This is a genomic window from Acidovorax radicis N35, assembly GCF_000204195.1.
Taxonomy (GTDB): Bacteria; Pseudomonadota; Gammaproteobacteria; order Burkholderiales; family Burkholderiaceae_C; genus Acidovorax; species Acidovorax radicis.
Genome location: NZ_AFBG01000003.1, coordinates 114,601 through 171,270, shown reverse-complemented (window position 1 = coordinate 171,270; position 56,670 = coordinate 114,601). Strand labels below are relative to the sequence as shown.

49 protein-coding genes and 1 other RNA gene (1 of these 50 only partly in view) are annotated in these 56,670 nt (G+C 66.3%); 29 read left to right on the top strand and 21 right to left on the bottom strand.

What is annotated here, in order from left to right; all coding sequences use genetic code 11:
- Window positions 1–28: 28 nt before the first annotated feature.
- Entirely contained in the window at window positions 29–2,110 is a 2,082-nt protein-coding gene (locus ARADN35_RS0100780; protein WP_029412796.1) for a sodium-translocating pyrophosphatase, read from the top strand.
- A gap of 106 nt (window positions 2,111–2,216) precedes the next feature.
- Entirely contained in the window at window positions 2,217–4,580 is a 2,364-nt protein-coding gene (locus tag ARADN35_RS0100775) for a DUF1631 family protein (RefSeq protein ID WP_029412794.1), read from the top strand.
- A 337-nt stretch (window positions 4,581–4,917) separates the two neighbouring features.
- Here ARADN35_RS0100775 and ARADN35_RS0100770 read toward each other — a convergent pair whose 3' ends face one another.
- The 3 genes from ARADN35_RS0100770 to ARADN35_RS0100760 are packed head-to-tail and all read right to left on the bottom strand — an operon-like array spanning window position 4,918 to window position 7,427.
- Complete coding sequence (locus tag ARADN35_RS0100770; protein WP_035198645.1) at window positions 4,918–6,345, bottom strand: sensor histidine kinase; 1,428 nt, start codon at window positions 6,343–6,345, stop codon at window positions 4,918–4,920.
- Window positions 6,342–7,025 carry a response regulator transcription factor gene (locus ARADN35_RS0100765; protein WP_010458004.1) on the bottom strand — a complete coding sequence of 228 codons (684 nt, stop codon included), beginning with the start codon at window positions 7,023–7,025 and terminating at the stop codon, window positions 6,342–6,344. Before ARADN35_RS0100765 ends, ARADN35_RS0100770 begins: the two co-directional genes overlap by 4 nt.
- 6 nt (window positions 7,026–7,031) lie before the next feature.
- Window positions 7,032–7,427 (bottom strand): PepSY domain-containing protein, encoded by a 396-nt coding sequence (locus ARADN35_RS0100760; RefSeq protein ID WP_010458002.1) that lies wholly within the window; start codon window positions 7,425–7,427, stop codon window positions 7,032–7,034.
- Between the two features lie 112 nt (window positions 7,428–7,539).
- Between ARADN35_RS0100760 and ARADN35_RS0100755 the strand changes: the two genes are divergently transcribed.
- The 5 genes from ARADN35_RS0100755 to ARADN35_RS0100735 all read left to right on the top strand — a co-directional run bounded on the left by ARADN35_RS0100755 (window position 7,540) and on the right by ARADN35_RS0100735 (window position 12,502).
- Window positions 7,540–7,944 (top strand): DUF1924 domain-containing protein, encoded by a 405-nt coding sequence (locus ARADN35_RS0100755; protein ID WP_010458000.1) that lies wholly within the window; start codon window positions 7,540–7,542, stop codon window positions 7,942–7,944.
- A gap of 11 nt (window positions 7,945–7,955) precedes the next feature.
- On the top strand, window positions 7,956–8,480 hold the full coding sequence (locus ARADN35_RS0100750; protein ID WP_010457998.1) for a diheme cytochrome c: 525 nt from the start codon (window positions 7,956–7,958) through the stop codon (window positions 8,478–8,480).
- Between the two features lie 157 nt (window positions 8,481–8,637).
- Window positions 8,638–9,405, top strand: coding sequence for a cytochrome b/b6 domain-containing protein (locus ARADN35_RS0100745; RefSeq protein ID WP_010457994.1), 768 nt, complete (start codon window positions 8,638–8,640; stop codon window positions 9,403–9,405).
- 32 nt (window positions 9,406–9,437) lie between these two features.
- Window positions 9,438–9,602 carry a rubredoxin gene (locus ARADN35_RS0100740; protein ID WP_010457993.1) on the top strand — a complete coding sequence of 55 codons (165 nt, stop codon included), beginning with the start codon at window positions 9,438–9,440 and terminating at the stop codon, window positions 9,600–9,602.
- 383 nt (window positions 9,603–9,985) lie between these two features.
- On the top strand, window positions 9,986–12,502 hold the full coding sequence (locus ARADN35_RS0100735) for a cation-translocating P-type ATPase (protein ID WP_010457991.1): 2,517 nt from the start codon (window positions 9,986–9,988) through the stop codon (window positions 12,500–12,502).
- On the opposite strand, the gene ARADN35_RS0100730 is transcribed toward ARADN35_RS0100735, so the two are convergent.
- Window positions 12,499–13,113 (bottom strand): TetR/AcrR family transcriptional regulator, encoded by a 615-nt coding sequence (locus tag ARADN35_RS0100730; RefSeq protein ID WP_010457989.1) that lies wholly within the window; start codon window positions 13,111–13,113, stop codon window positions 12,499–12,501. The genes ARADN35_RS0100735 and ARADN35_RS0100730 overlap by 4 nt on opposite strands.
- 136 nt (window positions 13,114–13,249) lie before the next feature.
- On the opposite strand from ARADN35_RS0100730, the gene ARADN35_RS0100725 reads away from it, so the two are divergent.
- Complete coding sequence (locus ARADN35_RS0100725; protein ID WP_010457987.1) at window positions 13,250–14,071, top strand: metal-dependent hydrolase; 822 nt, start codon at window positions 13,250–13,252, stop codon at window positions 14,069–14,071.
- A gap of 27 nt (window positions 14,072–14,098) precedes the next feature.
- Here ARADN35_RS0100725 and ARADN35_RS0100720 read toward each other — a convergent pair whose 3' ends face one another.
- From ARADN35_RS0100720 to ARADN35_RS0100710, 3 genes are all read right to left on the bottom strand, one after another.
- Window positions 14,099–15,109, bottom strand: coding sequence for an MBL fold metallo-hydrolase (locus tag ARADN35_RS0100720; protein ID WP_159103171.1), 1,011 nt, complete (start codon window positions 15,107–15,109; stop codon window positions 14,099–14,101).
- 8 nt (window positions 15,110–15,117) lie between these two features.
- The gene (locus tag ARADN35_RS0100715) at window positions 15,118–15,999 is read right to left on the bottom strand and encodes a bile acid:sodium symporter family protein (protein WP_010457982.1); all 882 of its coding nucleotides are present in this window, start codon (window positions 15,997–15,999) and stop codon (window positions 15,118–15,120) included.
- Window positions 16,000–16,146: 147 nt separating this feature from the next.
- Entirely contained in the window at window positions 16,147–16,671 is a 525-nt protein-coding gene (locus ARADN35_RS0100710) for an Mpo1 family 2-hydroxy fatty acid dioxygenase (protein ID WP_010457980.1), read from the bottom strand.
- 177 nt (window positions 16,672–16,848) lie between these two features.
- Between ARADN35_RS0100710 and ARADN35_RS0100705 the strand changes: the two genes are divergently transcribed.
- The 6 genes from ARADN35_RS0100705 to ARADN35_RS0100675 all read left to right on the top strand — a co-directional run bounded on the left by ARADN35_RS0100705 (window position 16,849) and on the right by ARADN35_RS0100675 (window position 22,628).
- Complete coding sequence (locus tag ARADN35_RS0100705; protein ID WP_010457977.1) at window positions 16,849–17,553, top strand: Crp/Fnr family transcriptional regulator; 705 nt, start codon at window positions 16,849–16,851, stop codon at window positions 17,551–17,553.
- 104 nt (window positions 17,554–17,657) lie between these two features.
- Window positions 17,658–19,091: an aldehyde dehydrogenase family protein gene (locus tag ARADN35_RS0100700; protein WP_010457974.1), complete on the top strand. Its 1,434-nt coding sequence runs from the start codon at window positions 17,658–17,660 to the stop codon at window positions 19,089–19,091.
- Between the two features lie 88 nt (window positions 19,092–19,179).
- Window positions 19,180–19,809: a DUF2889 domain-containing protein gene (locus ARADN35_RS0100695; protein ID WP_029412790.1), complete on the top strand. Its 630-nt coding sequence runs from the start codon at window positions 19,180–19,182 to the stop codon at window positions 19,807–19,809.
- Between the two features lie 55 nt (window positions 19,810–19,864).
- A complete protein-coding gene (locus ARADN35_RS0100690; RefSeq protein ID WP_010457971.1) occupies window positions 19,865–20,626 on the top strand; it encodes an SDR family oxidoreductase in 762 nt (253 codons plus the stop codon).
- 356 nt (window positions 20,627–20,982) lie between these two features.
- Window positions 20,983–21,957: a hypothetical protein gene (locus tag ARADN35_RS0100680; protein WP_010457967.1), complete on the top strand. Its 975-nt coding sequence runs from the start codon at window positions 20,983–20,985 to the stop codon at window positions 21,955–21,957.
- Window positions 21,957–22,628 carry a hypothetical protein gene (locus ARADN35_RS0100675; protein WP_208856800.1) on the top strand — a complete coding sequence of 224 codons (672 nt, stop codon included), beginning with the start codon at window positions 21,957–21,959 and terminating at the stop codon, window positions 22,626–22,628. Before ARADN35_RS0100680 ends, ARADN35_RS0100675 begins: the two co-directional genes overlap by 1 nt.
- A gap of 27 nt (window positions 22,629–22,655) precedes the next feature.
- On the opposite strand, the gene ARADN35_RS0100670 is transcribed toward ARADN35_RS0100675, so the two are convergent.
- The gene (locus ARADN35_RS0100670) at window positions 22,656–23,507 is read right to left on the bottom strand and encodes a type IV pili methyl-accepting chemotaxis transducer N-terminal domain-containing protein (RefSeq protein WP_010457963.1); all 852 of its coding nucleotides are present in this window, start codon (window positions 23,505–23,507) and stop codon (window positions 22,656–22,658) included.
- Between the two features lie 169 nt (window positions 23,508–23,676).
- Between ARADN35_RS0100670 and moaA the strand changes: the two genes are divergently transcribed.
- From moaA to ARADN35_RS0100635, 6 genes are all read left to right on the top strand, one after another.
- Window positions 23,677–24,816: a GTP 3',8-cyclase MoaA gene (gene moaA, locus ARADN35_RS0100660; RefSeq protein ID WP_010457960.1), complete on the top strand. Its 1,140-nt coding sequence runs from the start codon at window positions 23,677–23,679 to the stop codon at window positions 24,814–24,816.
- A 124-nt stretch (window positions 24,817–24,940) separates the two neighbouring features.
- Entirely contained in the window at window positions 24,941–25,324 is a 384-nt protein-coding gene (locus ARADN35_RS0100655) for a DUF6713 family protein (RefSeq protein ID WP_010457958.1), read from the top strand.
- Window positions 25,325–25,356: 32 nt separating this feature from the next.
- Complete coding sequence (mobA, locus tag ARADN35_RS0100650; protein WP_010457956.1) at window positions 25,357–26,004, top strand: molybdenum cofactor guanylyltransferase MobA; 648 nt, start codon at window positions 25,357–25,359, stop codon at window positions 26,002–26,004.
- A 17-nt stretch (window positions 26,005–26,021) separates the two neighbouring features.
- Window positions 26,022–26,588 carry a GNAT family N-acetyltransferase gene (locus tag ARADN35_RS0100645; protein ID WP_010457954.1) on the top strand — a complete coding sequence of 189 codons (567 nt, stop codon included), beginning with the start codon at window positions 26,022–26,024 and terminating at the stop codon, window positions 26,586–26,588.
- The gene (moeA, locus tag ARADN35_RS0100640; protein ID WP_010457952.1) at window positions 26,585–27,940 is read left to right on the top strand and encodes a molybdopterin molybdotransferase MoeA; all 1,356 of its coding nucleotides are present in this window, start codon (window positions 26,585–26,587) and stop codon (window positions 27,938–27,940) included. Before ARADN35_RS0100645 ends, moeA begins: the two co-directional genes overlap by 4 nt.
- 163 nt (window positions 27,941–28,103) lie before the next feature.
- Window positions 28,104–28,436: a thioredoxin family protein gene (locus ARADN35_RS0100635; protein WP_010457950.1), complete on the top strand. Its 333-nt coding sequence runs from the start codon at window positions 28,104–28,106 to the stop codon at window positions 28,434–28,436.
- A gap of 86 nt (window positions 28,437–28,522) precedes the next feature.
- Here ARADN35_RS0100635 and ARADN35_RS0100630 read toward each other — a convergent pair whose 3' ends face one another.
- The 4 genes from ARADN35_RS0100630 to ARADN35_RS25595 form a co-directional block, all read right to left on the bottom strand.
- A complete protein-coding gene (locus ARADN35_RS0100630) occupies window positions 28,523–31,678 on the bottom strand; it encodes an efflux RND transporter permease subunit (protein ID WP_029412785.1) in 3,156 nt (1,051 codons plus the stop codon).
- 22 nt (window positions 31,679–31,700) lie between these two features.
- A complete protein-coding gene (locus ARADN35_RS0100625; protein ID WP_010457947.1) occupies window positions 31,701–33,146 on the bottom strand; it encodes an efflux RND transporter periplasmic adaptor subunit in 1,446 nt (481 codons plus the stop codon).
- A gap of 204 nt (window positions 33,147–33,350) precedes the next feature.
- Window positions 33,351–33,800, bottom strand: a complete 450-nt coding sequence (gene rnhA, locus ARADN35_RS0100620; RefSeq protein WP_010457945.1) for a ribonuclease HI — start codon at window positions 33,798–33,800, stop codon at window positions 33,351–33,353.
- Complete coding sequence (locus tag ARADN35_RS25595; protein WP_081474531.1) at window positions 33,797–34,666, bottom strand: class I SAM-dependent methyltransferase; 870 nt, start codon at window positions 34,664–34,666, stop codon at window positions 33,797–33,799. The genes rnhA and ARADN35_RS25595 overlap by 4 nt, the downstream gene beginning before the upstream one ends.
- On the opposite strand from ARADN35_RS25595, the gene gloB reads away from it, so the two are divergent.
- Window positions 34,665–35,441: a hydroxyacylglutathione hydrolase gene (gloB, locus tag ARADN35_RS0100610; protein WP_010457941.1), complete on the top strand. Its 777-nt coding sequence runs from the start codon at window positions 34,665–34,667 to the stop codon at window positions 35,439–35,441. The genes ARADN35_RS25595 and gloB overlap by 2 nt on opposite strands.
- Window positions 35,438–36,973, top strand: coding sequence for a transglycosylase SLT domain-containing protein (locus ARADN35_RS0100605; protein ID WP_010457940.1), 1,536 nt, complete (start codon window positions 35,438–35,440; stop codon window positions 36,971–36,973). The genes gloB and ARADN35_RS0100605 overlap by 4 nt, the downstream gene beginning before the upstream one ends.
- A 43-nt stretch (window positions 36,974–37,016) precedes the next feature.
- Here the strand turns inward: ARADN35_RS0100605 and ARADN35_RS27090 are convergent, their stop codons facing one another.
- The 6 genes from ARADN35_RS27090 to dnaX all read right to left on the bottom strand — a co-directional run bounded on the left by ARADN35_RS27090 (window position 37,017) and on the right by dnaX (window position 42,430).
- Window positions 37,017–37,169, bottom strand: coding sequence for a DUF3096 domain-containing protein (locus ARADN35_RS27090; protein WP_010457938.1), 153 nt, complete (start codon window positions 37,167–37,169; stop codon window positions 37,017–37,019).
- Window positions 37,170–37,371: 202 nt separating this feature from the next.
- A complete protein-coding gene (locus tag ARADN35_RS0100595) occupies window positions 37,372–38,424 on the bottom strand; it encodes an ABC transporter substrate-binding protein (RefSeq protein ID WP_029412782.1) in 1,053 nt (350 codons plus the stop codon).
- Between the two features lie 176 nt (window positions 38,425–38,600).
- A complete protein-coding gene (locus ARADN35_RS0100590) occupies window positions 38,601–39,026 on the bottom strand; it encodes an MAPEG family protein (RefSeq protein ID WP_010457934.1) in 426 nt (141 codons plus the stop codon).
- A gap of 100 nt (window positions 39,027–39,126) precedes the next feature.
- Complete coding sequence (recR, locus tag ARADN35_RS0100585; protein WP_010457933.1) at window positions 39,127–39,717, bottom strand: recombination mediator RecR; 591 nt, start codon at window positions 39,715–39,717, stop codon at window positions 39,127–39,129.
- 293 nt (window positions 39,718–40,010) lie between these two features.
- Complete coding sequence (locus tag ARADN35_RS0100580) at window positions 40,011–40,343, bottom strand: YbaB/EbfC family nucleoid-associated protein (RefSeq protein WP_010457931.1); 333 nt, start codon at window positions 40,341–40,343, stop codon at window positions 40,011–40,013.
- Window positions 40,344–40,411: 68 nt separating this feature from the next.
- Complete coding sequence (gene dnaX / locus ARADN35_RS0100575) at window positions 40,412–42,430, bottom strand: DNA polymerase III subunit gamma/tau (protein ID WP_010457929.1); 2,019 nt, start codon at window positions 42,428–42,430, stop codon at window positions 40,412–40,414.
- Between the two features lie 98 nt (window positions 42,431–42,528).
- Between dnaX and ffs the strand changes: the two genes are divergently transcribed.
- Together ffs and ARADN35_RS0100570 are read left to right on the top strand one after the other, a co-directional pair.
- Window positions 42,529–42,625: signal recognition particle sRNA small type (gene ffs / locus ARADN35_RS27085), an RNA gene on the top strand.
- A gap of 230 nt (window positions 42,626–42,855) precedes the next feature.
- Window positions 42,856–43,575, top strand: coding sequence for a hypothetical protein (locus tag ARADN35_RS0100570; protein WP_244265826.1), 720 nt, complete (start codon window positions 42,856–42,858; stop codon window positions 43,573–43,575).
- Window positions 43,576–43,693: 118 nt separating this feature from the next.
- Here ARADN35_RS0100570 and ARADN35_RS0100565 read toward each other — a convergent pair whose 3' ends face one another.
- The 3 genes from ARADN35_RS0100565 to ARADN35_RS0100555 form a co-directional block, all read right to left on the bottom strand.
- Complete coding sequence (locus ARADN35_RS0100565; RefSeq protein WP_010457924.1) at window positions 43,694–45,049, bottom strand: TIGR03862 family flavoprotein; 1,356 nt, start codon at window positions 45,047–45,049, stop codon at window positions 43,694–43,696.
- Between the two features lie 55 nt (window positions 45,050–45,104).
- Window positions 45,105–48,581, bottom strand: a complete 3,477-nt coding sequence (locus tag ARADN35_RS0100560) for a UvrD-helicase domain-containing protein (RefSeq protein WP_040420255.1) — start codon at window positions 48,579–48,581, stop codon at window positions 45,105–45,107.
- 182 nt (window positions 48,582–48,763) lie between these two features.
- Window positions 48,764–51,313, bottom strand: a complete 2,550-nt coding sequence (locus ARADN35_RS0100555; RefSeq protein ID WP_029412778.1) for a PD-(D/E)XK nuclease family protein — start codon at window positions 51,311–51,313, stop codon at window positions 48,764–48,766.
- Window positions 51,314–51,422: 109 nt separating this feature from the next.
- Between ARADN35_RS0100555 and trxA the strand changes: the two genes are divergently transcribed.
- From trxA to ARADN35_RS0100530, 5 genes are all read left to right on the top strand, one after another.
- Window positions 51,423–51,755, top strand: coding sequence for a thioredoxin TrxA (gene trxA, locus ARADN35_RS0100550; RefSeq protein ID WP_008906761.1), 333 nt, complete (start codon window positions 51,423–51,425; stop codon window positions 51,753–51,755).
- Window positions 51,756–52,016: 261 nt separating this feature from the next.
- On the top strand, window positions 52,017–53,279 hold the full coding sequence (gene rho / locus ARADN35_RS0100545; protein ID WP_010457918.1) for a transcription termination factor Rho: 1,263 nt from the start codon (window positions 52,017–52,019) through the stop codon (window positions 53,277–53,279).
- Window positions 53,280–53,551: 272 nt separating this feature from the next.
- Window positions 53,552–53,806, top strand: a complete 255-nt coding sequence (locus ARADN35_RS0100540; protein ID WP_008906759.1) for a type B 50S ribosomal protein L31 — start codon at window positions 53,552–53,554, stop codon at window positions 53,804–53,806.
- 106 nt (window positions 53,807–53,912) lie between these two features.
- Window positions 53,913–55,613 carry a hypothetical protein gene (locus tag ARADN35_RS0100535; RefSeq protein WP_029412773.1) on the top strand — a complete coding sequence of 567 codons (1,701 nt, stop codon included), beginning with the start codon at window positions 53,913–53,915 and terminating at the stop codon, window positions 55,611–55,613.
- Window positions 55,614–55,634: 21 nt separating this feature from the next.
- Window positions 55,635–56,670: the 5' portion of an MATE family efflux transporter gene (locus tag ARADN35_RS0100530; protein WP_010457908.1), read on the top strand. 332 nt of this gene lie beyond the right edge of the window; 1,036 of the gene's 1,368 nt are visible here — the first part of the coding sequence; the start codon lies at window positions 55,635–55,637; its stop codon lies beyond the right edge, outside the window.

The following is a 56,670-nucleotide window of genomic DNA, read 5'->3' as shown; positions in this document are numbered from 1 at the left end:
TGCAACTGAATATTTCAAGGAGTGACGAATGGCTGGAAATACAGCGCTGACTGCCCCTCTGATACTGGCTCTGGTTTGCGGATTGATTGCGGTGGCCTATGGCATATGGGCCCGGGGATGGATCCTGGCCAAGGACCCCGGCAACGCCCGCATGCAGGAGATTGCCGCCGCCATCCAGGCTGGTGCCGCCGCCTACCTCGCCCGCCAATACAAGACCATCGCCATCGTTGGCGTGGTGCTGGCGGTTCTCATCGGCATCTTTCTCGACGGCACCACGGCCGTGGGCTTTGTGGTGGGCGCGGTGCTCTCGGGCGCCTGTGGCTTCATCGGCATGAACGTATCGGTGCGCGCCAATGTGCGCACGGCACAGGCAGCCACACAGGGCATTGGCCCCGCGCTCGATGTCGCGTTTCGCGGCGGGGCCATCACCGGCATGCTGGTGGTGGGGCTGGGGCTCCTGGGCGTCACGGGCTTTTACTGGTTCCTGGCGGGCAATGGCAACCTCACGCCCACGGCCAACCTGGCCAATCTGCTCAACCCGCTGATCGGCTTTGCGTTTGGCTCGTCGCTCATCTCGATCTTTGCGCGGCTGGGCGGCGGCATCTTCACCAAGGGCGCCGACGTGGGTGCCGACCTGGTGGGCAAGGTGGAGGCCGGCATCCCTGAAGACGATCCGCGCAACCCCGCCGTGATCGCCGACAACGTGGGCGACAACGTGGGCGACTGCGCCGGTATGGCGGCCGACCTGTTCGAGACCTATGCGGTGACGCTGATCGCCACCATGGTGCTCGGCGCACTGATGGTGGTGGCTGCGCCGGTCAATGCCGTGGTGTACCCGCTGGCGCTGGGCGCCGTGTCCATCGTGGCGTCGATCATCGGCTGCTTCTTCGTGAAGGCATCGCCGGGCATGAAGAACGTGATGCCGGCGCTGTACAAGGGCTTGGCGATTGCGGGCGTGCTCTCGCTGATCGCGTTCTACTTCGTCACGATGTGGATCATGCCGGACAACTCCATCCTGGCCAGCGGCAGCCAGATGCGCCTGTTTGGCGCCTGCTTCACCGGGTTGGCGCTGACGGCTGCGCTGGTCTGGATCACCGAGTTCTACACCGGCACACAGTATTCGCCCGTGCAGCACATCGCGCAGGCATCCACCACCGGGCACGGCACCAACATCATCGCGGGCCTGGGCGTGTCCATGCGATCCACCGCCTGGCCGGTGATCTTCGTGTGCCTGGCCATCCTCTCGGCCTACCAGCTCGCGGGCCTGTACGGCATTGCGGTGGCGGCCATGTCGATGCTGTCCATGGCGGGCATCGTGGTGGCGCTGGATGCCTATGGCCCCATCACCGACAACGCCGGCGGCATTGCCGAGATGGCCGAGCTGCCCAGCAGCGTGCGCGACATCACCGACCCGCTGGACGCCGTGGGCAACACCACCAAGGCCGTGACCAAGGGCTACGCCATCGGCTCCGCAGGCCTGGCCGCGCTGGTGCTGTTTGCCGACTACACGCACAAGCTCGAGAGCTACGGCCGCGCCATCACGTTCGACCTGTCCGACCCCCTGGTCATCGTGGGCCTGTTCATCGGCGGCCTGATCCCCTACCTGTTCGGTGCCATGGCCATGGAGGCCGTGGGCCGCGCCGCCGGCGCCGTGGTGGTGGAGGTGCGCCGCCAGTTCCGCGACATCCCCGGCATCATGGAAGGCACGGCCAAGCCCGAGTACGGCAAGGCCGTGGACATGCTGACCACCGCCGCCATCAAGGAGATGGTGATCCCCAGCCTGCTGCCCGTGGTCGTGCCCATCGTGGTGGGCCTGGCCCTGGGCCCCAAGGCGCTGGGCGGCTTGCTGATGGGCACCATCGTCACCGGCCTCTTCGTGGCCATCAGCATGTGCACCGGCGGTGGCGCCTGGGACAACGCCAAGAAGTACATCGAAGACGGCCACCACGGCGGCAAGGGCAGCGAGGCCCACAAGGCCGCGGTGACTGGCGACACCGTGGGCGACCCCTACAAGGACACCGCCGGCCCGGCCATCAACCCGCTGATCAAGATCATCAACATCGTGGCACTGCTGATCGTGCCGCTGGTGGTCAAGTTCCACGGCGGATGAAGCGCACGGACCCGGCCTGACAAGCCGGGAATCCAGGTAAACAAGGGGCCTCAGGCCCCTTTTTGCCGCGTACCATGGCAGGCACCGGTTCCCGTCCTCCCAGAAGATGGCCTTGAAACACACCACACCGTCGGCCCCCGCCCCCTCCGCCAGTGATACCACGTCCTACCAGCACATCGTGCACGACGTGCTGGCACAGGCCCGGCCCTTGATGGAGCGCGTCGCCGAAGCCACGCGCATGGCTCTGCAGGCGCGCCAGGACCAGGCCCGCACACCGGGCGAACACCACGCCATGCAGGAAGCGCGGCAACAGCTGTCGCGGCTCACGTCCGTGATGGGCGAGCGTTACCCCGACGCACTGCGCAAGGCACTTGACCAGGAAGCAGCACAGAACGAGGAAAAACCCACGCGCTCCCTGTTCACCATCCATTTCGACGACCTCGAACTGATGGACGAGGCACAGATCAACGACAGCGTGGAGCGCGCCCGCGCCCGGCAGGTACTGATCTCTGCAGTGGAGGGGCCACTGGCCGACCTCGACGCCCTGGTGTGCGCGGCCCTGGGCCTGCCCCGCGTGCAGCCCGAGCACAACCCCCTGCGCCCCGAAGTCTTCCTGCAGGCATTGCAGACCGTGGTGTCGCAGATGCAGGTCACAGACCAGGTTCGGCACGACTGGATGGGACCCATGGCCCAGGCGCTGGGCGCTGAGCTGCGTGGGCTCTACCTGGCGCAGACGGATCGGCTCAAGCTCAGCGGCGTGCAGCCTGTGGGCTATGCGATGCGCCAGGCCGACGGCCAGGTGGTTTACGTTGCGCCGGCCGAAGGCGGCGTATCCCCCGGCTTTGCATCTGACAACGACCTGTCCACAGCGGAAGCCCACGCCGACCCCCTGCTCACACTCGACCGCCTGCGCCGCCTGCTGCTGGGCGAGTTCAGCGAGAACCCCGCGCTGGCGCAAGCATCTGCCACGACATCGACACCCGAGTCCGAAGAGAACTTCGCGGACCGGTTTGCCCGCGAGTTCGAGAACCCGGACCAACTTCCCCGCATCGACCCGCCCGCCACGGATTTCGCAGCCACCGTGCCCGCCGCCTTTGAGGCGCTGCAGGAGATGAACCAGGTCAGCCACATGATGGAGCGACTGGGAGGCCAGCGCTCCCAGGCAAGCGGCAATGCAGGCGCCAACCCCGCAGCCCCGCCACGAAAACATTCCGGCGGGCTGGGAGAAGCCTTGAGCATGGAGGTGGTGGCGCTGATGGTGGACAACATCGCGCGCGACAGCCGGCTGCTGTGGCCCGTGCAGCAATTCATCCGCGCGCTGGAGCCCGCCTTGATGCAGCTGGCACTGGCCGACCCCCGGTTCTTCAGCCACAAGGAGCACGCCGCGCGCCGCTTGCTGCAGGACATCACCGACCGCAGCCTGGCCTTCAGCAGCACCGAGGCCCCCGGTTTCCAGAGCTTCATGCGGTCGCTCATGAACATTGCAGGCCCGCTGGCCACGGCCACCATCGAGGGGCCCGACGACTTCGAGCACGTCCTGCAGCAATTGCACGCCAAATGGGCAGAGAAGGACCAGCAGCGCAAGCAGGAGCGCCAGCGCGCCATCGAAACCCTGCAGCATGCCGAGCAGCGCCACCTGCTGGCCGCCCGGATATCGCGCGACCTTTGGCTGCTGCCTGATTTCGGCAAGGTGCCCGACGAAATCTCCCGCTTCCTGCTGGGCCCCTGGGCCCAGGTCATGGCCCAGGCGCGCCTGACCACCACCACCGGCCGCGCCGACCCGGGCCGCTACGAGGAACTGGTGGACGCCCTGATCTGGAGCGCGCAGCCCGAGCTGACCCGTGCAAACACCGGCCGGCTCGCGCGCCTGCTGCCCAAGCTGCTGGCCAAGCTGCGCGAGGGCCTGGCGTCCATCGACTACCCCGCCACCCGGACCGAGGCCGTCTTCGATCTGCTGATGGAGCTGCACCAACAGGCCTTCAAGCCCGGTCCCAGGGTTGCCACCCAACCCCCCGCCCCGCCACCCGAGGCGCAGGCGGTGGCACCGCCAGTCCCCCTGGACGATGACGACCCGTGGGTGGCCCCCTCCGAGGCCAAGGAATCCGGCTACGTGGATATCTCGCAGTCCCCCGAACTGGAGAGCGTGGTACCGGCGCCAGAGTCCACCTCCAGCGATGCCACCGCGATGCCCCACCTGGCCCCATTGGCGCCCTTGGCTATTGGCACCTGGGTGAACCTGCAGGTGGCAGGCCATTGGGAGCGCACCCAGTTGTCCTGGATCGGCTCACAAGGCAACCTTTTCCTCTTCACCAGTGCCTCTGGCCGAACCCAGTCGATGACCCTGCGCCTTCTGGACAGGCTTTTCCAACAAGGCGCAATGCAGGTGCTGACCGAACAGACCGTGGTGGACGAAGCCCTGGACGCCGTGGCGCAGGCGGCCATGCGCAACAGCGTGGAGAGCAGGTTGTAATTTGCTCCTGAAAGAAGAGCGCTTAGCGCTTTATGGATAAGCGCCAGGGGTCATTTTTACCCCAAACATATCCTGAAAACCTGGCGCAGAACCCTGGGGGGCGGGCCCGTCACGGTCGCCGCGCTGCCTATCGTTCCTCTGGTAGTCAAACGCCATCCGGAGTGATACGCTGGGGGCGTCCAGTCCAAGGCTTTGCGACATTCGAGAGATCGAGGGGATTTGTCAGGGCCTTAGCCCGCTTCGGCGGGCTTTTTTACGCCTTCTCCGTTACGCCTTCTCCGTTACGCCTTCTCCGCTATGGCGGGCTACTTTTCGTCTTTTCAGCTCTGGCGGTTTTTCACACCGACTCTCCCGCAGCGGGCAACACAAGCACCACACTGAGGCCGCCAAGGTCGGCGGGTTCCAGGTCCAGCCGCCCTCCGTACATGGCCGCCAGGTCCTGCACGATGGCAAGGCCCAGTCCCGTGCCCGGCACCGTTTCGTCCAGCCGCACGCCGCGCTCCAAGGCCTGCGCGCGCTGCGCGGCACCGATGCCGGGGCCGTCGTCTTCTACCTTGATCAAAAGCTGGCGCAACGGTCCCTCAGCGCCCTCACCCTGCGCGTGTGCTGTCAGCCGCACGGTGGACTGTGCCCATTTGCAGGCGTTGTCCAGCACGTTGCCGAGCATTTCCTGCAGATCCTGCGCCTCGCCCGCAAAGAACAGCGGAGCATCGGGCAGTGCAATGGTGATGTCTACGCCCTGCCCGGCATGCACCTTGTTCACGACACGCACCAGTCCACCCACCACCGGCTCCAGCGCCGTGCGCTGGCCGGGCAGGTGCGCCGAGGCGGCCACGCGTGAGCGTGCCAGGTGCCAGTCGATGTGGCGCCGCGCGACCTGCACCTGGTCGAGCACCAACGCAGCCAACGCTGCGCCATCACTGGGTGCCGGCGCGCGGGCCGCGTTCTCCAGCACGGTGAGCGGTGTTTTCAAGGCGTGCGCCAGATTGCCCGCCTGGGTGCGCGCACGCTCTACCACCTCGGCATTGCGGCCCAGCACGGCGTTGAAGTCGTCCACCAGCGGCTGCACTTCGGCAGGGAACGCGCCCTGCAACTGGGTGGCGCGCGCCTGCCGCACAGCCTGCAAGCCCCGCTGCAGCGCCTGCAAGGGCTTGAGCCCCACCGCCACCTGGGCCCAGGCGGCGGTTGCCAGCAGCACCAGCAGCGCCGCCAGCGACAGCACCAGCACACGCGTGAACCGCGCGGTGGCCGCCTGGGTGGCCTGCAGATCGGCCGCCACGATCAGGCGCCAGCGCGCCGCATCCACGCCCTCGGCACGCACGGTGCGCTCCAGCACCAGCAAGGGCGCGCCCTGCGGGCCTGCCACCTCATGCGCATGCACCGCGCCATCGGCCAGGGCATCCACCTGCAGGGCCAGGCTGGTGTCCCACAACGAGCGCGAGCGCAGCATGCCGGCACGGCCGTTACCATCGGGCGCCATGGCGTCCACCTGCCAATACAGGCCGGAATAGGGTTTGAGCCAGCGCGGGTCCGACAGCGCCTGCGCAGCGATCACCGGCTGGCCCTGGGCATCAAACCCCAGCCGCGCCGTGACCTGGTCCAGCTGCTGCACGAGGGCCGCCTCGAACTGGCGCTGCACATGCTCGCGGAACAGCCCACTCAGCACAAAACCAGCCAGTACCACGGCCACAGCCACCCCCGCCACCGTCACGGCCAGCAACCGAAACCGCAGGGAGCGCGACCAATGCAACCCACCCCGGTTCATGGTGGCACCAGGCGGTAGCCCATGCCACGCACTGTCTCGATGCGGGCAGAGTGGTTCGGGTCTTGAGAGAAAGCTTGCAGTTTTTTGCGCAAGCGCCCCACAAAGACTTCGATGGTGTTGGAGTCCCGGTCAAAGTCCTGCGCATAGATGTGTTCGGTCAGCTCGCTGCGCGACACCAGCACGCCCGGCCGGTGCATGAGGTAGTCCAGCACCTTGTATTCATGCGCCGTGAGCGCCACGGGCTGGCCCGCGCAGGTCACGCGGCCACTGCGGGTGTCCAGCGACCAGTCGCCACACTGCAGCACCGCCGACGCCTGCCCGCTGGCGCGGCGTATCAGTGCGCGAAGGCGTGCCAGCAGTTCTTCGAGGTGAAAGGGCTTGGTCAGGTAATCATCGGCACCGGCGTCGATACCCGCCACCTTTTCGTGCCAGTTGTCGCGCGCGGTCAGGATCAGCACCGGCATGTTGCGCCCCTCGGCCCGCCAGCGCTTGAGCACCGTGAGCCCGTCCACCACCGGCAGGCCCAGGTCCAGGACCACGGCATCCACCGCCTCGGTGTCGCCCAGAAACTGGGCGTCGCGCCCGTTGTCGGCCTCGTCCACGGTGTAGCCCGCCTCGTGCAGCGCAGTGCGCAACTGGGTGCGCAGCAGCGTGTCGTCTTCTACCAGGAGGATGCGCATGGGTGGCTAATTGCGAGGCCGCTCTTGCCGGTGTTCTCGGCCGGTTCGTTGATCGTCGCGCGATTTGATGCGCAGCACCTCGGCAGTGCGTGCATCCAGCTTGACCTTGGTCAACTGCCCGGCAGGTGTGAGCAGCTTGATCTCGTAAATCCAGCGATCCCGCTCCTGCTCCAGCTCCACTTCCAGCACCTGGCCGGGCACTTCGCGCTGCAGGCGCTCCAGCACTGCGGGCAAGGGCAGCACCTGGCCTGCCTGCACGGCCTGCCGGGCGCGGTCATGGTCGTCATGGCCGCTGGCCGCAGCGGACGGCGCGACCAACGCCGTGCCCCACAGCGCCCACGCAGCCACCGCCAGGCGTGCGGCGTGGCGGCGTGTGGGTGTGCGGCAGCTCGTCGAAAACATGGGCCATTGTCCTGCGCAGTTTCTGAACGGCCGATGAACGGCTCTTTCACGCGCCGTTCAGGCCGCCGTTTCAACAATGGCAACACACGAAGACACTCAAAAGGACCCCACGATGACAACCGTTCGCCACCTGGCAGTTGCAGCACTGTTTGCTTGGACAGTAGCCAGCCCGAGCCACGCCGCAGACACCACCGCCGCCCAGCAGCTCGCCCACTGGAGCGCACAGGCCGGCAGTCCGGGCAACGCCGACAAGGGCCAAGTGCTCTTCACCACCCGCCACGGCGGCGAGTGGTCCTGCGCCTCGTGCCACGGCACGCCGCCCACCGCGCAAGGCAAACACGCCAGCACTGGCAAATCGATTGCGCCCTTGGCCCCGGCGTTCAACCCCAAGGCCTTCACCGACACCGCCAAGGTCGAAAAATGGTTTCGCCGCAATTGCAACGACGTGCTGAGCCGCGAATGCACGGCCGTCGAAAAAGCCGATGTGCTGGCCTACCTCAGCGCCCTCAAGCCTTGAACTGCAGCACCATGAAAAAACTTTCCCACCTCCGCCCCGCTGCCATGGCCGCCGTCCTCTGCGTGCTCACCACGATGACGCTGTCCGGCGCCCATGCAGACGGCGGGCGCGCCATGCCCCGCAACGTACCCAGCGCCTACACGCAGGAATGCGCCGCCTGCCACACCGCCTACCCGCCTGGCCTGCTGCCCGCAGCGTCGTGGAACCGCATGATGGCGGGCCTGGACAAGCACTACGGCACCGACGCATCGCTCGACGCAGCCACCGTGCGCCAGCTCAACCAGTGGCTGCAGGCCCACGCAGGCACCTACAAGCGCGTGAACGAGGAGCCGCCCGAGGACCGCATCACCCGTTCGGCCTGGTTTGAACGCAAGCACCGAAAGATCGAACCCGCCACCTGGAAGCTCGCCAGCGTGAAAAGCGCCGCCAACTGCGCGGCCTGCCACACGGGCGCGGACCAGGGGCAGTTTGACGACCACGACCTGCGCATGCCCGCAGGGCTGGATGCCCGTTCGCGTCGCGCCTGGAACGACTGAGAGCGGTGAACAGAACTCTTCTGGCGTCGTTGCCGTGTCTTGTCGTACTGGCCGTACTGCCTACGACACAGCGCCTAGCCAGAACCGCTTCGCTGAGCCCTGTTCGCCGCTCTCGATCTGCATCGAAACTGACCTGCGTCCCATCAAGGAAAACACGATGAACAACATCCCTTCCATTCACCCTGCCAGTGCTGCAGTGCAGCCAGCGCCCGCTAAAGTGCCCAGCCGCCGGGTCATCGACGCACCCACACGCATGTTCCACTGGCTTTTTGCGCTGTGCTTTGTGGGCGCCTACGCCACGGCCGACGGCGAGCACTGGCGGCTGCTGCACGTCACCCTGGGCTACACCATGGCGGGACTGCTGGGCTTTCGCTTGCTGTACGGCATCTTCGGGCCGCGCACCTCGGGCCTGGGCCTGCTGTGGCGCAAGCTGGCAGGGGCGCCCGCATGGCTGCGCGCTCTGCCCCAGGCGCCATCGGTCACACAGATCAACTGGCGCCAGGGCCAGAACCTGCTGATGGCACTGGCCATCGTGTTGCTGCTGGCGCTGGTGGTGCCCCTCACGCTCAGTGGCTACGCCACGTACAACGACTGGGGCGCTGCGCTGGGTGGCCACTGGATGGGAGAGGTGATGGAAGAGGCGCATAAGTTCTTCGGCAACGCCCTGCTGTTTGTGGTGCTGGCCCACATCGCGCTCATTGCAGGCTTGAGCGTGCTGCGCCGCAAGAACCAGGCGCTGCCCATGCTCACCGGCCGGGTGGCGGGCAACGGGCCCGATCTGGTCCCGAAGAACCGCACCTGGCTCGCCGCCCTGCTGCTGATCGCGACACTGGCCTTCGGTGCCTGGCAGTGGCAGCAGTCGCCCAACGGCTGGGTTGCCAGCGGCATATCAGCCGAACGCCAACGGCACCACGATGACGACTGAGTCATAGCCACCGACCACGAAAGAAACACCCCATGAAAATCTACATGTGTGCCGTTTGCGGCTGGATCTACGACGAGGCTGCGGGCCTGCCCGACCACGGGATCGCGCCCGGCACCCTCTGGGCGAACGTGCCCGACGACTGGCGCTGCGCGGAGTGCAATGTCGGCAAGGCAGACTTTGTGATGTGCGAGGTGTGAGAACCTGTTCAACGTCTTTTTGGAGTTGCACAAGTACCTTGCCGGGATGGGATGCTAGGCGCGGTGCGCAGCCAATAGCTCGGCTATTGGCAAGCGCCGCAACACCGCAGACCGCCCGGCAAGGCACTTGCCCGAAGGGTTGGAGTGAAATCGGGCGATTGGGCGCCTCTGCTGCTTGCATGGGCACGAGCCCATGCGGCGCATCCGAAGCATCCACTCATCCCGATTGCACTCCAATGCAATCTCCAAAAAGACATTGAACAGGTTCTAAGGAAAGGACCCCGGGTGCGGCCCACTGCGCTGCATCAGGGCTGCAGACACCAGCGCGCGGTATAACGGTTGCACCGTTGCGACCCTCCTTGCAACGCAGCTTCACGGTCCACATGCCCACTACCGACTCCACTACCGGCCTCGACCCAGCCGTTGCCGCCCAGCGCCTGCGCGAGGAAGGCCCCAACGAACTGGGCATCAGCCAGCGCCGCACGCTGCGCGACATGGCCTGGGACGTGGTCACGGAGCCCATGTTCCTGCTGTTGCTGGGCGCAGGCGCCATCTACCTCGCCATGGGCGATGCGCACGAGGCGCTGATCCTGCTGGGCTTTGTGGTCATCATCATGGCGATCACAGTGCTGCAGGAGCGCCGCACCGACAACGCGCTGAATGCCCTGCGCGACCTCTCCAGCCCCCGCGCGCTGGCGTTGCGCGGCGGCACCCTGGTGCGCCTTGCGGGCCGCGACGTGGTGCGCGAAGACCTGCTGATGATTGCCGAGGGCGACCGCATCCCGGCCGACGGCACGCTGCTGCAAGCCCACGAGCTGGCCGCCAACGAGTCGATGCTGACCGGCGAATCCGAGCCCGTGGCCAAGCAACCTGCCGACAAGGTGTTTGCAGGCACGCTGGTGGTCAGCGGCCAGGGCCTGCTGCGGGTGACGGCCGTGGGGCGCCACACCGAACTGGGCCGCATTGGCCAGTCGCTCGACACCATTGCGCTGCAGGCCTCGCCCTTGCGCGACGAGATGACCCGGCTGACCCGCAAGCTGGTGGTCATCGGCCTGTCGCTCTGCGCACTGCTGGTGGCCCTGTTCTGGGCACTGCGCGGCGACGCGTTGCAAGCCGTGCTGGCAGGCATCACGTTGGCCATGGGCATCCTGCCGCAAGAGCTGCCGGTGATCATGATCGTCTTCCTGGCACTGGCCGCACGGCGGCTGGCGGCACAGCAGGTGCTCACGCGGCGGCTCAACGCCATCGAAACGCTGGGCCAGACCACCGTGCTGTGTGTGGACAAGACCGGCACCCTCACACAAAACCGCATGGCGGTGGCGGCGCTTTGCATTGCAGGCCAGGAGCTGGATGTGCAGAACCTGCCTGCCGCAGCCGACGGCAGCGCGCTGCCCGATGCCTTCCACGAACTGCTCGAATACGCCGTGCTGGCCAGCGAGATCGAACCGCACGACCCCATGGAGCAGGCCTTTCACCGCATGGCTGCGGACCACTTGGTGGACACCGAGCACCTGCACCCCGCATGGTCGCTGGCACGCGAATACGAGCTGTCGCCCCAACTGCTGGCCATGAGCCACCTGTGGCGCGACGGCACCTCGGCGCACGACACCGTGGCCACCAAGGGCGCGCCCGAAGCCGTGGCCGACCTTTGCCACCTGCCCGACGCCGAGCGCGCCGCCGTCAGCGCCCAGGCTGCGCGCCTGGCCGACCGGGGCCTGCGGGTGCTGGGCGTGGCCAAGGCACGGCACCACACACAAGACACCTGGCCCGACGCCCAGCACGACTTTGACTTTGAATGGCTGGGCCTGGTGGCCCTGGCCGACCCGCTGCGCCCCGAGGTGCCCCTGGCCATTGCGCAGTGCCGCCAGGCGGGCATTCGCGTGGTGATGATCACTGGCGACCACCCCCGCACCGCGCGCGCCATTGCAGCCCAGGCGGGCATCGCCAACGACCGCGTGATCACCGGCGACGAGCTGGCCCACATGCCACCGCAGGTGCTGGCCGAGCAAGTCCGGCAGGTCAGCGTGTTTGCGCGCATCAAGCCGCACCAGAAGCTGGCGCTGGTCGAAGCCCTCAAGGCCCAGGGCGAGGTGGTGGCCATGACGGGCGACGGTGTGAACGACGCCCCTGCCCTCAAGGCGGCGCATATCGGCATCGCCATGGGCCAGCGCGGCACCGATGTGGCGCGCGAGGCTGCCGCCCTGGTGTTGCTACACGACGATTTCGCAGCCATCGTTTTGGCGATTCATCGGGGACGGCAGACCTTTTCCAACCTGCGCCAGGCCATGGTCTACACGCTGGCGGTGCACGTGCCCATCATTGGCCTGGCACTGCTGCCGGTGCTGTTCGGGCTGCCGCTGGTGCTGGCACCGCTGCACATTGCGTTTCTGGAACTGGTCATCGACCCAGCCTGCTCGATCGTTTTCGAGGCCGAGGAAGGCGCTGCCGACCTCATGCAGCAGCCGCCGCGCGAGGCGAACGAGCCTCTGCTGTCATCCCGCCACATCCTGCTGAGCCTGCTGCAGGGCAGCGTGGTGACAGCAGCCGTGGTGGGTCTGTATGCCTGGCTGCTGGGCCAGGCGGCACATGCCGCCACCGCCAGCACAGCCGCCTTTGTCGTGCTGGTGGCCGCCAACGCAGCGCTCATCCTGCCCAGCCGCAGCAGCCAAACCAGCTGGCGCAGCCTGTGGGCAGGCCTCACGCCCGTCAGCCTTTGGGTGCTGGGTGGCACGCTGGCGGGGCTGGCAGCTGTCACCACGGTGCCATGGCTGGCTGCACCGTTCAAATTCGCGCCGCTGTCAGTGCTGCAGTGGCTGGCCGCACTGGGTGCCGGGTTGGCCACGGTGGCCGTGTTACAGGGCTGCAAACGCTGGTTTCGTGTCGCAGCCACACCCCATTAGAAATCTGCAGAAATCGCGGCCCGAAGCAGCGCCGCAGACGGCACTACAAGCTCCTGCAGGGCCCCAGCCCGACCCTGCTCGATGGACTGCAGCACCATTTCATTGATGCCTCCCACCACCGCCACGGCCATCGCGGGATGCAAAGGAGCCCCCCGGCTCTCGCCAGTGCGCTGGTTGATCACTTCCAGCATCAGGTCCACCAACTGCTGATTGACCCGCCTCCGCGCGGCCAGGCCGGGCATGCCCAGGCCCAGGATTTCAATGAACAGGGTGCGCAGCAAGACCGGGTTGCAGGCCAGTGCACCGAAATACGCCGAAAGTGCCTGCTCCAGCTGTGCCTGCCAGTCGCTTTGGCGGTCGATGGCGCCGCGCAGCACCGCCAGTGCGTTACCGCTGGCGGATTCGTACAGCGCCGTGAGGCATTCGGCCTTGTCGGCAAAGTTCTCGTAGAAGGTGCGGCGCGACACACTGGCCTCGCGCACGATGTCGGCGATGGTGGTGTCGGCATAGCCTTTGGCCGCCACGGCGCGGGCCATGCCCTCCAGCAGGCGGGCGCGGTGCTCGGCGCCCACTGCGGCGCCTGGTCGGGTGGTTTCTTGCACGGCAGTCATGGCTTGCGGATTCCCTCGTTGATCACAGGTACTTGACAGTACCACATGTACACCCCATGATTCCAGCCACTGGTACCACAAAGTACCAACAACCCCGGACTTTCTCTTTTCACTGTGCTCCCGGAGACCCTTTCTCATGACCGAACTCGTCGTGCGACGCCTGCTCATTGATCTGGAAACGCCCTTTGACCGCCACTGGTGCGGTGGCGATGCGTTTCGCACGGCGTTCTTCAATGCGCTGTCGATGAGTTTTCCGGTGGGCGAACAATTCTTCATCGACGCGGTGAAGGGCGGGCACAAGGCCATGCCGCCCGAGCAACACGCGAAGTTCGCTGACGAGGTCCGGGGCTTCATCGGACAAGAGGCGACCCACCGCCGCATCCATGCGCTGTTCAATGGGCACCTCGAAAAGCAGGGCCTGGTCAACGAATGGGCATCCCGCGCGCAGGAACGCATGCAGCTTTTCGCCGGAGCCGACCCCCGCCACCCCCTGGCCGTGACGGCTGCCAACGAGCACTTCACCGCCCTGCTGGCTGAATGGCTGCTAGCCCACCCCGAGACCCTGCAGGGGGCGGAGCCGCGCCTGGCCACCATGTGGCAATGGCATTGCGCCGAAGAGTCCGAGCACAAGAACACGGCCTTCGACATTTACCAGGCCCTCGGCGGCAATCACGAGTGGCGCATCACCTGGTTTCGCCGCATCACCATGGTGTTTGTAGGCGATGTGCTGCGCCAGACGGTGGGCAACCTGCGCCGCGATGGCACGCTGTGGCACTGGCGCACCTGGTCCAGCGCCGCGCGCACGCTGTTTGGCAAAGGGGGTCTGGTGCGGGAGACATGGCGCCCTTGGCGCGAGTACCTGCGGCGCGACTTCCATCCCAGCCAGCACGGAACCGATCTCTCGCAGCGCTGGCTGGCCGAGCACAGCGAGCAGTACGTGCCGGTTGGCGCGCAGTGAGCCGCCAAGATCGGTAGGGACTTGCCTTTAACGGCTCTGCGCCAACCCGGCCCACACATCCATCGGCAGCCATTCCAGCGGCAGCCGCACGTCCACCCCCTCGCGGTTGCCCCGAGCGCGCAGGTAGGCCATGGACGCATCAAAGTCGTCGAGCGGCGGCGGCATGGGCTGCATGGGTTGGCCGGGCGGCTGCCAGAAGTCGTCCCAGTGGATGGGGATGACGCGCCGGGCACCCACGGCAGCGATCACCTCGGTCCACAGCGCGTCGCGGTAGCTCTCGGGCCGCGGACCCAGGGCACCGATGCCCTGCATCACCACGTCGGCGTGCACGCCCCGCAGGGCCCCGGGCTCAAAGCCCGCGCTGCCCACGATGAGCAAGGTCTTGCCCCCATGCTCGATGTGCAGCGCATAGCTTTGGCCTTCCTTGTAGTCGCTGGCACGCACGGGCGGGTGCAAGGGCTCCGTGATCTCGCCGCCGGTAAAGCCGGTGGGCGCATGCCGGCTGGGGTACAGCGTGGCGGTAAAGCGCCCAAAACGCAGGGGCTCCCCCAGCTTCGCGATACGGATCTGCGCTTCAGGCAATCCCGCGCCCCGGCCCACGTTGGCCGTGGAGGGCGAACCCAGCAGCAGTGCGCCCGTGCGCCGTGCGACCTCTGGGGCGTCCATGGCATGGTCGTAGTGCGAATGCACGGGGATCACCGCTGCGAGCGTGCCCGTCTTGCCGGTCAGCCCGGCACGCTCCAGGCCCTGGGCGATGGCCTGCTGGTCGGGCTCCACCTTGCCAAGGAAGGTCTGCAGCTTGCCGGGGCGGGAGAAAAAGCCGTCGGTGAGCAAGGCCGTCTCACCATCGTCCAGCAGCACGGTGGAGACCCCGAGGAAAGTCACCTTCAGCGGCGCCGGCGGCCCGCTGCCAACGGGCGCCTTCCAATGCAGGTCCGCGTAAGGTGCGAGCGATGGATGCTGCTGCAGCGCCCACCAGAGCGCAGCCAGCGCCAACAGCAGCAGGGCCAGCACCACCAGCAGTGCCCTCTTGAACACCGCCCGCACTATGGCACCGCCTTCACAAGGGCCTTGGCCTGCCGCCGCAGCACCAGCGTGCCAAACAGCGTGGCCAGGACGTACATGCTGACCGAGTAGATCGCCGCAGGCAGCGCCAGCTGGAAATTGCCCAGCACCGACAGCGCGATAAAAATCGCCAACGTGGAGTTGTGGATGCCGATCTCAAAACTGATGGCCGTGGCCATCGATTTATCCAGCCCCGCCGCGCGCGAAAGGTAGTAGCCCGACGCGAGGCTGATGGCGTTGAACAGCAACACGGCCGGACCGATGACCGCGAAGGATTCGACCAGCGCTGTCCATTCCTTGGCAATCGCAATCAGCGCAAACGCGGCCAGCACCACGGCGCTGAAGATCTTCATGGGCTTTTCCATGCGCGCGCTGAAGGCCGGCGCGCGCCGGTGCACCGCCATGCCCAGCACCACGGGCACCAGCACGATGATGATCACCTCGACCACCTTGCCAAACTGCAGCGGCACCACCTGGCCGGTATGGGCAAAGGTGTTGATGGCCCAGTTGGTGATGACCGGCAGGCTCACGATGGACAACACGGTGTTGATGGCGGTGAGCGAAATGTTCATCGCCACGTTGCCGCCAAACAGATGGCTGAACAGATTGGCCGACACACCGCCCGGTGATGCAGCCAGCAGCATCAGCCCCACCGCGTAGAGTGGCGCCACGCCCAGCAGCACGATGAGGGCATAGCACGCCGCAGGCAACACCAGCACCTGCAGCACCAGGGCCAGCACCACGGCACGTGGGTGGTGCATGAGGCGCTGGAAATCCCCCACCGTGAGAGAAAGGCCCAGGCCGAACATGACCAGCCCCAGGGCGATGAACAACAAGGTGGGAAGTACGGAAACAAAGCTCATGGGTCACACACGGTCAGACGGCTGCCGCGCTCCATTCATGCAGAAACCAAAACGACAAAACCCATGGCACCGCTGAGATGCCATGGGTCTGGCAGGGCAGATCTACCCTGACAACAAGGGAACACGGTGAAGGGAAACCGGCCTGGCTTACGCGGCTGCCTGGCTGGTGCGCAGCCGCACCGGGCCGCTGCGCTGCTCAATCGCCGCCTGCACTTCCTTGCGCAAACCCAGCGCAAAGGCCCACTCGGCCACCACAAACAGCGGGCCGACAATCAGGCCCACCAGGTCGTCCACAAACGCGGGCTTGCGCCCTTCGTAGTAGTGGCCCACGAACTGAATCACCCAGCCCACGGCAAACAGCCCGATGCCCGTGGCCAGCCACACCGCCAGGCTTTGCATTGCCACCCATTGGCCGCCTGCCAGCATGGCGGCCAGCAGCGCCGCCATCACTAGGCCAAAACGCGCATCCAGCCGGAAGTAGAAAACACAGCTGGCCAGTGCGCCAAACAGCGCCGGGCTCAGCGGCAACTCGCCCACCATCCACGTGGGGCGCGACAGCAGGATGACCACGGCCAACATGATCATGGGCACGCCCACAAAGTGGGTGTGGATGTTGCGTGGGTCGCGGTGGTAATCGGCGTACTGGGCCAGGTGGTCGATCAGGGTTTTCATGGGTGTCTCCTGGTATTGTTTTGAGCAGGATCAATGGTCGCCCTGCGACGGCGCCTGCGTCTGTCGGACACACGACAAAAGAAAGTCAAAGCCCGCAAGCCCAAGACCCTTCCCGTACACACGCTGGCGGACTTCCCTCGCCGCTCCCTTTTTTGTTTTGCGCCCCTTCTTTCCCGCATGACCGACCCTGCCGCCTATCTGCCCGTGCTCCAGTCCGGACGCTGGTTTGCCCACCTGCCACCCGACTTTGCCCAGCCGCTGCTGGCCATGGCACAGCTGCGCCATCTGCAGACGGGCGAAGTGCTGTTCCTGCGCGGCGATGCGCCGTGCGGGCTGTACGCGGTGGTGCGCGGCGCGGTCAGCATCTCGGGCACCGGGGGCCGGGCCGACGAGGCACGGGCCGCGCTGCTGATCCGCCTGGAGCCGCCGCAATGGTTTGGCGAGATCTCGGTGTTCGACAACTCCGCACGCACCCACGACGCGCTGGCCACCGAGCCGACCACGCTGGTGCACATCCCGCACGAGCGGCTGCAGCACTGGCTGCAGGCCCACCCGCAGCACTGGCATGCGCTGGCCCTGCTGCTCACCGACAAGCTGCGTTCGGCGTTTGTGGCCATGGAAGAGCTGGCGCTGCTGCCCGCGCCGCAGCGCCTGGCGCGGCGCTTGGTGATGATGGCCGAGGGCTATGGCCAGTGGACGGCCGAGGGCCAATCGCGCCGCGTGATTGGCATCTCGCAAGAGCAGTTGTCGCTGATGCTGGCCATCTCGCGCCAAACCACCAACCAGATCCTCAAAGACCTGGAATCGCGCCACCTGGTGCGCGTGCAGCGCGGCGAGGTGGAGATCCTGGACCTGGCAGCGCTGCGCGCCACCTGCTATTGAATTGCTATCAACTATGTAGCTGCTAGCGCTTTACCAACAAGCGCCAGAGGCATTTTTTACTCAAATAATAAGCACACATTCCATTTCCGGGCAAAATGACGGCCATGCAACTGAACTACATCGCCAACGCCTCGGTTCCGTCCGCCTCGGGCCGCACGATTGCCATGATCGATCCGTCCGACGGCCAGCCCTTCGACGAGATCCAGCGCAGCAACGCCGACGACATCGATGCGGCGGTGCATGCGGCGCGCCAGTGCTACCACGCGGTGTGGCAAAAGATGGCGCCCGTGGACCGGGGCCGCCTGCTGCAAAAGCTCTCGGCCAAGATCCTGGAGCATGCCGACGAGCTGACCGCGCTGGAACAGCGCGACTGCGGCAAGCCCACCAAGCAGGCGCGGGCCGACGCGATTGCGCTGGCGCGCTACTTCGAGTTCTACGCCGGCGCCTGCGACAAGTTCCATGGCGAAACCATTCCCTACCCCGACGGCTACAGCGTGCTGACCTGGCGCGAGCCCCACGGCGTGACGGGCCACGTCATCCCCTGGAACTACCCCATGCAGATCTTCGGCCGCAGCGTGGGCGGCGCCCTGGCGGCGGGCAACGTGTGCGTGGTCAAGCCGGCCGAAGACGCCTGCCTGTCGCTGATCCGCGTGGCGCAACTGGCGGCCGAGGTGGGCTTTCCGTCCGGCGCGCTCAACATCGTCACCGGCTACGGCCACGAGGTGGGCGACGCACTGGCGCGCCACCCGGGCATCGACCACATCAGCTTCACCGGCAGCCCCAAGATCGGCACGCTGATCCAGCAGGTGGCCGCCGAGCGCCACTGCCCCGTGACGCTGGAGCTGGGCGGCAAAAGCCCGCAGATCATCTTTGCGGATGCGGACCTCGATGCCGCCATCCCCGTGGTCATCAACGCCATCGTGCAGAACGCCGGGCAGACCTGCTCGGCGGGCTCACGCGTGCTGATCGATTCGCTGATTTATGAACCACTGCTCGAACGCCTGGGCAAGGCGTTTGAAAAGCTGCGCGTGGGCCCCGCCGCCATGGACCTCGATGTCGGCCCGCTGATCCGCCAGACCCAGCAGCAGCGCGTGTGGGACTTCCTGTCGGACGCCCAGGTGGCCGGCATCCCCATGGTGGCCCAGGGCGTGGTGGTGGACGAAGCCCCCGAGACCGGCTACTACCAGGCCCCCACCCTGCTGCGCGATGTGCCCGTGGGCCACCGCCTGGCGCAGGAAGAAGTGTTTGGGCCCGTGCTGTGCGCCATGGCCTTTCAGGACGAAGACCACGCCGTGGAGCAGGCCAACGCCACGCAGTTCGGCCTGGTGGCCGGCATCTGGACGCGCGACGGCGCCCGCCAGTTCCGCATGGCCAAGCGCGTGCACAGCGGCCAGGTGTTCATCAACAACTATGGCGCTGCCGGTGGTGTAGAGCTGCCGTTTGGCGGCGTGAAGTCCAGCGGCTACGGGCGCGAAAAGGGTTTTGAGGCGCTGTACGGCTTTACCACCCTCAAGACAGTCGCCATCAAGTACGGTTGATGGCGCAACGGCAGCGTCTGTCGCGCCCGCGCGCGACGGCTCGGCTGTGCACCGCTAACCTTTGCCTTTTTGCACGACGCTTTTCCCCATGCCCCTGAGCCCTCCCGCCCCCCGCACCTTGAAGCACGTCCGCCGGGTGAACTACCAGGGCTTTGAACGCAACGATGGCCTGTGGGACATCGAAGGCGAGCTGCACGACAGCAAGGCCTACGACGCGCCCTCCTTCCGCGACGCAACCCAACAGCGTCTGGCGGGCGAGGCGATCCACCACATGTGGCTGCGCGTCACGGTCAACCGCCAGTTGGTGGTGCAGGCCATCGATGTGGCCATGGATTCGCACCCGCTTAAAGGCTGTACCGAAGCCCAGGCTGCGCTGCAGCAGATGGTGGGCTGCAGCATGGCACGCGGCTGGCGCCAGGCGATTCAAAAACACCTGGGCGGCGTGGCCAGTTGCACCCATCTGCGCGAGTTGCTGTTCAACCTGGCCACGGCAGCCTTCCAGTCGGTGCCCGCCGTTTTTTCGTCCAGCAACCCCGACGAACCGCCACGCCACCTGGGCCAGTGCACGGGATGGGACTTCAACGGCAGCGGCGTGAAGGAATACTTTCCGCAGTTTTATGGCCGGGTGCCGCAGGCGCCTGCCGCCGTGGCCGCAGACACCTCCCCGCAGTCACCCACCCCCGAAATATCCTTCAAATCGGCCTCTAGCGCTTTATAGACAAGCGCTAGCAGCTATCAAATTTGATACCCCCAACAAACCCATCGGAGAGCCCATGCGCGCACAGAACAAATCCATCATCGTCACCGGCGCCGGCAACGGCATTGGCGAAGGCATTGCCAAGCGCCTGGCCGCCGAGGGCGGCAAGGTCATCGTCAACGACATCAACGAGGCCGGTGGCCAGCGCGTGGTGGCCGAGATCACGGCAGCGGGCGGCACAGCGGCCTTCTTCAAGGCCGACGTGACCAAGTCCGCCGAGGTCAAGGCCCTGGTCGATGAAGCCGTGCGCCTGTATGGCCAGCTCGATGTGGTGGTCAACAACGCCGGCTGGACGCACCGCAACCGCCCCATGCTCGAGGTGAGCGAAGACGAGTTCGACAAGGTCTATGCGATCAACATGAAGAGCATCTACCTGTCGGCCATCCACGCCGTGCCCGCACTGCGCCAGGCCGGTGGCGGCAGCATCATCAACATCGCCTCCACCGCCGGCCTGCGGCCCCGCCCGGGGCTGACCTGGTACAACGGCTCCAAGGGCGCCGTCATCATCACCAGCAAGTCCATGGCGGCCGAGCTGGGCCCCGACAACATCCGCGTGAACTGCATCAACCCCGTGTTCAACCCCGACACGGGCCTGGCCGCCGAGTTCGCGGGTGGCCCCGTGGACGAGGCCCGCCGCGCCAAGTTTTTGGCCACCATTCCGCTGGGCCGCTTCTCTACCGCGCTGGACGTGGCCAACGCCGCGCTGTACCTCGCCAGTGACGAGGCATCCTTCATCAGTGGCGTGTGCATCGAGGTGGATGGCGGACGCTGCGTGTAAAGGCTCCAAGCGCGCTCGCAAGCCACTATCACTTGCGTTTGCGCGCGCCCAATCCGCACCAAGGCAGTGCGGATTGATTTGACGGTCTTGAAGCCGCTGCCTATAGTGCCGCCGATGTTTGCGAGCCACTCCCACGACACAGCCGCCAGCGCGACCGCGCCGCTGCGCCGTGCCGCGCGCTCGCAGGCCACGCTCCAGGCCGGTGACCGCCAAGTCTGCACGCTCGCTGCAGATTCCTGAGCCCGGCGACACCCCTCCCCTCCGCATTCTTTTCGCGCACCTCCTGTCGCCGGGCCCCTCGCCCAGCGCCAGCTTGCGTCTTGGTAGCAGCCAGGGCGCGAACGTCAGGAGTGTCCATGCCCCCGTTTCCTTCGGGCGAGATTTCGCTCGCCCCGTGCGCCCCTGCGCTCAGCCTTCCCGCCGATGAGGCAATCGCCAACACGGCCGTCGCCACCGACATCACCCGCCAGTTCATCCGTGCCAAGCGGCCCTGCGCCGATGGCTACCGCTGGTACCTGCGCCGCCAGGAGGGCGCCAGCAACTACCAGGCCCTGCTGGACGACCTGGTGCGCGAAGGCCGCGTGGAAGACGCCTGCTGGATGCTCGACCAGTTCGGCCCCACCAACGATGTACTGGAGGTGGAGCATCTGGGGGCCGATGCGCTGGTGTTTGCCCGCAGCGTGCGGTGCGGGGGCAGCGCCGATGTGGATGGTGTGCTGCGCACGGGCCGCAGCCTGAGCGTGCGGGGCGGCCTGCGGGTGGGCGGCGCACTGCGGGTTGGGGAAGATCTGCGCGTCTCGGGCGCGCTGCGCTGCGATGGCGGCGTGCGGTGGCACGGCGATGCGCGCGTGGGCGGGTCCCTGGTGGTCGCGCAGCGCCTGCAATGCACGGGCAGCCTGCGGGTGGGCGGTGAGCTCGATTGCGGCGCCTCGGCCCACATCGGCGGCCCATGTACGGTAGGTCAGGACCTGCGAGTCACCGCCGATCTGGACTGCGGCAGCGGCATCAAGGTGGGCGGTCACCTGCTAGGCGGGGCCTCCGTGCACGCCGTGCGTGGACTCCAGGCGGCGGGCGACGTGGACTGCCAGAGCCACCTGCAGGTGGGCTGGGGCGTGCGTGCGGGTGGGCACATCCACGCCGGAGGGGCCATCCGCGCGGGTGAAAGCCTATGGGCGGGCGAGACCATTGCAGGGGGCGAGGCCTATGGCGTGTATGCGGGCCTGGTGGTGCCTCTGACGGACTGGCCAAACAGCGCCAGGGTATGCGCCCGCGAACGGCCAGCGCGGTTGTTGAGCGGCTGCTGGACCGAGGGCCACGGGGAAGCGCCATGATGCCCGGAGTCTGCGCCCTGCCCCTCGCGCCCCGCATAGCCTCCGGTACCCCGTCCGCAGGCGGCTGGCTGGGGGCGGTGGGCCACCTGTTGACCGAACTGCGCATCGACGTGGACCTGTCGGGCCGCGACATCCAGCGCGAGTTTGACGCCCTGTACCACCGCATCCGCACCAACCCTCGCACCCGCGATGCGATGCGCCCGCTGGCCCTGCCCCTGCCCGGGCTGGAGTTCCGCCTGCGCGAGGCCGACGGCGAATATTTTGTGTATGCCATCGACCCGCTGCGCAACCGCATCGTGGCGTACACCGTGTTCAACCGGCTGGTCGAGGTGGACCGCCACACCGACCGCCACCTGCGCGCCCCCCACGCCAAGGTGGTGGATGGCTACCGCCGCATGGGCATTGCATCCGCCATCTACCGCTGGTGGCTGGACTCGGGGAGGAGCCTGATAACAGGCGCACGCCAGTCGGCCGGCGCCCACGGCCTGTGGATGGCCCTGGCCCGCGACTACGAACTGGCGGCGGCGCGCATCAACACCCACAAACGCGTTCAGCAGCTGCCGCTTCCACCACCCCCGGGGTTTTTCAACGCGCTGGACACCCGGCTGGTGCTGGTGGGGCGCGATTGCCGCCTGGCGGACTTCATGCAGCACGGGGCCTTGGGCGGCTGATCGGGTGACCCTGCCGTTCCCAGCCTCTCAGCCCAGCACCTCGCGCAGGGCAGCGTCGTACAGGCCGGTGAGCTTGTCCATCACCCCCAGCAGCCGCTCGCTGGTGGTGGCCACGGCGTTCAGCCCCGTGTCATCGGCAGGGCGGCGCAGTGCGGATTCAAAAAACAGCCACTGCGAATCGGCCAGCTCCAGCTCGTTGCGGATGGAAGGGGTGGAGACGGGTGCCGCCTTCAGCGTCTGCAGGGCCTGGCGGAAATCCATTGCGTCTGACGCCAGTTGCGCCTGCACCACCTTGGAGTCCACCTTGGCAGCACTCAAAAAGTAGTTCTTGGCCAGGCGCTGCGACAGCATGCGCTGGCGGCCCGCCAGGTTCACCAGGCGGGCACTGGGAGCCTGTGCCATCTTCTCGACGGCCTCGGTCACGGCCTGCGCAATGAGCAGCGTGCGGTCGGCCTGCTCCGAGGCCGCCACCACCAAGGCCGTGGTGGTGGCAGGCGCAGAGGTCATCTGGTTCAGCAGGGCAAACTGCTTTTGCACTTCGACCAGCTGCCGCCCGACGTCTGCGGGCCATTGGCCCAACTGCATGCCCTTGGCCAGTTCACCGCTGCCCGTCTGCACCATCTTGCGCGCCAACCCCATCACATCCACGGCCGCACCGGGCAGCACCTGCAGGTACTGCTGGCAATAGGCCTTGGCCATGCGCTGCGAAAGGGCGCGAAACCAGCCCGCATAGTTGATGGCCCCCGACAACCCCATCTGCGCCTGGGCCCCTGTCGCCCAAGTTGCCCAGGTAGGTAGCAGAATGCCGGCCGCCACCCACTGAAGGGCCACGCGGCGCTGGCATGGCGTGGCATCGGCTGAAAATTCACGCGTCAACATGGGAATCCCCTTGAAATCGGATGTGCAGATTGTTGCAATGCAGCATCCAAAACGCACTGCGCCATGTCAAAGGAGGGCCATACCACCGCCTTCGCAAAACTTGACCGCGATCAACTCCGCGCGCAGGGGCTTGCCCCCTCTGCAGGCGCCCATGCGGCAAAATCACGCCATGGCCGAACGTGTGATTCCTCTGGTGGACCTACGCATCGCCGCTCTGGCGGCGCGGGTGCCCACGCATCCCGTGGCCCCCACGGGCCTGCTCACCGACACCCGGGGCCGTCCGCTGCGCGACCTGCGCATCAGCGTGACGGACCGCTGCAACTTCCGCTGCAACTACTGCATGCCCAAGGAAGTGTTCGACAAGGACTACCCCTACCTGCCCCACGGCGCCTTGCTGAGCTTTGAAGAGATCACACGGCTGGCGCGCCTGTTCCTCGCGCATGGTGTGCGCAAGATCCGCCTGACGGGCGGCGAGCCCCTGCTGCGCAAGAACCTGGAAGCGCTGGTGGCCCAGCTGGCCGAACTGCGCACCGTGGACGGCCTGGCACCCGACCTCACGCTGACCACCAATGGGTCGCTGCTGGCGCGCAAGGCCCGCGCACTGAAGGATGCAGGCCTGAACCGCGTGACGGTGAGCCTCGATGGCCTGGACGACACGATCTTTCGCCGCATGAACGACGTGGACTTTCCGGTGGCTGACGTGCTGGCGGGCATCGAGGCCGCGCATGCTGCGGGCCTGTCGCACATCAAGGTCAACATGGTGGTCAAGCGGGGAACCAACGACCACGAAATCTTGCCCATGGCACGCCACTTTCGCGGCACGGGCACCACGCTGCGGTTCATTGAATACATGGACGTGGGCGCCACCAACGGCTGGCGCATGGACGAGGTGCTGCCCTCGGCCGAGTTGATCGAACGGCTGCGCGCCGAGCTGCCCCTGGTACAGCTCGACCCGAGCAGCCCCGGCGAAACCGCCGAGCGCTGGGGCTATGCCAATGCCCAGGGCCAATACGACCCCGCCCTGGGCGAGGTGGGCGTGATCAGCAGCGTGACCCAGGCTTTTTGCCAAGACTGCAACCGCGCGCGCCTGTCCACAGAAGGCAAGCTCTACCTGTGCCTGTTTGCCTCGGAGGGCTACGACCTGCGCACCCTGCTGCGCGGCGGCGCCAGCGACGAAGCGATTGCCTCGGCCATCGCCCCCATCTGGCAGCAGCGCAGCGACCGCTATTCGGAACTGCGCAGCAGCCTGCCTGCGGACACCACGCAAGGCGGTGCCCGGCGGGTGGAGATGAGCTATATCGGCGGCTAGCTGTGGGGCCAGCCCCGTGCATCTCGATCCTGTGGAGCCCCTGCACCGCGCCAGGGTACGGGCGCCGATTGTTTTAAGGCACCATGGGTGGCTGCGGCCTTCACCCTTTCCTCACCCCCACCCCATGCCCCTTCAACCCACGCACCGCGCCCTGTTTCTGGCCAATGCCACCGTCCTGGTCACGCACCAGATCGATGCCGCGTACTGGCACGAGTGGGAGCTGTTCCACATCCCCGGCGGCAACCAGGTCAACCTGCTGCTCAACCTGCCCATCATTGCGCTGGTGCTGTATGCCCAGGCACAGGTCGCCCGCGGCGAAGGCCCGGCGGCCCTAGCGTTCTACAAGCTCATGCCCTGCCTGGGGGCCTTGACCGTGGCGATCCACGGCCTGTTTTTTGCCCTGGGGCACGAGGCGTTCGCGCAACCCGTGTCCCTGGGCCTGCTGGCCTGCACAGCCGTCCTCTCGTGCCTGCAACTGACCGCGCTGCGTGCCCGGCAGCCGCTGTAGCGCCCTGCTTTTCACCCATCGCCCACCCCCCCATGATTGAAACCCAAGACATCACCGGCCTCGTGCTTGCAGGCGGACGCGGCAGCCGCATGGGCGGCGTCGACAAAGGCCTTCAGAGTTTTAGCGGCCTGCCTCTGGCGCTGCACACGCTGATGCGGCTGCAGATGCAGACCGGCGCCACCATGGTCAATGCCAACCGCAACCTCGCAGCCTACGAGGCGTTTGGTGCCCCCGTGTGGCCTGATGTACTGGCCGACTACGCTGGTCCGCTGGCGGGCTTTCTGACCGGGCTCGAGCGTTGCGAGACCCCCTGGCTGCTGACGGTGCCCTGCGACACCCCCCTGTTCCCACTGGACCTGGCCCAGCGCCTGGCGGCTGCGGCCGACGCCCAGGACGCCGACATCGCCATGGCCGCAGCGCCCGAGGACGATGGCACGGGCCACGCCACCGTGCGCACCCAGCCGGTGTTTTGCCTGCTGCGCGTGGACCTGCTCGAAAGCCTGGTCGCCTTCACCCAGGCCGGCGGCCGCAAGATCGATGCCTGGACGGCCCAGCACCCCTGCGCCATCGTTGCGTTTGACCAGCCGGGCGATGACCCCAAGGCCTTCTTCAACGCCAATACGCTGGCCGAGCTGCACTCGCTGGAAAACACCAGCGCCTCGCAGGCCCGGCAGACCTGACTCGCCCCACAACCGCCATGAACGCGCGCCCACCCACGGCTATCAGTTCCGTACAGATCCGCCCCTTGGTCGCCGCAGATGCCGTGGCCTACAAGGCCCTGCGCGACGAGGCGCTGCGCACCGCACCGGATGCGTTCACGTCGGACTATGAATCGTCGGTGGGCCGCGATGCCAGCGAGTATGTGGCGCGCTTTGGCACTGCGGAATCGGGCCAGTTCTTCCTGGGTGCCTTCGATGCCGCAGGCCAGTTGCTCGGCTGCCTGGGCTGCGAACGCGAGCAGCGCACCAAGCAGCGCCACTGTGCCGTGCTGGTGGGCATGATGGTGTCGCCCCGTGCGCAGCGCCAGGGCATTGGCCAGCAGCTGGCGGCCGCCTGTGTGGCAGCAGCCCGCCGCGTACCTGGCCTGACCCAGTTGGTGCTGACGGTGACGGCCTCCAACATGCACGTCGTGCACCTGTACGAGCAGGCCGGGTTCCGTGCCTGGGGCCTGTTGCCCAACGCCATCATGGTAGACGGCGTGGGCTTCGACAAGCTGCACATGGTGCGCGTACTCATCCCTGATTCCAACGACACAGATCCATGAAAACCATTGCCCAGATTGCCGCCGAGCTGCAAGGCTACGACCCGCAGGCCCTGAGCGCTGCCGATGTGAACGCGTTTCTGCAGCGGCTGGTCGAGCCCGTGACCGCCACCGAAGAGCTCCCCCTCTTCGACGCCCTGGGCCGCGTGCTGGCGCGGGACGTGGTCTCGCCCCTCAGCGTGCCCCCGCACGACAACTCGGCGATGGATGGCTATGCCTTTGCGGGCGCGCAGCTCGTTGCCGGGCAGCCCCTCTCACTGCGGGTAGTGGGCACGGCACTGGCGGGCAAGGCCTGGGCGGGCGCCGTGGCAGCGGGCGAGTGCGTGAAGATCATGACCGGCGCCATCATGCCCACGGGCCTGGACACCGTGGTGCCGCAGGAGTTCACCAAGGCCGCAGCCGATGGCCACATCACCATCGCAGCCGATGTACTGAAGGCCGGTGACAACCGCCGCTTCAAGGGCGAAGACCTGATGGAAGGCGGTCTGGCGCTGGCCCAGGGCACGCTGCTCAGCCCTGCCGCCCTGGGCCTGGTGGCCAGCCTGGGCCTGCCCACCGTGACGGTGTTCCGCCGTCTGCGCGTGGCGTATTTCTCGACCGGAGACGAGATCCTGAGCCTGGGCGAGCCACCCCGCGAAGGCGCCGTGTACGACAGCAACCGCTACACCGTCTTCGGCCTGCTCACCCGCCTGGGCGTGGAGGTGATCGACCTGGGCGTGGTGCGCGATGAGCCGGCACTGCTGGAGGTGGCCTTTCGCAACGCCGCACAGCGCGCCGATGCCATCATCACCAGCGGCGGCGTGAGCGTGGGCGAGGCCGACCACACCCGCACGATGATGAAGAAGCTGGGCGACGTGGCCTTCTGGCGCATCGCGATGCGGCCCGGCCGCCCTATGGCGGTAGGGAGCATTGCCGCTACTGAAAGTCAAGAAAAAATGGGCTCTAGCGCTTATCCATCAAGTGTTAATAGCTACCAAAATAATAGCAAAAAATCCCACAGCGGCGCTGTGCTGTTTGGCTTGCCCGGCAACCCCGTGGCCGTGATGGTGACCTTCCTCGCCTTCGTGCGCCCCGCCCTGCTGCGCATGATGGGCAGCACATACACCGCCCCGCCCCTGGTGCGCGCCACCAGCACCGAAGCCCTGCGCAAAAAACCCGGCCGCACCGAGTACCAGCGCGGCACCATCACCACCGCCGCTGATGGCACGCTGCAGGTGTGCACCACCGGCAACCAGGGCTCGGGCGTGCTCAGTTCCATGGTGCAGGCCAATGGGCTCATCGTGCTGCACCACGGCCAGGGCAACGTGGCCGTGGGCGACACGGTGGATGTGATGGTGTTTGACGGCGTTATTTGACCCCCTGAGTCGCGTCGCGCCTTCCCCCCAGCGGGACGACGCCCTCACTGCGGGGCGGCCCTTGCTCGGCGTCCCTCCCAGGTGCCGCGCCCGTGGCACCCCGTGCAGGCGAAGCACCGCACAATGGGTTTTTCCTCTGCACTTGTTTGGAAATCTTGCGCCTATGCCCTACGCCGCCCGACACCTTGCCCAACCCCCATCCCGCGATGACGTGGACCGCCTGCCCGGTGCCACCGTGGTGGAATTCGGTACCCCCTGGTGTGGCCACTGCCAACGTGCACAGCCCCTCATTGAGCAGGCACTGAAAGACCGCGCAGACGTGGCACACATCAAGGTGGAAGACGGCCCCGGCCAGCGCCTGGGCCGCACGTTTGGCGTCAAGCTGTGGCCGACGCTGGTGTTTTTGAAGGACGGAAAAGAGGTGGCGCGCCTGGTGCGGCCACAAACCCTGCAGGATGTGCTGGATGCGCTACCGGCAAACGGGGCGCCAATCTGAGCCCCCCAACGCCCTGAATGAAAAGAAGCCCCGGCGGGGCTTCTTTTCATTCTTCTTGCGCCAAGCTCTCTGGCTCGGGCCAAGGGCTACTTGGCCACGTAATCGTGTGGATGCAGCGGATGCCCTGGCTCCTCGGCTGCCACGGCCGTGTTCGCACCCGGCACCGCCTTGCGCGCGAACAGGGTGTACATGGTAGGCACGACAAAAATGGTGAGCAACGTGCCCAGCGACATGCCGCCCACAATCACCCAGCCAATCTGCGTGCGCGTCTCGGCACCAGCGCCCGAAGCCAGCGCCAGCGGGATGGCGCCCAGCACCATGGCGCCCGTGGTCATCAGAATGGGCCGCAGGCGCTGGGCCGAGGCTTTGACCAGCGCATCCACCATCTCCATGCCCTGCTCGCGCAGCTGGTTGGTGAATTCCACAATCAAGATGCCGTGTTTGGTGATCAGCCCCACCAGCGTGATCAGGCCAATCTGCGAATACACGTTGATCGACCCGCCGCTCCACTTGAGTGCCAGCAACGCGCCAATCATCGACAGCGGCACCGAGACCATGATGACCAGGGGGTCGATGAAGCTCTCGAACTGCGCCGCCAGCACCAGGAAAATAAAGACCAGGGCCAGCACGAAGACGATGCCCAAGGCTCCCTGCGAGCTCTTGAACTCCCGCGAGGTGCCGTTCAGGTCCGTGGTGTAGCCGGGCTTGAGCACCTTGGCGGCGGTGGCGTCCATGAAGTTCAGCGCCTCGCCCAGCGAGTATTCGGGCGACAGGTTGGCCGTGATAGTGGCCGAGCGGCGCTGGCCGAAGTGGTTCAGCTCGCGCGGGCTCACGCTCTCGCGCACCTTGACGAGGCTGGACAAGGGAATCATGGATTCATTGCGGCCCCGCACGTAGATGGTGTCAATGTTCTCGGGCGTGGTGCGGCCCCGGGCCGCCGTCTGCACGATCACATCGTATTGCTCGGCATCGCGCTTGTAGCGGGTCACGGTGCGGCCCCCCAGCATGGTTTCGATGGCCTTGGCCACCACGTCCACATTCACCCCCAGGTCCGCAGCACGCTCCCGGTTCACCTCGATGCGCAACTCGGGCTTGTTCAGGCGCAGGTCGACGTCGGGCCCCACGATGCCGGGGTTCCGCGCGATTTCGGCCATGAAAGCGTTGGTGACGGCATTGAGGTTTTCGTAGCTGTCCGAGGTCTGGATCACATAGGTGAGCGGCCGCGCCCGGAAGCCCTGCCCGAGCGATGGCGGCGTGATGAGAAAGGCGCTGACGCCCGGCAGGCCCGAAACCTTGGGCTGCAGCTCCCGCGCCAGCTCCAGGGTGGTGCGGTTGCGCTTTTCCCAATCGACGGTGCGGTAAATCACACTGCCCTGGGCAACGGTGGGGTTGCCGATGTTGGCAAAGATCCGGTCGAACTCGGGGTAGTCGCGGCCGATTTTCTCCAGCTCCAGCGCGTAGCGGTTGGTGTAGTCCAGCGTGGCGCCGTCGGGGGCGGTCACGCTGGCCAGGATGGTGCCCCGGTCTTCCAGGGGCGAAAGCTCTTGCCGCATGCTGGGGTACACCACCACCAGCGCAGCGCCACTGATGGCCATGACGGCCAACACGATCCAGCGGGCCTGAAAGATGGCGCCGCGCACACCACCACGTTCGCTGCCTTGGCTGCGCCAGCGTGCGGTGACCAGCCACCGCAGCAGGCGGCCATAGGCATCCGACAGCGCGTTGAGCCAGCGCTCCATCGAGCGGTCGAACCAGTTGGGCTTGGGGTTGTGCTTGAGCAGCAGCGAACACATCATGGGCGACAGGGTCAGCGCCACAAAGCCCGACACCACCACAGCGCCTGCCAATGCCAGGGCAAACTCCACAAACAGCCGGCCGGTGCGCCCCGGGGTAAAGGCCAGCGGGGCATACACCGCTACCAGCGTCAGCGTCATGGCCACGATGGCAAAGCCGATTTCGCGCGCGCCTTTGATGGCGGCCGAGAATGGGTCCAGCCCCTCTTCGATGTGGCGGTAGATGTTCTCCAGCATCACGATGGCATCGTCCACCACCAGGCCAATGGCCAGCACCAGCGCCAGCAGCGTGAGCGTATTGATGGAAAACCCGGCCAGCGACATCAGCGCAAAACTGCCCACCAGGCTCACCGGGATGGTGATGATGGGGATGATGGACGCGCGGAAGGTGCGCAAAAACACAAAGATCACCAAGGCCACCAGCACCACGGCCTCGGCAATGGTGCTGTACACGCTTTTGATCGAGCGGTCGATGAACAGGGAGTTGTCGTTGGCAATGTCGATGCCGATGTCCGGTGGCAGGTCGGCCTTGAGCGTGGGCAGCATGGCGCGCACACCCTGTGCCAGTTCCAGCGGGTTGGCCGTGGCCTGGCGGATCACGCCCACCGAAATGGCCTCGCGCCCGTTCAGGCGCACCCGGCTGCGGTCGCTGGCGGCCCCTTCCTCCACCTTGGCCACGTCACGGATGCGCACCGGAAAGCCGTTCACGGTGCGGATCACCACCTCGGAAAACTGCGACGGCGTGGCCAGGTCAGTCTGCGAGGTGACGCTGAACTCGCGTTGCTGCGACTCGATGCGGCCTGCAGGCAGCTCCAGGTTGTTGCGGCGGATGGCGTCTTCCACATCCTGCGTGGTCAGGCGGTAGCCCGCCATGCGCTCCGGGTCGAGCCACACGCGCATGGCGTATTTGCGCTCGCCATAGATGGGCACATCGGCCACACCGGTCACCGTCTGCAGCCGGGGCTTGACGATGCGGTTGATGAGGTCGTTGATCTCGAGCGGTGTGCGTGTGTCGCTGCTGAAGGCGAGCCACATCACGGGCGAGGCATCGGCCTCCACCTTGGCGATCACGGGCTCGTCCACTGCGTCTGGCAAGCGGTTGCGCACCCGTGCAGTGCGGTCGCGCACCTCGGCGGCGGCGTTGTCCGCATCTTTTTCGAGTCGAAAGCGCACGCTGATCTGGCTCTGCTCCGCGCGGCTGATGGAGGTGATCACATCCACCGCATCGATACCGGCGATGGAATCCTCCAGCGGCTTGGTGACCTGCGATTCGATCACCTCGGCCGATGCGCCTGCATAACGCACGCTCACCGTGACCACGGGCTCATCGATCTTGGGGTATTCGCGCACCGAAAGGCGCGTGAAGCTCACGGCACCAATCAGCAGCACCAGCAGCGACAACACGGTCGCAAAGACCGGTCGGCGTATCGATATTTCAGCGAGTTGCATGGCAGTCCTGGAACTTCATCGATCACGCGGGATGGCGTGGGCTGCCTTGTGGTGCCCGGCTGGGCGTGCCTGCAGGCTGGCAAGGGTTGGGGCCAGGCAACGGAGCCACGACGGCATTGGGCGATGCTGCAGTAGTGGTGGTGGCGGCGGCCACGGGTGCTGCAGCCATCGGCTGCGCCGCCGCGCGGGGGCCGCTGGCGGTGTCGGCCGCCGTGGGCACCGGTGCATCGGCTGCCGCTACCGCACTGCCAGCACTGGCTGCGCCCATTGCCCCTGCCGCTCCAGATGCAGCGCGCGCAGGTGAGGGCGACGGCGACGCACCATTGCCCGGCTTGCCCAGCTCCACCACACGCACCACGGTTCCGTCCTTCTGGATGCGCTGCTGCCCTGCGGTGACCACCATGTCTCCCAGGGCCAGGCCATCCACCACCTCCACAAAACCCGGGGTGCGGGCCCCCAGCTTGACGGGGGTGCGTTGGGTCGCGCGGCTGCCGGGCTCCTTGCCATCAACGATCTTGAGCACATAGGGGCTGCTGCCGTCGGGCACCACGGCCTCCTCGGGGATCACGCGGGCATTGCTGCGCTCCGAGAACACCGCCGTCACGCGCGCAAACATGCCGGGGCGCAGTTGCAGGCGCCGGTTGTCGATGCAGCCGCGAACCGCCACAGCGCGGCCGTCGGTGTCAATCTGAGGGTTGATGGCCTGCACCACGGCGCTGTAGCGCACGCCCGGCAGGGCGTCGAACACCACCTGGGCGGTCTGGCCCGTGCGGACCTTGTTCTGCAGGCGCTCGGGCAGGCGGAAATCCACGTAGACCGCGTCCAGGTCTTCGACATTGACAATGTCGGCGCCGTCTTTCAGGTAGTCGCCTACGTTCACGCCGCGAATACCAGCAATGCCGTCAAACGGCGCCACAATCTTCAGGCGCGAGGCCGTGGCCTGCGCCAGGGACAGCTTGGCCCGCGCCACTTCGAGGTTGGCAGCGCTTTCATCGACCGAACGCTGGCTGATGAAGCCCTGGGCCACCAGCTCCTGGTTGCGTTTGTGGTTGGCCTGCGCAATTGACAGTTCGGCCTGGCTCTGCTGGACCTGGGCGCGGGGCAACTGGTCGTCAAACTGCACCAGCACCTGCCCGCGCCGCACGCGCTCACCATCGCGGAAATTGAGCGCCGTGATGCGCCCGCTCACCTCGGGGCGCAGCACCACGCTTTGGCGTGATTTGAGACTGCCCACGGCTTCGGCATCGTCGCGCAGCGCCATCTGCCGCACAGCCACGGCCTCCACCGCCACGGGGCGGCCAGCGCCCCCTCCCTTGGCTGCAGCGCCGGCGGGTGCATTGCCCCCTGCACCGGGCGCTGACGACTCGCTGCGCGGGGGCTGCGCCGGTTTTTGAAGCCACCAGGCAGCGCCCGATGCGGCAGCGATGCCGATGACAGCGAAAACGATGTATTTGTTCTTGGACGCCATGGGTCAATGAAAGCGGGTGGTGTGGGGAGCGCAATCAAACAATGTATCAGTGCGTGTCTTGCGCTGCATCCAACCACGGTATGACCCCAAGGGCAATTGCGGCAGATTTACGCAGGCTTTACATGCTGCAGAAACAAAAAAAGCCCCCGAAGGGGCTTGCGGCGCAGAAACGCCGCCGCGCTGCGCTTTGGCATACGCCAGCGATCACCCGCGCCCCAGGGCCTTGTCGACGCCCCGGTTGGCCAGCGCATCGGCACGCTCGTTGCCGGGATCGCCAGAATGCCCTTTCACCCACCGCCATTCGATGCGGTGTCCACCCGTGCTCACGAGGGCATCCAGCCGCTGCCACAGCTCCACATTCTTGACCGGCTGCTTGGAAGCCGTGCGCCAGCCCTTGGCTTTCCAGCCATGGATCCACTCGGTGATGCCCTTGCGCACATATTCGCTGTCCAGGTACAACGTCACGGCACAGGGCCGCTTGAGGGCGGAGAGCGCCTCGATCACGGCCATCAGCTCCATGCGGTTGTTGGTGGTGCCCAGCTCTCCACCAAAAAGCTCTTTCTCCGTCGATCCCGAGCGCAACCATGCACCCCACCCTCCGGGGCCCGGATTGCCCTTGCAGGCGCCATCTGTGTATATCTCAACCTGGTTCAAACTGTGTTCCTGTCTCTGTCATCGCTGCCTGTGAATAGGCGGGAGGTGCGGCCCGTTGCCCCCACCGGGCCGGCGCGGTTGGCAATGGGCACCGTGGCGGCGGACCGCTGCCGGGTGGACCGCCAGGCGGGTTCCAGCAAACGCATGCCATGGACCCGCTTGACCGCAACCAGAAAATAGGCCGCGCCAAAAATGGGCCACCACCGCTCGCCCAGGGGGTCCATGAAGCCAAAACGCTCCAGCCACTGGGTGCTGCGCACCGCTGGACGATAACAGCCAAACTGGGCCGACTCGACCTCGAAACTCAAAAGCCTGAGCCAGTCGCGCAGGCGCCGGTAGCCAATGAACTCGCCCACGTCGGGCAGGTACAGCGTGCCCTTGCCCATGCGCTGGTACATGCGCGCACGCCACTGGCGCAATCCCCACAGGCTCGTGGGGTTCAGCCCGCTGATGACCACCCGCCCCTCGGGCACCAGCACCCGCTCCACTTCGCGCAGGGCCGCATGGGGGTCCATGCTCAGCTCCAGGGTATGGGGCAGCACCAGCAGATCGAGGCTGGCCTCCGCAAACGGCAAGGCCACGGGCTCTGTCAACAGATCCACCGCGCGGCGCTGCAGGGGGGCGTCGCCGTTACCGGTCTCCAGAAAGGCAATGGAACCCTGCACTGCCTCCTGCCCCAGCGCCAGCCACTGGTGGGGCATGCGGTTGGCACGCAGGCCATCCAGCAGGGGCATTCCGAGCTGCAGGCTGTGGTACCCAAAGATATCTGCCACCGCTTCGTCGAAGCGCGCCTGCTCCCACGCCAACAGGTACCGGCCCGGCGGGGAATCGAACCAGTGGTGCAAACCTATAATTTGATCGCTCATGAACTTGCTGCCGCTACCCGCCTTTACCGACAACTACATCTGGATGCTGCATGACGGCCGCCAGGCGATCGTCGTGGACCCGGGAGATTCCGCGCCCGTACTGCAGGCCCTGCAGCACCTTGGTGTGCAGTTGCGGACCATTCTAGTCACGCACCACCACGCCGATCATGTCGGCGGCGTGGATGCCCTGCGCAACGCCACTGGCGCCACGGTCTATGGCCCCGCCCGCGAAAAAATCCCCGAGCCGCTGCACCGCCTGGCGCACGGCGATGCGGTGGAAACGCTGGGGCTGCGCTTTGAAGTCATCGACGTGCCGGGCCACACCGCCGGCCACATTGCCTACTACTGCCCCGACATCGACGGTGCGCCCCTGCTGTTCTGCGGCGACACACTTTTTTCGGGCGGCTGTGGCCGGCTGTTTGAAGGCACGCCCGCCCAGATGCTGGACTCCCTGGACCAGCTCGCAGCGTTGCCGGGGAACACCCGCGTATGCTGCACGCACGAGTACACGCTCTCCAACCTGAAATTTGCCCGGGCCGTGGAACCCGGCAATGCGGCATTGCTCCACTACAACCACCAATGCGAGGCACTGCGGGCCAGCCAACAGCCCACACTGCCGTCGCGCATGGCCCTGGAGCGAGACATCAACCCCTTCCTGCGCGTGCGTCAACCTGCGGTGGCCCAAGCCGCCCAAGGCTACGACACGCAGGTGAATCAAGACGATGCAGTGGCGGTACTGGCCGCACTGCGCCAATGGAAAAACGAGTTTCGATGAAAATTTTGCACATCGCCTGCCTGGCTTGCGCGCTCTGGCTCACGGGCTGCGCCACCACCGGGCCTTCGCAGGACAGCGCAGCTGGCACCGCCCCTTCTTCCTCCGCCGGCGCCCCACCCCGGATCTCCCACACCCCCGTCATTCCCAACGGCCCGCTCAGGCCGATTACGGCAGCGCAGGCTGCCAGTGGCGAGGTCGCGTCGCTTTCGACCCCCGCCGACCTGTGGGACCGCATCCGCCGGGGCTTTGCGATGCCCGACCTGCAGCATGAACTGGTGCAGGACCGCGAGCAATGGTATGCCACGCGCCCCGACTACATGCAGCGCATGACCGAGCGCTCCAGCAAGTACCTGTTCCACATCGTTGAAGAGCTGGAGCGGCGCGGCATGCCCACCGAGCTGGCGCTGCTGCCCTACATCGAAAGCGCGTTCAATCCCCAGGCCGTCTCCAGCGCCAAGGCGGCTGGCATGTGGCAGTTCATGCCCGCCACGGGCAACTATTTCGACCTCAAGCAGAACGCGTTCCGCGATGACCGCCGCGATGTGCTCGCATCCACACGCGCCGCGCTCGACTACCTGCAAAAGCTCCATGGCATGTTCGGCGACTGGCACCTGGCCCTGGCCGCCTACAACTGGGGCGAAGGCAGCGTGGGACGGGCCATTGCCCGCAACCAGAAGCAGGGACTGGGCACCAGCTACACCGACCTGAACATGCCGGCTGAAACCCGCATGTACGTGCCCAAGCTGCAGGCCGTCAAGAACATCGTCGCGAATCCCGAGGCCTTCCGCACCGAGTTGCCACTCATCGAAAACCACCCCTATTTCCAGACGGTGGACATCACCCACGACATCGACGTGGCCCTGGTCGCCACGCTGGCCGGCGTGCGCGAAGAGGACTTCCGGGCATTGAACCCGTCCTTCAACAAACCGGTGATCCTGGCAGCAGGCACGCCACAAGTCCTGCTGCCCTGGGACAACGCCAAGGTGTTCCAGCGCAACCTTGAAGCGCGCCGCGAGGGGCAATATGCCAGCTGGACCGTGTGGTCCGTGCCGTCCACGATGACGGTGGCTGAGGCCGCCCAGCGGGCGGGCATGAGCGAGAACGACCTGCGCAGCATCAACAACATTCCCCCGCGCATGCTGATCAAGGCGGGTTCGGCACTCATGATCCCGCGTTCGTCCGCCATTCGCCAGGATGTGTCCTCCCACCTGGCAGACAATGGTCAGGTCGCTTTCTCGCCAGAGATCGTCACCCGCCGCACGACGGTGAAGGCCGGCAAGGGCGAGACCGTGGCCAGCATTGCCCGGCGCTACAAGCTCACGGCGGCCAACGTGGCGGACTGGAACGATGTGCGCGCGACGGCGGCCTTCAAGGTAGGCCAGCAGGTGGTGGTGTATCTGCCCGTTCGGCAGGCCGCCCCGCAGGCACGGAACGCACGCACGCCGGTGGCGCGCTCCGGCGCTGCAGGCAAGCGCGCAGCCGATGCGCCGGTGCGCCGAGGAGGTACGCCCTCCAAGGTCAAGCGCCGCTGAAACGCCACAGACGAAGCGCGAGAGGCGTGCCGAGAAGCCCGCCTCAGAACTTCAGGGAGTGCATGCCCAGCAGCCCCAGGATGCCCATGATGATGAGGTACAGCGCCACGATGGTGCTGAGCAGACGGGGCATGACGAGGATGAGGATGCCCGCGATCAAGGAGACGAGTGGGCCGACGCTGAGGGTAAAAGACATGGTGCAATCCTTGTGGGGTAGGTGACTGGTAGGCCGAGGCTACGGCAAACCGAACGCCGACGAATGTAAGCCATCTTCCCGACCCGAATGCCCGCGCCGCCACCGGAAGTGCGCGGCCTCACTTCAACATCCAAGGCTCTGGCGAAGAACCCACCGGCACGCCAGCGGCCAGCTCCAAGCGCCCCCAAGGGGCACCTCGCATTCAGACGTTGAATTTCTGCCGCGCCTTGCGCACAAAGTCGTTGGTGTAGGTGCGAGTCAGCTCCACCTTGAAATCCGCCAGCTCGGGGTGCACCCGCGACAACACGCGCAAGGCCGTGGCCGCGCCATCGTCGGGCATCATCCCATGGGTCGAATAGGTCTCGCGCACGCGGCTGAAGGCGGCCAGGTACAACCCCCGGTCTCCCATCAGATAGCCCGCGGGCACCGCCTTGACGATGTCTGCAGGTCCCGCCGTCTGCAACCACTTGAGGGCATGCACGATGCCGTTGGCCAGCGCCTGTGCCTGTGCGGCATGTTTTTGCAGGAAGGCTTGCGGTGCATAAAGGCAGCTGGCAGGCATGGCGCCGCCAAACATCTCCTGTGCGGCCTTGAGCGAACGCATGTCGCCGGCAATGCGTGTGTCTGCCTTTTGCTCCAGCAGCGTCATGATGGGGTCGGCATGGCACAGCGCGTGCACCTGGCCGGAACGCAGAGCGTTCATCGCGGCCATGCCCGAACCCACGCCGACAAATGCCACGTCGCGCGGGCCCAGGCCTGCCCGCGCCAGCACCAGGCTGGCCGCGAGGTGCGTGGACGAACCCACGGACGACACACCAAGTCGTCGCCCCCCCAAATCCGCCAGATCCTTGTAGGCAGGCAGCGAGCGCAGCGAAACTCCCAACGCCAGCTGGGGCGCACGCCCCTGCACCACCAGCGACCGATAGGCCTGGCCGCGCACCTGCTGCCGGATGGTGTGCTCGAAAGCCCCGGCACAGACATCCGCCACGCCGTCCTGCACCGCCTGCAGCGCCAGTGCACCTGCCGAAAAATCGCGCACCGTCACGTCCAGCCCTTCCGCCCGGAAGTAGCCCAGTTGGTCGGCCAGCGCCAGCGGCAGGTGGTAGAGCACACCCTGCCCACCCACGGCGATGGTGACGCTGCCCAGTGCCGCACCGTCCACCTGCGCCCGCACCATGGCAGGCGCAAACACCCCCGCCGCCGACAGGGCAGACACGGCACCAAAGGCGCGGCGAGTGAGTAAAGGACGGGTCATGAAAATCAGTGAAAATTGCAATGCTGCATTGCAACAATCGTGCCGCAGAGCCAGCAAGCCCGCATCAGGGGGAATCCCAGCGGGTTTCTACTTACCAGGGTTTAAAAATCTATAGAAACGGGACGCAACAGCCCGCAAAAAGAGCCACAGCCCATTCAAGGGCCAGCCGACGAGGGTCAGCGGTAGCCGAGAAACAGGATGCCAATGTTGACCAGCAGCGCCCCGGCCCAGACCGCACTGCGCACGGTGGGCATGTCGGACACGTACATCATGATGTAGAAGATGCGCAGCATCACATACAAAAGCGCCAGGATGTCCAGCAACGTCTGCCCCGCCCCCAGCAGGTGCGCAATGATCACGGCACCGATGAAGAACGGCAAGGCCTCGAAACTGTTGGCCTGCGCCGCATTGGCGCGGGCCCGCCAGTCCGTCTGCCGGGCCATCCAGGCGCGGGGATCGTGGTTGTCAAAACCGCCGTCCTTGCGCGACTTGCCCAGGCTGCCGCTCTTGGCGAGCCAGGCGCAGCCAATGGGAAGCAGGGCCGCGATCAGCACGCACCAGTAAGCCACTGTGAACCGTGCAACATGCATGGTGGTATTCATTTTTAAGCCTTTTTGGGCTCCAGCGCTTGATACATAAGCGCTAGCAGCTATTAAATTGTGAGTATTCTAGCCGCCGTGGACCCCTGGTTCCGTGAACTGACTACCGGCGGTCCACCAGTGCATGCGCAATCGTGCCCAGGTCCACATACTCCAGCTCGCTGCCCACGGGCACACCACGCGCCAGCCGTGTCACATGCAGCCCCCGGCTCTTGAGCGCCTCGCTGATCACATGGGCCGTGGCCTCGCCCTCGGCATTGAAATTGGTCGCCAGGATGACCTCCTGCACGGTGCCGTCGGTGGCCCGGTCCATGAGCTTTTGCAGGCCAATCTCCTTGGGGCCGATGCCATCCAGCGGACTGAGCCTCCCCATGAGCACGAAATAAAGCCCCTTGAACGCGCCCGTGCGCTCCAGGGCCGACTGGTCTGCCGGCGTTTCCACCACACACAGGCGCGTGGCATCACGCGCTGGGTCCAGACAGGTGCTGCACACCTCGGCCTCAGTGAACGTGTGGCAGCGGGCACAGTGGTGCACCGACCCCGCGGCCTCGTGCAGCGCCTGCGACAACACCTGCGCCCCCTCGCGGTCGTGCTGCAGCAGATGGAACGCCATGCGCTGCGCAGACTTGATCCCCACCCCCGGCAACCGGCGCAGCGCCTGGATCAAAACGTCGAGGGAATCGGTGGTGGACATTGGTTGGGATGGAAATCTGGAAAAACTTGGGGCGCTTGTAGCGGCAGGACGGCTTCGACAAGCTCAGCCCGAACGGTTGTGTGGAGAAGAGGCTTCACCCCTCGCAAGCTCTCCACCACGAACAAACAACAAAAAAGGTCTCGCTGAACCCGGTATTCACACCCCGCCTTCACGGGCGTAGCGAGCGGGATGAGCTGCTAGGCGGGCGGAGCACAGGAACCGGAACGTACTTGAAGTACGCGAGGATTCCGAGCACCGCCCAACGACGCAGATCGCCCGCTCGGTAGCCAGCCTCAGAAGGGGAATTTCATGCCGCCGGGGAGGCCTGGCATCCCTTGCGTCAGCTTGCCCATCTTCTCCGCCGAAGTTTCCTCCGCCTTGCGCACCGCCGCATTGAACGCCGCCGCCACGAGGTCTTCCAGCATGTCCTTGTCTTCGGCCAGCAGGCTCGGATCGATGGTGATGCGCTTGACGTCGTGTTTGCAGGTCATCAGCACCTTCACCAGGCCAGCACCCGATTCACCTTCCACCTCGATGAAGGCCAGTTCATCCTGCGCCTTCTTGAGGTTGTCCTGCATCGCCTGGGCTTGCTTCATGAGGCCGGCGAGTTGTCCTTTGTTGAACATGGTGTGGTTTCCTTTTCAGTTTCTATCGTTGGATACAAGTACGTAATGAGAGGGCGTGCAGCGGGTCATCATGCAGGCTTGATGCTGCCCGGCACGATTCTCGCGCCGTAGTCACGCATCAGCGATTGGACGAAGGGATCGTTGTTCACGATTTCTTCTGCGCGGCGCTGGCGCTCGGCAGCGGCAGCTGCGTTGCGGCGGGCGGGGCTGTCGATGACAACACCCACTTCCACCGTGATCTGGGTGGCGTGGCCGGCAGCCTCCAGCGCGGCGCGCAGGCGCTCGCGTGCGGTGGGCTGGTTCAGGGACTCACGCTCCACACGCAGCAGCCAGTGGCCCCCGTCGCGCGCCACCAGTTGCGACTGCAGGGCCAGCTCACGCACCAGGGCGGTAATCGACTCTGCCACCACCATCTGCCGCACGGTGGCGTGCCAGACATCGCCTTCTTCCGTGGGCGTATAGCGCGCAGAAACGGGCGTGGGGGCAGAGAGCGGCAGCGGTTGCAGCCGTTCACCCGGCTCAGGCGATTCACGCACCGGAATCGCTACAAATTCAGGAGCGCCTTGCGCTTGTTGATATTGCGCTGGAGGCTGATTTCTTTCAAACCTCTCGGGTGTCCGCACCGAGAGCACCGTGGCGGCTAAACCCATAGGCGGCACGGAGCCCGGCTCGTCCGAGCCCGGCCAGGGAGGCGGTTCAGAGGAATCGGCAGGTTCGGAAGACAGGTCTTGCACCACCGGTGGTGCCAAGCCTGCAGCCGCAACTACGGCTGCCACCGCTGCTGCGGGTGAAGCCGCTTGCGCCGGGGCCACAGGCGCAGCGCCCACCGGAAGAGCCTGCGGCGCAGGAGCCACCCCCGTTCGAACCACGGGCGCCGGCACAGCGACAGCCGCAGCGGCAGGTGCCGCAGAAACCGCCGTTGCTGAACCGGAAGACGCGGTTTCAGCCCGCGTCAGAGTTTTTTTTTCAGCCGAATCGCCCGAAGGCTTGAACGCCAGCAAGCGCAGCAGGACCATGGTCAGTGCCGCGTACTCATCCGGCGCCAGGCCCAGTTCACCACGCCCGTGCAAGCACAGGCTGTAGAGCAACTGGGTTTCGTCGGCAGGCATCAACGCAGCCAGGCGGGCTGTTTCTGCCGCTTCGGGGTCATCGGCATCCACGGCGCCTGCCATTTGGGGCACGGCCTGGAACACCGCCATGCGCTGCAGCACGGCGCTCATTTCTTCCAGCGTGGAGGCGGCCGACAGGCCATTGAGGCGCAGCGTGTCCGAGGTTTCCACCACGGTCTTGCCGTCGCCCTGGGCGAGCGCATCAATGAGCCGGAACACGTAGGAACGGTCCACCGCACCCAACATCTGGCGCACGGCGGCTTCCTGCAACTGGCCACTGCCGAAGGCGATGGCCTGGTCGGTGAGCGACAGCGCATCGCGCATGGAACCCCGCGCGGCGCGCGAGAGCAGGCGCAGGGCCTGGGGCTCGGACGACACGTTCTCCGACGCCAGCACCTGCGTGAGGTGCGACAACACGGTCTCTGGCGCCATGGGGCGCAGGTTGAACTGCAGGCAGCGACTCAACACCGTGACCGGCACCTTCTGCGGGTCCGTCGTGGCCAGCACAAACTTGAGGTACTCGGGCGGCTCTTCCAGCGTCTTGAGCATGGCGTTGAACGCCGTGTTCGTGAGCATGTGCACTTCGTCGATCATGAAGACCTTGAAGCGCCCTTGCACAGGCTTATAGACGGCCTGTTCCAGCAGGCTCTGCACCTCGTCCACACCCCGGTTGGAGGCCGCGTCAAGTTCGGTGTAGTCGGGGAAGCGACCGCTGTCGATGTCTGTGCAGGCCGAGCAGACGCCACACGGCGTGGCGGTGATGCCGCCCTGCCCGTCTGGCCCCTGGCAGTTGAGGGACTTGGCCAGAATGCGCGACACCGTGGTCTTGCCCACGCCCCGCGTGCCCGTGAACAGGTAGGCGTGGTGCAGGCGCTGCTGGGTGAGCGCGTTGGTCAAGGCCTGCACCACGTGCTCCTGCCCCACCATTTCGGTGAAATTGCGGGGACGGTACTTGCGGGCGAGCACGAGGTAGGACATCCGGCAGATTCTACGGGCTGGGCCGGGTGTCCTTTCGGCATCCCGGGCAACGGGGCTGTTCAGAAAAGTGCACCCGCATCCGTCGTACAATCTCAGGTGACGGGCCTCCCCGCATGGTGAAGCGGCCAACCGGGTCAGGTGGGGAACCAAGCAGCCCTAACTGTGGAGTCAGTGCCGGGGGTAAGGCTCGTCAACTTCTTTTTTCGGTGCCGTTGCGCGCCTGCGCAATGGTCCCGGCGCCATGTTCGCGCCCACCCCCTCCCCACTTTCATTCGGCACGACATCTGTCCTGCGGGCCAGGGCAGCCTTTGGCCTCCTGTCAGCGCTGTCCGACACCGTTTTGCGGTGTGCCGGATTGCACAACCCCGGTGGAAAGCGCACACTTTGTTGCATCGCTTCATCCTTTATTTTCATCGGGTGCTGCCATGTCGACCCGCCGAACTTCGCCAGTGATTCCTTACCGCCATGGCGCGCTGGCGGTCGGTTTGAGTCTTGCAACAGCCAGTGCAGCATGGGGAGCCGATCCGCGCGGTCTTCGGTTTGCCGACGAAGCCTGGGCCAGTTTGCAACAAGAAGCCAGCATCCGGTCTTCATCCACCTATGAATTGAACAGTGTCGTGCTGCCCAGCCTGGGTGAGGCACCTTTCTGGCAGACGACGGGAGCGGTCCACACGGGCAGCAGCGTCCACAGCACACAGCAGATCGGCATGACACGCTGGTTCACGCCAGGTTCGCCCGAATCGCTCTCATCGCCCGATGCGCGGAGCAGTTTCGGGCTGCTGCTGGGCATGACCGCACCCGCCCCATCTGCTGGCGCAGCCCCCCTCACAGCGGGCGCTATGGTGCCCGCGAGTTTGGACCTGGGGGTGCGCTGGCGGTCCCGCCTCGACAGCGGGCACCATCTGGACATCACGGCCTGGGCGCGCGCGCCCCAATGGAGCCAGCCTCAGGATGCCATGGGCATGATCTGGCAGTCTCAGCCGCCGATGTACGGAACCCGGATGGAGGTGCAGTGGGCATCCTCCCGCACCGGAGGGCTGGTGCCCGAGTTTGGGGCTGTGGGCGTGCAATTGCAGGGCGGATCGCGACTGGTGCTGCGGGCGCGCAAAGGCGGGCCCATGCTGTACTACCGCGCCAAGTTCTGACCCCCTGAGACGCTTCGCGCCTTCCCCCCGAAAGGGGACGCCTCCAGTGGACCGGTAAAGCCGGATCCACGGTGGCACTGGCGTTGACAGTGCGCCAGGTGCTGACGGCAGGTCTTCTTTAAGCGCCTTGCGCCAGCCAGCGCAGCGCGCCCTCGCCCGCCACGCGGCCGCTGGCCATGCTGGCCGTGATCAAGTAGCCCCCTGTGGGAGCCTCCCAGTCCAGCATTTCGCCCGCGCAGAACACGCCGGGTGCAGCGGTGGCCATGAGGTGGGCATCGAGCGCTTCAAAAGCCACGCCGCCTGCGGTGCTGATGGCCTCGTCCAGAGGGCGAGCGGCAATCACCGTGATCGGCAGTGCCTTGATCGCATGGGCCAGCACCACCGGGTCGTTCACACCGTCCTTGCCCAGGTGTTCGTACAGGATGCCCGCCTTGATGCCATCCAGCCCCAAGCGGCTCTTGAGGTGGCTGGACAACGAGCGTGATCCGCGTGGATGGCGCACCTCCACCAGCACGCGTTCGGGCGTGTGGTCGGGCAGCAAATCCAGATGGAAAGTGGCATGGCCGTGCGCCTCGATCTCGTCGCGCAGCAGGTGCGACGCGGCATAGACCAGGCTGCCCTCGACGCCCGTCGCGGTGGCCACGAATTCGCCCCGCCGGCTGAAGGTGCGGCCCTGGCTGTCGCTCAATGCGAGCGCCACCGTCTTGAAGGGCTGGCCCGCAAAACGCTCGGCAAAGTGGGGCGTCCAGCCTGTAGCGGGCTCAGGCGTGCGGCCAATGAGTTCCTGCAGGAACGCGCGGCGCGTCTCGCCCGCAGGCACGTCACCACGCAGCACGTCGAAACCGCAATTGGCGGGGCGCAGCGGTGCCACGGCAATCCCGCGCTCGGCCAGAAAGGGCACCCAGGCGCCGTCCGAACCCAGGCGTGCCCAGCTTCCCCCGCCCAGCGCCAGCACCACGGCGCGCGCATGCACCACCCTGTCGTCGCCGGATGGCGCGGCAAAGCGCAGCGCACCATCGCCCGCCCAACCCAGCCAGCGGTGCCGCATGTGGAACAACACACCCTGCCCCCGCAAGCGCTGCAGCCAGGCGCGCAGCAACGGCGCTGCTTTCATGTCGGAGGGAAAAACCCGGCCCGATGTGCCCACAAAGGTCTCCACCCCCAGCCCCTGCGCCCAGGCGCGGATCTCGGGCCCGCCAAACGCGGTGAGCCAGGGTTCAACCTGCGGCTGGCGCTCTGCAAAACGGGTGGCAAACGGCGCATGGGGCTCGGAGTGCGTGAGGTTCAGCCCCCCTTTGCCGGCCAGCAGGAACTTGCGCCCCACCGAGGGCATGGCGTCGAACAGATGGACCACCACGCCCGCTTGCGCCAGCACTTCGGCGGCCATGAGCCCGGCAGGGCCTCCGCCCACGATGGCGACATCGCAGCGCAGGTCGGCCACGGTATCGGGGGCGGGAGGAACAGCAACATTCATGGGAAAACCTTTGGAGGGGGCAGGAGCCTGTCGGACTTGGAAATCGGAATGACCGTCAGAACAAGGAACCCTGGAGCGAATCGTCAGCGCCGGGCCTCTGCGGCGGGGGCGGCGATGCGGTCTTCGGTTCCTGCGCGGCGGGGGCGAGAGTATGCCGCAGAGCCGCCTCGGTGACTGGCTGCACGCCAGGCCCGGCAAGGGATATCTCCGGCACCAGCACCAGGCGCCCGTCGCCCGTGAGGAAAGCCGCGCGCACGGGTTCGCCAGGCGCCTGCCCCCGCACGGCGCTGCGGTAGCGCTGCAACTGCGCCAGCAGTGCGGGCTGGCGCTCGGGCTCGGCGGCACTTTTGTAGTCCAGCACCCACCAGCCCACACGCTCGGGTGGCTGGTGACAGTGCACCAGTCGGTCGATGCGCAGGCTTTGGCCCTGGTAGCGCAGGGGTGCTTCGTTGATGGCGGTGTCCACCACCGTGGCATCCCAGGCCCAGGCGCCTTCGCCCGCCAGGATGCGCTGTGCCGTCTGGGCTGCAACCCGCGCGGCGCCCACGGTGATGTCGAAGTCCTGCGCCAGCCGCGCTACGCGGGCTGCCGGCCAGCCCTGGGCGCGCAGTTCCATCAGCGAAACACCTGCCACGCCGGCCTGCTCCAGCAACTGGTGCATGGCCTCGCCCAGGCGCGATGCAGGGCTGGACAACGATGCCTCCGGGTCGGCCGGATCAGTGCCTTCTTCCACCACCCGGAGAGTAGTGCGCAGTTCGGCAGGAAGCACAGGCAACTCGGCCAGCGTGAATTGGTCGTGCATGCTGCCCGTCCTCGCTGCAACCCCATCGACTTCAACGACCTCGTCCAACCCCTGCGCATCCGCAACCAAGGGTGCCAGCCGGTTCCACCAACTGCCGGGCGCTGACACGCTGGGCAGCACGGACGACAGTGCCAGGCAATGTTTGGCGCGTGTCATGGCCACGTACAGCATGTTGAGCTCTTCGCGCTGACGGGCCTGTTGCTCGGCGGCCAGGGCGGCTTCGGCGCTGGGGGGCGGGCTGGATTCGCTGGCCAGAAAGACAAAACCTGCGGGTTCGGTCTTTTCGCCGGGCCAGTCCACCAGCACGCCCATGGTCTCGGCCTTTTGTGGGCGGGTGTCGGTGTCGAGCAGCAGCACGCAGCGCGCCTCCAGCCCCTTGGCGCCGTGCACGGTGAGCAGGCGCACCGCCTGCGCATCCACCCGGCCAGGCGCACGCACGCCGCCCTTCTTCATGGCACGCACAAAGGCATAGGGCGTGAGGTAGCGGCCACCGTCGTGCTGCAGCGCGGCCGACAGCAGCGCGCGCAGGTTGGCCAGCACCGCCATGCGCTGCGCGGCGGGCGTGGCAGCGGCAAAGCGGGCCAGCACGTCGCCATGCTGGTAGATGGCATGCAGCGCGTCGTGCGGTGGTAAGGCGTCCACCCAGGCTTTGTATTGGGCCAAATTGGCCGCTAGCGCTTGTTTATCAAGCGCCATTAGCTCACTTTTTTGTAGCAAATCGAACCAACTAGTGCCCGCGTGCTCTGGCTGGCGGCGCAGCTTCGCCAAGGCCACCAAGGCCTCGTCGCCCAGGCCAAACAGTGGCGACTTGAGCGCACGCGCCAGCGAGAGGTCGTGCCCGGTGGAAACCAGGGCATCCAGCAGCGCCACGATGTCCTGCACCTCGGGCGCGTCGAACAGATCGGCCTTTTCGGGCTGCACACAGGGCAAATGCAAGGCGCGCAGGGCGTCTTGCATGGCCGCAAGCCGGTCGCGCTTGCGGGCCAGCACCAGCACTTCGTTCGGCGGCGTACCCGCAGCAATCTGCGCCGCCACCCAGGCGGCAGCCTGCGTGCATTCGCGCATGCGCTGGGTTTCTTCGGCCTCGTGGCGTGGCTCGGTCAGGCTGTCGCGCCAGGCCATGGGGTCGTTGCCGGGGCCATCGTCGGCATCAGCGGGCAGGATGGCCGGCAGGCGCAGCAAGGTGCCCGGGTCGGTCGACTCGGTGGTGTGGTCGCGAAAACCCGTGGTCTCGTGCTGCGCCTGCGCCGTGCCCATCACGTGGTTCACGGCGGCGATCACGCCCGTGGCGTTGCGGCGGGTGTGGTCGCAGCTGAGCAGGTCGCCCCCCAGCCCATCGCGCACAAAAGCCTGCGCGGCGATGAACACCTGCGGCTCGGCGCGGCGAAAGCGGTAGATGCTCTGCTTCGGGTCGCCCACGATGAAGACGCTGGGCGGCTGCTGGCCACTGGCGCCGCCGCCCGAGCCCGCATAGCCTGACAACCAGGCATGCAGCGCCTGCCACTGCAGCGGGTTGGTGTCCTGGAACTCATCCACCAGCAGGTGGCGGATGCGTGCATCCAGCCGCTCCTGCACCCAGCCCGACAGGATCGGGTCGGCCAGCATGACCAGGGCCGTGCGCTCCACATCGTTCATGTCCACCCAGCCATGCTGCTGCTTGACGGCGGCAAATTCCGCGATCAGGCAGCGGGCCAGCCGGGCCATGCGCTGCTGGTGTTGCCAGGCGTCGTGCTGGCGGCGCGCGGTGAGCAGGCGCTGCAGCTCGGGCTCGGCCTCCTGCGCGGCGGCGAACTTTTCGAGATTCTTCGACAACCGGTCTTCCTTGGCCACGAACATGGCCTTGCGCAACACGTCCAGGCGCAGGTTCAGGTCGCCGCAGGCCAGCGCATCGATGATGGCGTCGGCCGCCTTTTGTGGCGTCTTGTTGGCCTCGGCCCCCAGGGCCTTGGCGCGGGCCAGCCAGCGCTGGTGGCAAGCGTCGTCCTGCAGCGCGTCGGCGGGCTCGTTGAAAGCGGCCAGATCCGGGTACTGCACCTGGAATGGAGGCACCGAGGCATCGACCACCCCCGCCACATCGGCCAGGTCAAACTCCACCCGCTTGGAGAGCGCCGCCGCCAGCGCCTTGTGGGTTTGCGAGCGGCCATGGCGCGCGACTACCGCCTCGTAGTCGGCCCGCAGGCTGGCGCTGGTGGCGACCGTTTGCAGGAACGGCCCCCACACCTCACGCACGGCCTCGGCATCGTCTTCGAGCAGCTCAAAATTGGCAGGCAAGCCCTGGGCCTGCAGCAGCGCCAGCGGGGCCGTGCCGAGCAGCGCTGCAAACCAGCTGTGGAAAGTGCGGATCTGTACCGGGCGGCCACTGGCCAGCATCTGGCGGTATAGATTTTGTAGCGCCTCGCGCTTGTCCAGTGCGCGCTGGGGGCTGATTCCTCTTGCAACCAGCTCCCGGGTCAGGTCATCCAGCGGTGCCTCGGCAAACGCCTCCAGCCATTCCTGCAGGCGCTGGCGCATTTCACCGGCCGCCTTCTTGGTGAAGGTGATGGCCAGTATCTCGTGCGGCGCGGCGCCGTCGAGCAAGGCCCTCAGCATGCGCGAGACCAGCATCCAGGTCTTGCCCGCGCCCGCGCAGGCCTCCACCGCCACGCTGCGCGCGGGGTCGCAGGCGATGGCGTAGAACGCCTCGCGCGAGACGGGGTGGCCGTTGTGTTCGTAGGCAGCTTGTTCAGTCATTTCCAGAATCCGCTTGCCCTGCTGCACTGCCAGCTGCCACTGCGCCCCCGCGCTTCGAACCCGACGCGCCCCCAGCGCGAGGGACGCCGCGCAAGGGCCGCCCCGCCGCGCTGGCGTCGTCCCCCCTCCCGGCGCAGCCGAGAGAGGGGGTGAAGCCGCGCAGCGGCTCAGGGGGGTGTCCTCTAGTCATTCCAGAAATCCTTACGACACAGGCCGCGCGCAACGCAGTAGTCGCAGACCATGCCCTCACCCAGCGCGGGCATGGGGTCGCCCGCAGCGATGCGTTCGAAGTCGTGCTGAATGCCTTCCACGAGCAGGTCGCGCAGGTGCACCACCTCTTCCTGTTCGTGCATCTGCGTCTCGCCCCGCTCGCCCACGTTCACGTAGGCGGCGCGCAGCGTGTCGTGGCTCAGCAAGGCTGCGTAGAAAGCAAGCTGGGTGTCTTCGGCACCCGCGCCAATGCGCTTGCGCGTGACGGTGTCGTTTTCGGTCTTGTAGTCGATGACCAGCGGCGTGGGCTCGCCGGTGGACGAGATGGCATCGATGCGGTCGATGGTGCCCACCAGCTGCAGGGCCCCCAGCGGTTGGGTGGTCTGCACCTCGGCCTGCCGGAAGTGCCCCCCAGCCTGCTCATGCTGCGCAAGCCAGCGCAGATAGCCATCGCGCACCTGCGGCCAGCCTGCGGCAAACGGTAGAAAGTCGCCCTCCCCCAGGCCTTGCTGCAGCGTGACGGCCTGCGCGGCACTGTCCATGCGGGCCACCCGCGCGGCAGCGTCGTCGGTCGGGTCGGCCAGCAGCTCTTCATGAAAATGCTGGAGCACCGCGTGAAGCCAGTTGCCGAAGTCGCGTTTGTCCACCTCAGCCGCCAGTTCGTCGGCCTCTTGCAGGCCCAGCTGGCGCAGCGCAAAAAAGCGGTAGGGACAGTGCCGCAGGTCGGAATACGCGGTGGACGACAGGCGTACCACCGGCAGCGCGCTCCCATCGGGCAAGGGACGCGCCGTGGGGTTGGCCGCCACGGTGCGCTGGCTGCGGTCGTCCGCGCCCTGGGTGGCCGCGCCGTCCAGGTGCAACGCCAACACCAGCGCGCTGGCCAGCAAGGGCTCGCCGCCTTCGTCGCCCGTGCGCCACAGCACATCTACCACCGGTGTCTGCAGCGCGTGTTGCCAGGCGGCGCGCTGTGCCACCTCCAGCGATTCGCGCGTGGGCAGGCCCCAGGCCTGGCGCTGCGCCTGGGTCCAGTCACCCACGGGTTCGGGCGAGGGCTGCAGGCGTTTTTCATCGCAGCCGGGCAGCACCAAGGCGGCAAACGGCCGGGCCAGCAGCTGGGGCATGGGCAGAACGATCACGGGAGCATCACCAGGCTGGGGAGGCACGTAGCGCGCGGCCTCCAGCACTTCGTTGGTCCAGCGGGTGAATTCGGGCAGAGACATGCGGCGGCCTGCGCCATCCCAGTCCTCCAGCTCGGCCTCCTGGCCTACCTGCAGGCGCAGTGCCATCAGCACGCGGGCGCCTGCGGGGTCCTCATCCAGGGCAGACCACTGGCCACTGCCCACCAGCAATTCACGCAAGGCCTGCAGCCACTGTGCCAGCGGGCGCGGCGCGCGCAGGGCTTCGCGCCAGCCCTGTACCTGGGCCACACAGGCTGCCAGGGCGGGCTTGTCCGACCAGTCGCGCCCGGCAGCGCCGGACCAGGTGGCGACTGAAGCCTTGCGCAATGCACGCTCCAGACCATTGAGCACCGTGGGGTCAAAAACCGGCGCATGTTTTAGCCAGTCGAGCACCTCATCGGCCGAGGCATTCCAGGCCGAGGCCTTGAGCGCGGCCATAAGTTGCGCCGCAGCCCGGGTGGTGGACAACGTCCAGCCGTTTTCATCGCGCACCGCTACACCGCAACTGGCCAGATGCGCGCCAATGCGGCGCGTGAGGGCGCGGTCATTGGCCGCCAGCGCCACCGGGGTGCGGCCGGCCACCACATGCGCCAGCACACAGGCGGCGGCACGCTGGGCTTCATCCTCGGCATCCTGCGCGGCGTGCAGCGCAATGTGGCCTGCGGCATGGGCGTCTGTCGCCCCAGGCGGTAAGACCAGGGCCGCGGCCTTGTCGCCCCAATGGACCTGCAGGGCCTGCGCCAGGGGCTCGACTTGAAAGCCTTGCAGCACCACCAAAGCGTCCACCGACTGGCGCACGCCGGGCTCGAACAACACGTCGGTGGCATGGCGCGAGGCCAGCACCCACTCCAGCGCAATGCGGGCCACCACGGCCTCAAACCGCAAGGTGGAGCCTTCGTCGGGCTCGGGCATAAGGCTGCGCGCCTGAATGCCCCAGGCTTCACGCTGCAGCGGGGCGATGGCCGCCACAGCCACCGCCAACTGGGCAGCAGCCTCTTGCAGAGGCACCGCCAGCACATCGCGTTGCGCGGCCAAGCCGGCGCGATCAAGCAAGGTACGCGCAGTGAGGGTGTCGCGTGCCACGTCTCCAGCGAGGTCATCGCCCTGCGGCACAAAGGCCGCCAGCTGTCGGGCCCAGTTGCGTGTAGTTTCGAAACGGGGGGCAAATCCGTCGGCATGGTGCAAGGCCCAATAGCGCTGAGCCCAGGGCATGAGCTGCGCATAGGGAACCAGCACCACGGTGCGCGCAGGGTGGGCCCGCAGCCCCTGCATATGCGCCTCTACCTGGGCCAGCACACGTTGCCACACTGCGGCGCATTGATCACTTTTCGCTATGACAGTCATAGCGTCGCAAGGCCCGGCCACACCGGTGAACGTGGGATTGGTTTCTGTCACAATGCCCTGACTTTAAACGTACACCGGTCACAACCCGCTCAAAATCAAGGAATCCGCCATGGCCAGCGAACTCATCAAACATGTCTCTGACGCCAGCTTTGAAGCCGACGTGCTCCAGCCCGGCTCCGCCGTGCTGGTGGACTACTGGGCCGAATGGTGCGGCCCCTGCAAAATGATCGCCCCCATCCTGGACGAAGTGGCAGGCACCTACCAGGGCAAGCTGCAGATTGCCAAGATGAACGTGGACGAAAACCGCGAGATCCCCGCCAAGTTCGGCATTCGCGGCATCCCCACGCTGATGCTGTTCAAGGATGGCCAGTTGGCCGCCACCAAGGTCGGCGCCATGAGCAAGGCGCAACTGACCGCCTTCATCGATCAGCAACTGGCCTGATCCACACCCACAACCCCGCGCCCGCCCATGCACGCGGGGTTGTTTGTTTTCACGACACAGATTGCAGCGCCAGACACAGACCGAATTCGGACCCCGTGAATCGCCCGCTTTATTTCCTGTCATAATTCCTTCAGATCACCGGCCTGCACGCATTGGCAGCCGGACCGAGATCCCCGGCGAGCCAGACCTGCAAACAGCAGCCCATCTGGCACCAGCCCTCCTCCCCCAAGATTCATACCAGCTCCGCCAAGGAGTCATTCCATGCACTTAAACGAACTCAAGGCACTGCACGTGTCTGAAGTCCTGAAGCAAGCCGAAGAACTCGAAATCGAAAATACCGGCCGCATGCGCAAGCAGGAGCTGATGTTTGCGATCATCAAGAAGCGCGCCAAGACCGGGGAACAGATCATTGCCGACGGCGTGCTGGAGATCCTGCCCGACGGCTTCGGCTTCCTGCGCAGCCCGGACACGAGCTTTACCGCCAGCACGGACGATATCTACATCAGTCCCAGCCAGGTGCGCCGTTTCAATCTGCACACCGGCGACATGATCGAAGGTGAAGTCCGCACACCCAAAGACGGTGAACGTTACTTCGCACTGAACAAACTCGACTCCGTCAACGGCGGCCCGCCGGAGCAGAACAAGCACAAGGTGATGTTCGAAAACCTGACGCCCCTGTTCCCCAAGGAGCAGATGCGCCTGGAGCGCGACGTCAAGAGCGAAGAGAACATCACCGGCCGCATCATCGACATCATCGCCCCCATCGGCCGTGGCCAGCGCGCGCTGATCGTCGCCCCGCCCAAGAGCGGCAAGACGGTGATGATGCAGCACATCGCCCACGCCATCACGGCCAACAACCCCGATGTGCACCTGATGGTGCTGCTGGTGGACGAGCGCCCTGAAGAAGTGACCGAAATGCAGCGCACGGTGAAGGGCGAAATCATCGCCTCCACCTTCGACGAGCCCGCCGCCCGCCACGTGCACGTGGCCGAGATGGTGATCGAGCGCGCCAAGCGCCTGGTCGAGCTGAAGAAGGACGTGGTGATCCTGCTCGATTCGATCACCCGCCTGGCCCGCGCCTACAACAACGTCGTGCCGTCGTCCGGCAAGGTGCTGTCGGGTGGTGTGGACGCCGCCGCGCTGCAGCGCCCCAAGCGCTTCTTCGGCGCCGCGCGCAAGGTCGAGGAAGGTGGCTCGCTCACCATCATCGCCACCGCCCTGGTCGACACCGGCAGCCGCATGGACGAAGTGATCTTTGAAGAATTCAAGGGCACCGGCAACTGTGAAATCCACCTGAACCGCCGCCTGTACGAAAAGCGCGTGTTCCCCGCGATTGAACTCAACAAGAGCGGCACGCGCCGCGAAGAGCTGCTGCTGGCGCCCGAGATCCTGCAAAAGACCCGCATCCTGCGCCAGTTCATGTACAACATGGACGAGATCGAGTCGATGGAGCTCATGATCAAGAACATGAAGGCCACCAAGACCAATGTGGACTTCTTCGACATGATGCGAAGGGGAGGGTAACAACCCCCTGAGGCGCTTTCGCGCCTTCCCCCTTCTCTCGAATTGCTACGCAATTCGGGAAGGGGGACACCGCCAGCGCGGCGGGGCGGCCCTTGCGCGGCGGTTCTGGCCAAGACCGTGCCAGTTTCAGCGGTCACAGGCCAACGCGAAAATGCCATCCAACCGCCTGTGCCATAATAGAGGGCTTTTTCTGCGGAAAGTACGCTGGATGTTCCACGGCGCAAAGGTTGCACCGGGTTCAGCACGGCTCCCGCACTTGACAAGGATTGATCATGAAAGAAGGCATTCACCCCAACTACCGCGAAGTCCTGTTCTCGGACCTGTCCAACGGTTTCAAGTTCGTGACCCGTTCGTGCGTGAACACCAAGGAAATGGAAACCTTCGAAGGCAAGGAATATCCGCTGTTCAAGCTGGACACCTCCTCGGAGTCGCACCCCTTCTACACCGGTACGCAAAAGTCGGTGGACAACATGGGTGGCCGCGTGGAGCGCTTCCGCAACCGTTTCGGCAAGACCGCAGCGAAGTAATTCGTCCTTGCGTTCCCGCCAAAAAGGCAGCCCGGGCAACCGGGCTGCCTTTTTCTTTGGTTTTGCCCTTATTCTCGGTGGCTCCGCTTTTGCCGCCCTCTGACGCGTGAATCCACCAACCCCCGCCATCGTTACCCAGAACGCTGTCAGCCCCCTGCCACGCTGGGCACTGGTCCTGCTTTGTATTGCCTACGTCGTGCCAGGCTTCATCGGGCGCGATCCGTGGAAAAGTGCGGATGTCACGGCGTTTGGCTACATGCTGGAACTGGCCCACGGGCGTACGCCCTGGCTGAGCCCCCTGCTGGGCGGCATGCCCCCGGAGACCGAAGGACTGCTGCCGTACTGGCTGGGTGCATGGGCCATCCAGCTGGCGCCACAGTGGGGTTCTGCCGAAATGGCGGTTCGACTCCCCTTCGCCTTCCTGCTGGTCATCACCCTCATTGCCACGTGGTACGCCGTCTACTACCTCGCCCGCAGTCCCGGAGCCCAGCCTGTGGCTTTCGCCTTTGGAGGCGAAGCCAACCCACCCGACTACGCCCGCGCGATTGCCGATGGCGGGCTGCTGGCACTGATTGCCTGCCTGGGTCTCGCGCAGCTCTCGCATGAAGTCACCAGTTATCTGGTGCAGCTCAGTTGTACGGCGCTGATCTTCTTTGCGGTTGCAGCCATGCCACACCGCACCGTGGCCCCTGCCGTGGCGCTGGTCGCGGGCCTGGTCGGGCTCACGCTGGCGGGCGCTCCCGCGCTTGCGGCATTGCTGGGGTTGGGCAGCATGGCGGTGGTGGTGTATGCGCCCGGCAGCCCGACAGACCGCCGCCTGCGCTGGGCGCTCACCCTGGCGGCGATCACGCTGGTGGCGGCATGGATCGCCTGGGGGCTGGATCTCTGGCGCTGGCGGATCGTGGGTTCCGGCTCTGGCGGCAAGGAATGGCAGAGCCTGGCGCGGCTGCTGCTATGGTTTGGATGGCCCGCCTGGCCCCTCGCGCTGTGGACCCTGTGGCGATGGCGCAAGCAGATCATCAGCCGCCAGGGGCACCGGCACCTGCTGCTTCCGCTGTGGTTCTCGGCGGTTTCCATCGCTGCCACCTTCACTACCCAGCCCGCAGACAGGGCCTTGCTGCTCGGCCTGCCGGCCCTGGCCGCACTGGCCGCGTTCGCCTTGCCGACGTTGCGACGTAGCGTGGGGGCTCTGATCGACTGGTTCACACTGCTGTTCTTCACCATTTCTGCACTGGCGATCTGGGTGATCTGGATTGCCATGCAGACGGGCGTTCCCGCCAAGCCTGCGGCCAATGTGGCCAAGCTGGCCCCCGGTTTTGTGCCGCAGTTTTCTGCGCTGGCCCTCATCGTGGCCCTGGCGGCCACCGTGGGCTGGTGCAGCCTGGTGTGGTGGCGCGCCTCGCGCAACCGGGCCCCGATCTGGAAGAGCCTGGTGCTGCCCGCCAGCGGCGCTGCGCTGGGCTGGCTGCTGCTGATGACCCTGTGGCTCCCACTGCTGGACTACGCCCGCAGCTACCGCCCCCAGGTTCGCAGCGTGATGGCCACATTGGGCCCGTCCCCGGGCTGCGTGCAGACCGTGGGACTAAACCGCGCCCAGGTGGCGGCACTGCAGTACCACGGCGGCCTTTCGCTGCAACGGGCAGGCCTGCAGGACGAGTGCGACTGGCTGGTGGCGGACATCGCTTCCTGGCCTCCGTCGGAGCGCATGGTGAATGTGGCGCGCTGGGAAGCCCGAGCCACCATTCCACGCCCCACTGACAAGAACGACCACCTCCTGGTGTTTCACCGTGCGGGGCCTGCACGCTGATGCCCGAATGATGCCGGGGTAATGTCCGAGCTTTCGACCATCTCCCGCCACGCCATCACGGTGCTGGCTGGGCAACTGGCTGTAATGGCGTTTGGCGTGACGGACACCATCGTCGCCGGGCGCCATGGAGAAGCCTCGCTCGCCGCATTGTCGGTGGGCAGCGCCATCTTCATCAGCGTGTATGTGGCGCTGATTGGCGTGCTCCAGGCGTTGCTTCCGGTATGGGCCGAGCAGCGCGGCGCCCGACAGACCGATGCCCTGGGCCGGTCTCTGCGGCAGTCACTTTACCTGTGCGGCGTGGCCTCACTGGTGGGGATGGCCATCCTGCTGTCCCCCGGACCCCTTCTGCGCTGGACCGAGGTGCCGCCGGCCCTGCGCACCGAGGTGGAAAGCTACCTGGCCGTGCTGGCCCTGGCATTGCCGCCTGCCCTCCTCTTTCGCATCTACAGCACCTTGAACCAGGCCCTGGGGCGCCCCCAACTGGTGACCTGGCTGCAGGTGGGCTCGCTGCTGATCAAGCTGCCCCTGTCGATCTGGTTCACCTTTGGCGGCGCAGGGCTGCCCGCGCAGGGCGTGGTGGGATGCGCCTGGGCCACCCTGGTGGTCAACTGCAGCATGCTCGCGCTGGCGATCTGGTTGCTGCGCACGCGGGACATATATAGGCCCCTGCACATCTGGCGCCGCATGGAGCCCCCGCACTGGCCCACCATCGGGGGGTTTGCACGGTTGGGCATCCCGGCGGGGCTTGCCGTCATGGTCGAGGTGACGTCGTTCACACTGATGGCGTTGTTCATTGCACGCCAGGGCACCACCGCATCGGCGGCGCACCAGATCGCGGCCAATGTGGCGGCTGTGCTCTACATGGTGCCGCTGTCGCTGGCCATCGCCACCAGCGCCCGCGTCAGCTATTGGCTGGGTGCTGGCGATCCCGCACGGGCGCGCAATGTGGTTTTTATAGGTTTTAGGCTCTCTGCGCTTATTGGCATTGCGCTAGCAGCTATTTTATTGATAGCAAAAAATCACATTGGCGGTGTGTACTCCGCCCACACCGGCGTGG

What these genes read in the sequence shown, in the direction of transcription:
- ARADN35_RS0100765 (WP_010458004.1), bottom strand. Translation starts at nt 7,025, where the DNA reads ATGCGCATCCTCCTGGTAGAAGACGACACGCTGCTGCGCACCCAGTTG.
- ARADN35_RS0100710 (WP_010457980.1), bottom strand. Translation starts at nt 16,671, where the DNA reads ATGAAAACCCTGATCGACCACCTGGCCCAGTACGCCGATTACCACCGC.
- ARADN35_RS0100740 (WP_010457993.1), top strand. Translation starts at nt 9,438, where the DNA reads ATGAAAATCTACATGTGTGCCGTTTGCGGCTGGATCTACGACGAGGCT.
- ARADN35_RS0100745 (WP_010457994.1), top strand. Translation starts at nt 8,638, where the DNA reads ATGAACAACATCCCTTCCATTCACCCTGCCAGTGCTGCAGTGCAGCCA.
- ARADN35_RS0100560 (WP_040420255.1), bottom strand. Translation starts at nt 48,581, where the DNA reads ATGACTGAACAAGCTGCCTACGAACACAACGGCCACCCCGTCTCGCGC.
- ARADN35_RS0100630 (WP_029412785.1), bottom strand. Translation starts at nt 31,678, where the DNA reads ATGCAACTCGCTGAAATATCGATACGCCGACCGGTCTTTGCGACCGTG.
- ARADN35_RS0100645 (WP_010457954.1), top strand. Translation starts at nt 26,022, where the DNA reads ATGAACGCGCGCCCACCCACGGCTATCAGTTCCGTACAGATCCGCCCC.
- ARADN35_RS0100735 (WP_010457991.1), top strand. Translation starts at nt 9,986, where the DNA reads ATGCCCACTACCGACTCCACTACCGGCCTCGACCCAGCCGTTGCCGCC.
- ARADN35_RS0100780 (WP_029412796.1), top strand. Translation starts at nt 29, where the DNA reads ATGGCTGGAAATACAGCGCTGACTGCCCCTCTGATACTGGCTCTGGTT.
- ARADN35_RS0100755 (WP_010458000.1), top strand. Translation starts at nt 7,540, where the DNA reads ATGACAACCGTTCGCCACCTGGCAGTTGCAGCACTGTTTGCTTGGACA.
- ARADN35_RS0100590 (WP_010457934.1), bottom strand. Translation starts at nt 39,026, where the DNA reads ATGAATACCACCATGCATGTTGCACGGTTCACAGTGGCTTACTGGTGC.
- ARADN35_RS0100565 (WP_010457924.1), bottom strand. Translation starts at nt 45,049, where the DNA reads ATGAATGTTGCTGTTCCTCCCGCCCCCGATACCGTGGCCGACCTGCGC.
- recR (WP_010457933.1), bottom strand. Translation starts at nt 39,717, where the DNA reads ATGTCCACCACCGATTCCCTCGACGTTTTGATCCAGGCGCTGCGCCGG.
- ARADN35_RS0100705 (WP_010457977.1), top strand. Translation starts at nt 16,849, where the DNA reads ATGACCGACCCTGCCGCCTATCTGCCCGTGCTCCAGTCCGGACGCTGG.
- trxA (WP_008906761.1), top strand. Translation starts at nt 51,423, where the DNA reads ATGGCCAGCGAACTCATCAAACATGTCTCTGACGCCAGCTTTGAAGCC.
- ARADN35_RS0100715 (WP_010457982.1), bottom strand. Translation starts at nt 15,999, where the DNA reads ATGAGCTTTGTTTCCGTACTTCCCACCTTGTTGTTCATCGCCCTGGGG.
- ARADN35_RS0100690 (WP_010457971.1), top strand. Translation starts at nt 19,865, where the DNA reads ATGCGCGCACAGAACAAATCCATCATCGTCACCGGCGCCGGCAACGGC.
- moaA (WP_010457960.1), top strand. Translation starts at nt 23,677, where the DNA reads ATGGCCGAACGTGTGATTCCTCTGGTGGACCTACGCATCGCCGCTCTG.
- ARADN35_RS0100570 (WP_244265826.1), top strand. Translation starts at nt 42,856, where the DNA reads ATGTCGACCCGCCGAACTTCGCCAGTGATTCCTTACCGCCATGGCGCG.
- rho (WP_010457918.1), top strand. Translation starts at nt 52,017, where the DNA reads ATGCACTTAAACGAACTCAAGGCACTGCACGTGTCTGAAGTCCTGAAG.
- ARADN35_RS0100750 (WP_010457998.1), top strand. Translation starts at nt 7,956, where the DNA reads ATGAAAAAACTTTCCCACCTCCGCCCCGCTGCCATGGCCGCCGTCCTC.
- ARADN35_RS0100700 (WP_010457974.1), top strand. Translation starts at nt 17,658, where the DNA reads ATGCAACTGAACTACATCGCCAACGCCTCGGTTCCGTCCGCCTCGGGC.
- ARADN35_RS0100770 (WP_035198645.1), bottom strand. Translation starts at nt 6,345, where the DNA reads ATGAACCGGGGTGGGTTGCATTGGTCGCGCTCCCTGCGGTTTCGGTTG.
- ARADN35_RS27090 (WP_010457938.1), bottom strand. Translation starts at nt 37,169, where the DNA reads ATGTCTTTTACCCTCAGCGTCGGCCCACTCGTCTCCTTGATCGCGGGC.
- mobA (WP_010457956.1), top strand. Translation starts at nt 25,357, where the DNA reads ATGATTGAAACCCAAGACATCACCGGCCTCGTGCTTGCAGGCGGACGC.
- ARADN35_RS0100760 (WP_010458002.1), bottom strand. Translation starts at nt 7,427, where the DNA reads ATGTTTTCGACGAGCTGCCGCACACCCACACGCCGCCACGCCGCACGC.
- dnaX (WP_010457929.1), bottom strand. Translation starts at nt 42,430, where the DNA reads ATGTCCTACCTCGTGCTCGCCCGCAAGTACCGTCCCCGCAATTTCACC.
- ARADN35_RS0100730 (WP_010457989.1), bottom strand. Translation starts at nt 13,113, where the DNA reads ATGACTGCCGTGCAAGAAACCACCCGACCAGGCGCCGCAGTGGGCGCC.
- ARADN35_RS0100540 (WP_008906759.1), top strand. Translation starts at nt 53,552, where the DNA reads ATGAAAGAAGGCATTCACCCCAACTACCGCGAAGTCCTGTTCTCGGAC.
- ARADN35_RS0100725 (WP_010457987.1), top strand. Translation starts at nt 13,250, where the DNA reads ATGACCGAACTCGTCGTGCGACGCCTGCTCATTGATCTGGAAACGCCC.
- ARADN35_RS0100680 (WP_010457967.1), top strand. Translation starts at nt 20,983, where the DNA reads ATGCCCCCGTTTCCTTCGGGCGAGATTTCGCTCGCCCCGTGCGCCCCT.
- moeA (WP_010457952.1), top strand. Translation starts at nt 26,585, where the DNA reads ATGAAAACCATTGCCCAGATTGCCGCCGAGCTGCAAGGCTACGACCCG.
- ARADN35_RS0100675 (WP_208856800.1), top strand. Translation starts at nt 21,957, where the DNA reads ATGCCCGGAGTCTGCGCCCTGCCCCTCGCGCCCCGCATAGCCTCCGGT.
- ARADN35_RS0100635 (WP_010457950.1), top strand. Translation starts at nt 28,104, where the DNA reads ATGCCCTACGCCGCCCGACACCTTGCCCAACCCCCATCCCGCGATGAC.
- ARADN35_RS0100555 (WP_029412778.1), bottom strand. Translation starts at nt 51,313, where the DNA reads ATGACTGTCATAGCGAAAAGTGATCAATGCGCCGCAGTGTGGCAACGT.
- ARADN35_RS0100670 (WP_010457963.1), bottom strand. Translation starts at nt 23,507, where the DNA reads ATGTTGACGCGTGAATTTTCAGCCGATGCCACGCCATGCCAGCGCCGC.
- ARADN35_RS25595 (WP_081474531.1), bottom strand. Translation starts at nt 34,666, where the DNA reads ATGAGCGATCAAATTATAGGTTTGCACCACTGGTTCGATTCCCCGCCG.
- ARADN35_RS0100655 (WP_010457958.1), top strand. Translation starts at nt 24,941, where the DNA reads ATGCCCCTTCAACCCACGCACCGCGCCCTGTTTCTGGCCAATGCCACC.
- ARADN35_RS0100580 (WP_010457931.1), bottom strand. Translation starts at nt 40,343, where the DNA reads ATGTTCAACAAAGGACAACTCGCCGGCCTCATGAAGCAAGCCCAGGCG.
- ARADN35_RS0100595 (WP_029412782.1), bottom strand. Translation starts at nt 38,424, where the DNA reads ATGACCCGTCCTTTACTCACTCGCCGCGCCTTTGGTGCCGTGTCTGCC.
- ARADN35_RS0100625 (WP_010457947.1), bottom strand. Translation starts at nt 33,146, where the DNA reads ATGGCGTCCAAGAACAAATACATCGTTTTCGCTGTCATCGGCATCGCT.
- ARADN35_RS0100775 (WP_029412794.1), top strand. Translation starts at nt 2,217, where the DNA reads ATGGCCTTGAAACACACCACACCGTCGGCCCCCGCCCCCTCCGCCAGT.
- ARADN35_RS0100695 (WP_029412790.1), top strand. Translation starts at nt 19,180, where the DNA reads ATGCCCCTGAGCCCTCCCGCCCCCCGCACCTTGAAGCACGTCCGCCGG.
- gloB (WP_010457941.1), top strand. Translation starts at nt 34,665, where the DNA reads ATGAACTTGCTGCCGCTACCCGCCTTTACCGACAACTACATCTGGATG.
- ARADN35_RS0100605 (WP_010457940.1), top strand. Translation starts at nt 35,438, where the DNA reads ATGAAAATTTTGCACATCGCCTGCCTGGCTTGCGCGCTCTGGCTCACG.